Origin of the sequence: Pseudoalteromonas sp. 10-33, assembly GCF_001469195.1 — a bacterium.
Taxonomy (GTDB): Bacteria; Pseudomonadota; Gammaproteobacteria; order Enterobacterales; family Alteromonadaceae; genus Pseudoalteromonas.
Genome location: NZ_LOFI01000003.1, coordinates 1 through 57,671, shown reverse-complemented (window position 1 = coordinate 57,671; position 57,671 = coordinate 1). Strand labels below are relative to the sequence as shown.

Here is a 57,671-nt window from a genome sequence, read left to right as displayed (position 1 = left end):
GTGTTTCGAGTACTTCTTACGCCACCGATATCGATACGCTTCAAAGTCAATTAAAACAACTACAGCAGCAAATGAAGCTGCTTGAACAAAAACTAGTTGAAGAAAAATCTAATCAGCAAAAAATCAACGAACAACACCAAGAGCAAGTTGCACTTATCGAGAAAAAAGCTGACCAAAACGTTGTGGTGGCAGAAGCGCCGAAAGAAAAAAGCAGCGGTATAAAGGTAGGCGGTGCTATTCGTACTAACTTTAGTTATGCATCGTATGATGACGATAACGAAGATCGTGGCGGCGACTTTGATTTTGACGTTTTCAGACTTAATTTTTCTGGTGATGTAGGTGACGTTATTCTTAACGCAGAAATTCGCTTTTTTGATTACATGACCGCAGTAAAATATGCTTATGCAGCGTACGACTTTGCAGACGATTGGCAAGTACAAGCAGGTATTACCAAAGTACCTTTTGGTAACTGGCCTTATAATTCACACAACTGGTTTTTTAACACCACCTACTACATCGGTTTAGAAGATGATCACGATTTAGGCATTATGTTTAAACGTAAAATTGCAGATAACTGGCAATTAGATCTTGGCTTTTTCAAAAACGATGAGCTTGGTGGCGTAGATGGCTACGTTGACAACCGCAGCGATCGCTATTCATACGATGTAGTTGGCGTAAGAGCCGCCGAAGATGGTATTTACGCAGAGCCTGCAACGCAAATAGGCGAATACAACACGTTCTCGGGTCGTTACGGTTACCATTTTGAACACGACGGCGGCACAACCGAGTTAGGTTTTTCTGCGTTATCTGGCGGGTTGCATGATGGCAATGACCGCGCAGGCGACTATTATGCATGGGCTATGCACCTAAATAGCAATATTGATGCATGGAACTTTCAGCTACAACATGGTGAATACAACTACGACATAGATAATATTGATCGTATGGCCGTAGGTGCTTACTCGTTTTACGACAGCATTGCCGCAGAAGCAACCATGACCAATGCAAACATCGCTTACAGCATGCCAGTAGAATGGGGCCCGGTAACAGACCTACAATTTTATAACGATTACGGTGTTATTTACGATAAATCTGACAACAGCGCAGATACGTGGATGAACGTGACGGGTGTTTCGGTAGCGGCTGGGGGCTTGTTTACTTACTTTGATTTAGTGCACGCCAAAAACCAACCTTTCGTTGGTGGATCGATTGCCGGTGACAGTAGCGAAACAGAAAGACGCTTTAATATAAACATTGGTTATTATTTTTAATAACCAAGTCTACAAAAAAGGACATACTGGGTATGTCCTTTTTTATTGAAATAGCGTTTTAGTTTTATAATACATGTAAAATTTGCCTACACTTTAAATTAGTCGCCACTCACTATAGAGTCGTCAATGAATATAAAATCGTCACTTATCTGTTATAAAAACGTAGGGTTAAAAATGCTAGGCTTAACCTTAGTGGCGCTAGGCATTGTGGGAATTATGCTACCAGTCATGCCTACCACTATATTTTTTATTTTGGCGCTAACCTGCTTTACTCGATCGTCCCCCGCGCTTGCACACTGGTTACTTAACCACCCTCGTTATGGCATAACCCTGCAACAATGGCAGGCTCACAAAGTGGTACCAACCAAAGCGAAGTGCTATGCCGCTATCGGTATGCTTATTGGATTTATATTTTTACTGCACTCTACAGCGCCTATTTGGGTTGTATACCTTGTAGCAGCAATAGAAATTACAGTCATGATTTACCTTATTTTAAGACCCTCACACCCTCCTAAGCATTAAACCTCGTTTAAACGCATGAACTAGGTCAAAAAACTTCTTTGACCTGAACTCGGGATAATAAACCTGTCTCTAGCCGCTATTTTCAGGGCTAACTACGTTGAATATACTTGCAATAGGCCAGCTATAGACGCGTAAATTTTCCTTGTTTTCATTGAAAATCTCTGGCTAGAAAAAACAAATTTAAGTACCACTATTATTCAATATTTTAGTAAGTCTCTTAACCAGGGTTCAGGTTATTTAAAATAATAATGTAAAGTTACGTAAGTAAATTTGTAATAAGTAATGCAAATCATTATCATGTAATAAATTTCATCACATTAAATTATTTATGCCGTTTATTAATAAGCGAGCTTTGTATAGTACAAGCCGTGCCCTACATATTTATATTTCTACCGCTTTGTTTTTTTTACTTATTCTATTTTGCGTTAGTGGCATTGTACTTAACCATGTTGACTGGCTTAAAAACGATAAAAGCAATGGGCAAGTAACTGCAACTATTCCAGCTGAGCTTGTAACAAAGGCAAACTCGCAGCTAAATACATTACCTACGCTTTACCCAGAAATAGAAGCCTATTTAGCAACGCAGTACGCACTTACTAAAGTGAAAAGTATTGAGTGGGAAAAAGAAGATGCACTGGTCATGCTCGACTACCCCCTTCCGGCGGGTTTTGCTTACGCTGAGCTTGACTTTACAACTGGCGAGCTAAACCTCGAGTACCAAACAGGTGGGTTTTTAAGCCTAATAAGCGATTTGCATAAAGGCCGACATAGCGGTGCAGTGTGGAGCTGGGTAATTGATATTTCAGCGGTGTTGATGATTATTTTTGCCATCACCGGCATGATTATTTTATTTCAAAACAGAAAAAAACGCTTAGCAGGTATATGGATAACCGTTTTAGGCATCGCCACGCCTATGGTTATTTACTTGTGCTGGGTACCTCAAATTAAAGGAGTGTCTTAATGTTAAAAGTAAGTACTGTAGTTAGCGCAGCATTATTAATAGTTGCCGCGTTATTTCAAACAACGGCTCAGGCACAAGCGCCACAGCTAGAAATTGAACTCACCCTACCCGATCTTGACGTACAACCTTACCACCGACCGTACGTTGCCGTATGGCTAGAAACACCAGAGCGCAAACACGTAACAACGCTTGCACTATGGGTTCAAAAAGCAGAATGGTTTAAAGACTTACGCCAATGGTGGCGTAAAGCAGGCAAAACCGACATTAACTTTGACGGCATAAGTGGCGCAACTAAGCGACCTGGTACTTATACAATTGACTGGCAAGGTAAAGATTTAGACGGCAATGCCGTAGCGCCGGGTAAATACCTGTTAAATATTGAAGTAGTTCGTGAAGAAGGCGGCCGTGATTACCAACGCCTTGAACTCGATTTAACAAACCCAGGTAAAATTACCATCGATGGGAAAAAAGAGTTTTCAACCAGTTTTGTTACCGTAAACGCTAAGTAGTAGCTATTTATAATTCGAATTTAAAGGAAAGAAAAATGAAAATTAATTTATTAAAAACAGCATTAATTGGCGCACTTAGTTTATCAGCGCTGGTATCTACTTCAGCCAGCGCACATGGCCGTTGGTTATTGCCATCACACACCTCACTTTCTGGCGATAAAGCGCATTATGTAATGATTGATGCCAGCATTTCTAACGAAATGTTTGCACCCGACAAAGCCTTTAAACCAAAAGTAAAAGACGCCCAATGGGACGACACATTACTAATGGCACTTATGCCAAACGGTGAACCTGTTAGCGACACTATTCGTGCTTATTACTTAAAACGTAAAAGTTCAGCAGCAATAAGCTTAACTGAGCAAGGCACCTACCACATTGCAATGACACAAAAGCCAATGTACATGACCTTCTATAAAGACGAAGAAGGTAAACGCAAACGTGTATTTGGTAAAAAAACAGATGCTAAATTACCTAGCAACGCTCAAGGCGTGCGCACCACTAAAGTTATTTCAACAGTAGATACCTTTGTAAGCCGCAACGGTACATCTAAGCCAGCACTGTTAGGTTTAGGCTTAGAGCTAAGCGGCCCGACACACCCAAATGACTTATTTGTTGGTGAGCAAGCACGTTTTCAGTTACTACAAGACGGAAAACCAGCAGGCGAAGGCATTGAAGTTAATATTTTAAGAGGCGATACTCGCTACCGTAACGAACGTGGCGAAGTAAAAGTAACCACCGATAAAAACGGCTTTTTTACAACAACATGGAACGCACCTGGTGTTTATTTAATAGAAACCGCAACCGAAGTTGATGTGAAGGAAAAAGGCGTAGATTCGGGTCGTTATGCTTTATTTACAACGCTTGAAGTAGCCCCTGAGTAATTATTTAGGCACTTATTTAAACGTATTTTTAAGCCAAGTTTTTAACTTGGCTTTTTTCTGCCTATCACTTTTTTTGCAATCTCTCTTTTACTTTTATTGATTTCGTCACCATTCGCTACAAGATTATAACAGTAACGATCTAATCGTCTATAACGTACGTAAACAGTGGCCTTACTTATTAAAAACGTGAATAACATAGATGGTTTTTATCTTTGCACGTAGTTGAGCGCTTCTATATGATTCGCTCCTTTTTCAAACTCACCAAAACAACGACGTTCTTAGGGAACATTCATGACTTTTAAGCGTTTATCAGCTAATAAATTAGCACTTAGCTTGGCCGTAACCTCTGCACTTAGCAGCTCTTTCGTTACAGCTAATGCGGCAGAACAAGATACCCAAGCACAAGAGAATATAGAAGTAATCTCAGTAACAGGGACTCGCCGTAGTTTGCGAAGTATTGCTGAAAGCTCAGTGCCAGTAGATATTATCACTAGCAGCGACATGGCAAGCACAGGTCAACTTGAAATCAGCCAGGTTCTTGCTAACCAAGTACCCAGCTTTAACTTTCCAAGCGCCACTTTAGGTGATGGAACAGATCACGCAAAACCTGCTGTACTGCGCGGCTTAGCGCCCGATCACACTTTAGTGCTTATCAATGGTAAACGTCGTCACTCTGGTGCGCTTTTAAACTTAGCAGGTGTTGTAGGCAGGGGCTCTACCGCGGTAGATTTAAACATGATCCCTACATCAGCCATCAAGCGCGTAGAAGTACTACGCGATGGTGCCGCAGCGCAATACGGCTCAGATGCCATTGCCGGGGTGATTAATATTGTGTTAAAAGACGCCTCTGAAGGCGGCAGTGTAAGCGTAACCTATGGTGAATACGACACACAAATGGCAGGCGCACCTAACTTAGAAAGCAGCTACGCAGATGCAAACGGCGATCTTGCATTTAACCTAGGTGATGACCGCGAAATTAGCGATGGTGCTACGCGCACTATTAGCGCTAACTCTGGGTTTGCATTATCAGATAACGGTTTTGTAAATATATCGATTGAATACCGCGATAACAGCCCAACACAACGTTCTGGTTTTGACCCTCGTGAACAATACAGCCGCCTTGACGATGGCAGCCTAGACCCGCGCGAATTTACTATTGACCGTTACAACCATCGTTTTGGTAAAGCAGACCTTGAAGATTACGCTTTATTTTACAATATGGGTTACGAGCTAGATAACAGCCTAAACCTGTATTCTTTTGGTAGCTACTCAAAACGAGAAGGTAATTCAGGTGGTTTTTACCGCCGTTCACAAGACAGCCGTAACGTATTAGCACTTTACCCAGATGGCTTTTTACCGCAAATTGAAACCGATGTTGAAGACTACTCATTAGCCCTAGGCTTAGAAGGTGAAACGGGTGACTGGACATGGGATGTAAGTACCAACTACGGCCGAAACGACTTTGCAATAGGTGTTGTAAATAGCTTAAATACGTCTCTGGGCGCCACCAGCCCCACCGAATTTGATAACGGCGCATTAGTTTATGACCAATTTATAGTCAATGGTGATGCCAGCACAACCCTTGATTTAGGGTTACCTGACGACGTATTTTTTACTCTAGGTGCTGAATACCGCCACGAAAGCTATAAAATAGAACAAGGTGAAGAAGCCTCATACATTACTGCCCTTGATAGCAATGGCAACCCAATTGCAGCCGGTGGTGCACAAGTGCTTTCGGGTTTTGGCCCAGAAAGCGTTACTGATGAAAGCCGCCATAACGTTGCGCTATTTGTTGAGTTTGACACCTACCTAACCGAAAACTGGAACATGGTTTTAGCAAGCCGCTACGAAGATTACAGTGACTTTGGCAACACGTTTACCTCAAAGCTTGCAACACGTTACAGCGTTAACGAAAACCTATCGCTACGTGGGGCAATTAGCACAGGTTTCCGTGCGCCATCGCTTGCACAGAGTTCGTACCGTCAAATTTCTACAGTACTTGAGAACAACCAAGCGTTTGAAGTGGGCCTATTTCCAACAGATGCACCAGCAGCACAAGCCCTTGGCGCAAAACAGTTAGACGCTGAAGACTCAGTTAATTTAACAGCTGGTTTTGTATACACCCAAGGTAACTTTAGCTTAACGGTTGATGCCTACCGTATTGATATTGATGACCGTATTGTGCTCTCGGAAAACTTAAGTGGTGCCGCAGTACAACAAATTTTAGCGGATGCTGGTGAGTTAAATACCGAAAGCGTACGTTACTTTACCAACGCCATCGACTCGCGCACACAAGGCGTAGACATTGTTGCAACTTACCTACTACAGTTAGATAACTTTGGCGACGTGCGCTTAAACGCAGCAGCTAACTTTAACGACACCGAAGTAACACACGTTGACGATAATCCTGAGCAATTAAACTCATTAGGTGACGACTATGTTGTATTTGCACGCCGTGAAGTGGGTCGTTTTGAGCAAGGCACACCCGATAACAAGTTAAACCTGTCGGCAGTGTGGAACTTTAACGAATGGCAAACAACGTTGCGTGCAACACGTTATGGTGAAGTTGCCGATATTTCTACTACCGCCGATCGCGATGAATACCTAGATGCTAAATGGATAACCGATTTAGAAGTTGCGTATCGCCCTAATGATGAATGGAAATTTGCACTCGGTGCCAACAACTTATTTGACCAATACCCGCAAGCCACCGTGGATAACATTGGTTACTCTACCTTTAGCCAAATATTCCCATACACACCGTACGCACCATACAGTTTAGATGGCCGCTTTTTATACGGTAACATTACTTACAGCTTTTAATTTAAATCTAATGGGTTAAATAAAAATCCGATATGGCATGCCATATCGGATTTTTTATATTTAAAAAATAGCAATAAAAAATCTATCCTAGCTATAATCAAACAAACTCAGAGTTAACACCCTCAACACAAATTGCTAACTTTCTAATATCATTAAATTTATTTTTTCGTATGATAAATTGATTATCAGGTAAAGTTAGTTACTAGTAAGTCATCAAACAAAAAAACTTACAATGCCTATAATTAAACTAAGTACGCATAAATACCGCCTTTCTTTGGAGTGAAGTATGAGCTATAAAAACTGGTCAATATCAAAACAAATTGGTGCCCTAGCATTCGCTTTAACGTTATGTATTTTTAGTTTAGCGGGGCTATCTACCTATTTAATCTCTGCTAATACACTTTCTGAAAAAAGTGAAACTGCGATTAAGTCTAAAATAACGGCTATTTCAGATCTTTTAGAACTCCAATATGACAGCCTACTTGCAATAGCAAAACGCAATGCAACTGTATTTAAAGGTATGTATCCTGGCGAATTTAAAAAAAGCGATCAAAAAGTAATGGTCGTAGATACTATGGTTCCTATTCTTTTACATGATGGTGAGCAGGTTAATAACAATATCGATATTGTTGAAAATTACGCTAAATTAACCGGAGGTAACGCCACAGTATTTATGCGAGATGGGGATGATTTTTTTCGTATTACTACCTCTTTAAAAAAGAGCGATGGACAACGCGCTATTGGCACATACCTTGGAAAAAACCACCCAGGCTATCAACCTTTAATAAACGGTCAAAGCTATGAAGGTTATGCTAAATTATTCGGCAACGAGTATATGACTGTTTACCAACCAATTAAAAATAAACAAAACCAAGTAATTGGTATTTTATACATAGGTTTTAATATAAACGAAGCACTGGCATCGCTCAGAGAGTCTGTTAATAAAATAGTCATTGAAGAAAGCGGTAACTTATTTGTTTTTAGAAATACAAATGATGTAGTTATAGCAGGTAAAGAGGCCGAAGTTGACTCAAAAGTGGACTCCAAAACACTTGATGGACTTAATCTAGAAGCAATTAAAAAAGGTCAGTCGTTAAAATACAATAGTGAAAATGGCACCCAGATGTTTGCTTACAGTAGATCGGTACCAGGGTGGGATTGGACCTTACTTGGTCGGGTAAAAGAAAGCGAACTCACAGAAGAAAGCATTAAACTAATGGTAGTTAACAGCATAACGTCTATTGGGGGGATCCTTGCTATCTCAATTTTACTTTTTTGGGTGCTAGTAAAAACACTTAAACCATTAAGACAGTTAACACGTAGTGTGAATGCATTAGGTAAAGGTGATTTGTCGCAACATTTTGTGAATACCAACACAAATAGCGAAAATGAAATAGACCAAATCACCGTGAGCGTAAGTGGCATGTCGGTTGAACTTAAAAAACTAATACTCGCCTTACAAGACTCTGTAGTTGAGCTTGAAAACCAAGCGAGCATCTCCAAGAAAAATGCACTCACTAACGGCAAAGAAGCACATGCAATGATGGGGCAAACAGATCAAATAGCCACCGCCATCGAAGAAATGTCGGTATCCATTAAAGATGTAGCTAGTAACGCAAACGAAGGCGCTCAACGAACTCAACAAGTCGATACCGAAGCTCAACTAGGTCGTACACAATTAACTCAAGTTGTGAATGACTTACTGCAACTAAGCCAACAACTAAACGATAGCCATAACTCTGTTGAAAAAGTAAACACCGCAAGTAACGAAATAAGCAAAGTAACCGAAGTAATTAATGGAATTGCTGAGCAAACTAACTTACTAGCACTTAATGCAGCAATAGAAGCGGCAAGAGCTGGCGAACAAGGCAGAGGGTTTGCAGTTGTAGCCGATGAAGTTAGAACATTAGCGCAGCGCACACAAAAATCAATTTTAGAAATTAGCCAAACAATTGAACAACTACAAATACAAGTTACCGCCACAACTAAACAAATGGAACAAAGTCGTCAGTTGGGTATTAAATCAGCTGAAGAGGGCGAAAAAACAGGAGAGCAACTTAACTTAATCACTCAAAGTATTGGTGATTTAACTCGCTCGTCAAATAATATTGCCGAGGCAACAGATCAACAAAGCACCGTTGCTGAAGAAATCACTCAAAACTTGCACGCCATTAGCCAACTTGCTAAAGAGGGTGAGTCTCGCACGCAAAGCACTGTAACTTCGGCAAGTGAACTAATGGCATTAGCTGAAAAAATTAAGCAGCAAATAAGCTACTTCAGAGCACATTAATACAACAGCTAAAAACTCAAATGTAAAAAGGATGCATTTAGCATCCTTTTTATTAATAGTTAGTAATTTTAACCACTAATTAGTATTTTAATTTTTAGCAAAAAACAAAATTTATTATAAAACAAACACTTAAATTTAGGCCCCATTTTTGCTCTAGTCTTGTTATATTAACTAATAATGTCACATTAAAAGGACTAACCATGAGCTCATCAACTGTATCTACCATTGCTAAACCACTTTCGCTAATTAGCGGTATTTTATTATTAAGTGGCTGCGTGTTTCATATTTCGCCAAGCGTTGCATCGGTAAAACAAACACAACAACTTACATTACCTAGCAATAACCTTGAATACCTAGACGTACTAAGCGGCGCAGGTTCACTTAAAATAACAGGCTCATCAACAGCAACCAGTATTAGTGTTGACGCCACTATTTATACAGCCGACATAGACGATGAATACGAACTGACCCTTGATCAAAGTGGCACTAAAGCAAAGCTTGTTGCACAAAACAAAAGCAATAATGGAGTTAGCTTTTACAGCGGTCAATCGCCAAGTATTGATTTAGTGGTCACCGTACCTAACAACCTTATGCTAGATATTGATGACGGCTCGGGCGACATCACTATTAACGCCATGAAAAATAATATTGATGTAAAAGATGGCTCTGGCAGCTTATCTATCAATGGTGCTAAAAACCTAAACATAGACGACGGCTCGGGCGATATTTCTCTTCAAAGCATCACTGGTAACCTAGATCTTAACGATGGTTCGGGCAGCATTACTATTAATAACGTGAATGGCAATGCAAATATTGATGATGGCTCAGGCGATATGAGTGTAAGCAATGTACGTGGTACATTAACCGTTGAAGACGGCTCGGGCAGCATAACAATACAACATATTAATGGCGCTGTAGACGTTGAAGATAACTCGGGCGACTTAACCATTGAACATGTTGATGCAAGCGTTACCATTGAAGATGGTTCGGGTAGTATTCGCGTTAATCATGCTAAAGGGTTAACAATTACAGAAGCGGGCTCGGGCGATGTAAGTATTGATAATATTAACGGCCCTGTAAAATTCGACCAATAAACGCGAGTATATCAACCTCAGGTTTAAATAACCTGAACTGTGAATAATAAAATGCACTTAGCCTTGGCTTAAGTGCATTTCTTTTTGAAAGCCATTTTATTGCCCGCTAATAACCAACTAACTCTGCATAACCTTTACCTTTAAAACCGCCTTGGGTTTTAATTCGCCCCTCCCAGTAGGGAATGCTCAATTGATTTCGTGAATCGGGGTTACGCGCTTCAATTATAATTGGCTCAAACCCTTTAACCTTGAGCTGCCACTTAACTGGATAGGTTTTACTACTGGGCGTTGTTTGGGCTGTAAGCTCAGATGTTTTTAATACCTGTAAAGTCACGTCGTCATTTGCAATAGCGCGCACAATTCCACTTTGTGTAATGTGCGATGCACTGCAGTAATCATAACTTTGTTGACCATTACGAATACAAAATGCCATTAAGCCCCCCTGTTTTTTATCATCAGCCTGAATGCTAAACCAGTCCCAACCATTTTGGGTAGGATCGATTAGCGCCGAAGACCACTCTCTGTCTAACCAAGCATCTCCAGTTACTTTAAAAGTTTTACCCGCAAATGTGATGTCGCCTTTAGCGTGTAAAAACGGATAGCTATAATAGTAAGATGCATGCCCTTGGTGAGTTTTTTGGCTATAACCTTGCTCGCCATGTTTTACAAGCGGGCTATTAGCCAGAACTAGGTTTGCACTGTAATTTTCCTGCTGCGCCTTTAAGCTAAGCGGTAAAAATGTTGCCTTTTTACTTGCTAGCTGCCAATCATCTAGGCGAGCTTCAAATGGCTGTGCTGTTATATTTACTTGCCCCGAGCGGCCATATTTCTCGAACGCCTGATGCTGGGTATCGGTTTGTATTGCAAAGTGAGCAAAGTAAAGCTGCCCATTCCACCAAGGTGATGGTTCTGTTTGTGTGCTTTGCTCATCAACCGAGAGCCTAAATAAAGTCCATTGCACACCAAATGTGTCGCCATTATCTGCTTTTAAATTAGCAGTTACGTACCACCACTCAATTCCCTGTTGATGATGCGCCCCATGATCGCGTGGAAAACTCAGCCCTTGGTTTTTATTTACAGGTTCACCAAATTGTTGTGCAAACCCGCTATGCATTTGTTTATTTTGGTTTACTTGCTCTGCATCGGGCTGGCACGCGCTTAGTACGATAACAAAAATAAAGGAAACGGCTGCTTTTAGTCTATTCATGTAAGTCCTATAGCTTGGCAACATTATCGGCAACAGCGCTTCGCGTTAATTTTATTAGCGGTAACGCGCTCACAAATAAAGCTAACATAAACATAAGCACCGTAAAGCCACCTAACTGTAGCCAATTAACGGTCATGGCCATGGTCCAACCAAAGGCAATTGGCATGACGTAAGTTAATAATACCCACCCAAGGCAAAGTCCCAAAGGTATAGCCAGTAGCAAGGTGGTTAAAATAATAAGTGCGGCTTGCAATACTTTTGCACCCAATAATTGCAGTTGAGTCACACCCAGCGTTTGTAATACCGCCATAGGCTGTAATTGCCCGCGCCCTAAAGTTAAAAAGCTGACCCACATGCCAAATAATGCAATTAGCATAATAAATATATTAAGCGCCTGAGTAACATAAAAAGTTTTACCAAATAACTGTTTTGCAAAGCGTTTAAACTGCTGATTAGCAATGACTTGTTGGCTATCTAATTGGTGCTGCTTTTGAATATATTCGGCCATAGCGTCAACGTCAGTATTGGGCTTTAACCAAAGCGATAAACCATACTCGGTGTAACTTAAGCTACTATCCAATAATGCTGTTGTAGTGACTACTACATTTAACCCTTGCTCGCCGTAATCAAAATAGGCAGCGCGTACTTGGCACGTTAGTGTATTAATATGCTGTTTTAGGGTTATTACATCACCTACTTTAAGCGAATACTGCAGCAAGGCGGGTTCGTTCACTAAGCAACCCACAACCCCGTTTTTGTTCTTTTCAAATACTGTAGATGTAGGTGCTTTATTGTTTAACAAAGTAAGGTGTTGGTTGTAGCTGGCCGTTGCACCAAATGCCATAACATCAACAGCTATCGTATTTTTAGGTGTTTTAAGCTCACTGTTAGCTGACCAATATACGCCTACTTTTTCGACCTCTGGGAGTTCACGCAACTTAGCCCCTATCGCTTGAATGTTTTGATCTGGCCTTACGTACAAATCGGCGCTTAGGCGTTTTTCAAGGTGTGTATCTAAGGTGTCGCTAAAACTGCCAACCATAATTTGCATGCCTACAGCGGCACCCATCGCCATTAAAATAGCGAGTACTGAGCTTAATAATGCAGGTAATTGCACTATGCTGTCGGCTTTTAACCACTGAATAATCGGGTTTTGTGTTGGCCATGGCAGTTTAAAAACGGCTTTAACTACCGGTGGCGTAATAACAAAAAAGAGGAGTAGCACACAAACACACAGCAATAAGGCGCTTATTTTGGTATTTGCCGTTAACGCTAAGTAGCTGGCTGCAAAAATAGCTAACGCAAACATTGGCCATTTAATACGCGCAAAAAAAGCACTTAATCGAGCCGACTGGCTGGCTAAAAACCCTAATAAAACAACAACATTAAGTATAAAGCCGCTAGCAACCATGCTGCTATCAAGGTTTACTACAAAGCTTCTATCTAGTTGGTAAAGCCCTCTAAGAGTCGCCGATACATCCATAACTAAGGCGTTTGCTAGTACCGCGCCTAATATCGCACCTAATAACGCAGCAAAAAAACTAAGCACCGTTAATTCAATAACCAACGCCTTAATTAACGCCGACCTTTGACAACCCAGCACCCACATTTGTTGCTGTAAGTGAGCGCGCGCATTGTACGCCAGCTTAATTGCGTTAAAGCTTAAAAACGCACCTACCACATAACCCAAGAATGCCAGCGCTTGTAAATTAAAGAAAAACGCCTCCGATAGCGCATCAAAAGCTTGTTCTTGCGCAGCTTCAAGGCGTGCTTGCTCGCCTAGCAACGCGTTTAACTTAGCTGCTTGTTTACTATTTAAACCACTTACTTCAAAGTAACTGATCACCCCATTTGCGCGCAGTAATTTATCAGCAAGGCTAATGTCCACCAGCATGGTCATGCCTAAACCTTGCAGTTCACTTACCGTTAAAGTGCGGTTGGCATCGCCCATTTTTATATTAATACGGCTGTTTTTTAAATTTAGCCGCTGCATTAATTTAGGATCGATATAAACAGTATTTAGTAGCTGTTCAAACCCAGAATAACGATTGTTGGTTGTTGATGCTGAGCTGTCGGTATTTTGTGTAAGCCACTGCAATAAATTGACACCTCTAAGTGCGAGCTTTTGCTGCTTATCGGTTTCAATTACACCTTCTAAAACGGGTTGAACCTGCGTAAAACCAGCGGCCCTAATGCGCGACCACATACTGTTGGGCAACCTGTTTTCACCTAATACAGGGCGTATAAAATGCGTCACAGGGTTTGCAATTAGTGCTGTGGTTTGTTGATAGCGCTTACCGGCCTCAAGGTTTAAACCTTGTATTGCAGTAAGTAACGCCGCACCTAAACTAAAACCAATAAAAAACAGTAATAACAGCCCTACATGGCGGCGATAAAACTGTATGTACGTTATTAAAATAAGTTTTAGTTCAGCCATTAATTTGGCCATCTTTTAAAAATAGTTGCGTAGTAAATTGATTAGCCAATTGCTGACTATGAGTGACCATAATTAGTATTATTTGCTCTTCTTCACACAAGCTTTTTAATAGCGTAACGATATCGAGTGAGCGAGCGGCATCAAGGTTGCCCGTAGGTTCATCAGCCAATAGTAGCTTGGGCTTATTTAATAGCGCACGGCCTATTCCTACTCGTTGCTGCTCACCACCCGATAGCTGTTCAGGCATCGCTGTTAGCTTATTTTCTAAACCTAGCTTTTTAGCCATTGTATTTACTTCATCGTCGCTCGGCGATAACCCATTAAGCCTTGCTTGAAAGCACATGTTGTCTTTTACATTTAACGGGCTGAGTAATTGGTAATGCTGAAAAATAATCCCTATTTTACGCCTATAAAGTGCAAGCTCACTGGCACTCAATTCACTAATTTTTTGCTCATTAACCGTAATAGTTCCAGCATCTGGAGACAGTAAACCGGCTAATAAATTTAATAATGTTGTTTTACCCGAGCCACTATCACCGAGTAAGGCAATGTGCGCCGCAGGCGATATAGTTAACGATAAATCATTAATTATTTGTCGTTTCAAGCCACCATCTTGGCGTGTAAAAAACACATTATTTAGTGAAATCATAAAGAAAAGGTTATTCCTGTAATAAAAGTACGGCCCGTTATATAAACGATACCATAACAGTAATACGGTCACTTAAGCGGATTTTTGATTAATTTTTTGACACATAGTAAATGCGTTTATTTAACTAAATCAGCAACTAAAACCAAAATAACTACATAGCGGCTAACAGTAACTACAAAAGTTTGTTTTTCTTTTTTGCTTTATATCCATTTTGGGTACATATTAATATCAACTTTATAAGGATATTAATATGAAACGGACACTTTTAATTATATTACCCACTTTGTTTACATTGGCTGCTTGTGGCTCAGGCAGTTCTGACACTAAGCAAGTCACTCCTCCTGTCAGCACAAATGCGCAACCTGTGGCTGTTATAAGTACTGAACAATCAGAATATAAAATCAATACACCCATTATTTTTAGTGCAGAAAATAGTAGTGATCCTGACGGCGATACACTCACATACCAGTGGCAACTCAGTAGCACAGATAATCAACAAAACATATCGCTTAATACCAACAACCAACGCACTGTTGAGTTTTCGGTATCGCAACCGCAAGACTACACGTTAGAACTTGTAGTAAGCGACGGCAAAATTTCAAGCTCTGTAGTAAGCAAAAAAATTACCGTTACCTCAAACGCACAGCTCATTGCAAACGCAGGCAGCACACAAACCGTAAAACAAGGTGATGTAGTTAAATTAACAGCAGCACAAAGCACCGCTACTAATGCGGTAATTAATAGCTACCAATGGCAATTTACCAACACACCGACAGCAAGCACCGCACAGCTTGAAAACAGCACCCGTGTTAACAGCCAATTTATTGCTGATAAAGTAGGCGAATACAGCGTTAAATTAACTATTACTAACTCAGTTGGCGATACTGCGAGCAGTAACGTGCTTATAAAAAGTGAGCAGCTTACTGTAAATTCTGCGCCAAGTGCCGTGATTTCGGTTCAAAACAGTACACTTTCACCCAATCAACTCGTAACATTAAATGGTGGGCAAAGTACTGATCCAGATGCAAACGACACGCTAAGTTATCAGTGGGCAATAACATCTAAGCCTGAGAACAGCGACCCAAGTTTATCTGATGCAATTGCCAAAAATGCAGGCTTTGCATCGAATGAATTGGGTGAGTACACAATCTCCCTAAGCGTAACCGATGAAGGTAACCTTAGTGATACCGCACAAGTAACTCTAACCGTTGCCACCGAAAACAAAGCGCCTATTGCCGTTCTTGCTGAGCAGACAGACATAACCTTAAATACATTAACCACCTTGCAATGCCAACAATGTAGCGACCCCGATAACGATCCGCTAACTTATAATTGGCAACTGCAAGCAAAGCCTGAAAACAGCACTGCGCAATTACAGCAAAATACATCGCCTACTCCTTCGCTTACTGCTGATGTTGAAGGCGATTACGTTGTTACTCTAGTTGTATCTGACGGAGACCTCAGCTCATCACAAGCAACCTCGGTGCTACATGCAAAGGATAATAAAAAACCAGTTACCTTAGTAAGTTATAAACCTTCAATTAGTGTTGACGAGCAAGCTATCTTAGATGCCTCGGCCAGTTACGACCCTGAAGGCGCCGTTTTAAGTTACCATTGGGAAATAATTTCGTCGTCAAATCAAGCTGTATTAAGCAGTACAAGTAGCTCAGCCCCTACGCTTAGCGCGCCAGCAGAAGGGCAAGTTGTTGTTTCACTTAAAACCAATGATGGTGAGCAGTTTTCAGACACGCAAACGCTTACTATTAATGTTACGCAAAATGCCCAACCCGTTATTATATATACCGGCGATCAAGCTCGCTACAGCACCGTTGGTAGCTCCGTTAGCTTTGATGCAAGCCAAAGCTATGATCCAGAGGGCAGCGCGCTTAGCTATGAATGGGAGCTGTCTACACCAACAGGGTCATCTGCTAATTTAAGTAGTACAAATCAAAGCATAACCGAATTAACACCCGATCTAACGGGTAACTATATCTTAACTCTCACGGTAACTGATGCCGACAACTACCAAACTAGCATTCAATTTACAGTTACAGCCACTGACTCATCGCAAATAACGGGCAACATAAAAGGGCAAATTACCAACGTGCAACAAACCGCCATTAGTAATGCCAAACTCACAATTAACGATGTGTTGTACACTACAAATAGCGCAGGTCAGTTTAACGAAACACTTAACTTAGCTGAAGGTGAAAACATTACTATAACCAGCACCGATCCGCGCCTTGCTAATGCTACCTATAACTCTGTCGCAATTACCCAAAATAACTTTACGATAGACCTAGAACAAAACAGTTTACCCGTATTTCAAAGCGTGGAAGTGAGCGTATTTGTATGTCCTGAGTTTACCGGGCCAGATACTATTAACTTAAACTTTAACATGACCGAAACACTGCTAGCCTCTGCGCGTTTTGAATATCAATTTAACCAAACCCAGGCTCTCGTTTTGCAAAAATCAGGAAGCACCTACCTAGATAGCGAGCTGCTTATAGACCTACCCGCAACGGCTAAATTTGAGGTAACGGTAACCGAAAGCAACGTTGAGAACACACTTAATTCGCCTATTACTATTTTTTATTCAGCGTCTGACGATCCAAGTTCGGCCATCATAAGCATATGTAGTATTTAGCCTTGTGTGCGCGTTTTTAAAACGCACAAAATAAATATAACATTGCGCCACATAAGCCGTTGTATTTTATACGTACCTAAGCCATGCTAATTATCTAAACTTTAATAAGGTAAGCATGTGTTAGAAATAGCGTTAATATACTTAGCTGCGGCTATTGTGGCGGTGCCTATTGCCAAGCGAGTAGGTCTTGGTTCGGTACTGGGTTACTTAATTGCCGGCATACTCATTGGCCCCTTTGCATTAGGGGTAGTGGGCGATCAAACCGATGTAATGCATTTCGCTGAGTTTGGCGTAGTAATGATGCTATTTTTAGTTGGCCTTGAACTACAACCCTCTCGCTTATGGAAGCTTCGCCATTCAATATTAGGACTTGGCGGCTTACAAGTAGTGCTAACTGCCGCCGTTATTTTTGCTTTTTGCTATTGGTTTTTTGCCATGCAGTGGCAAACAGCCCTCGCAATAGGTTTAATGCTTGCGTTGTCGTCAACCGCTATTGTGCTACAAAGCCTTGAAGAAAAAGGCTGGCTAAAGCGCGAAGCCGGCCAAAATGCATTCTCGGTGTTATTATTTCAAGACATTGCCATTATTCCAATTTTGGCGCTGCTGCCATTGCTCGCCTTTGCGCCACCAAGTAGCTCTAAAGAAATAAGCCATTCTATCATTGCCAACTGGCCTGTGTGGCAACAAGTTGCTGTATCGATAGGTGTGATTGCTGCCATTATTGCCGGTGGTAAATACGTATCGGCCCCGTTATTTAGGTACATAGCTAAAACTCACATGCGTGAAATATTCACTATTTTTGCGCTATTTTTAGTGGTGGCTATTGCCCTTGTTATGCAAAGTATTGGGCTTTCACCTGCATTAGGTACATTTTTAGCGGGGGTAGTCCTTGCCGAAAGTGAATTTAGACACGAGCTCGAAGCCGATATAGAACCTTTTAAAGGGCTACTTTTGGGGTTGTTTTTTATAACCGTAGGCGCCTCTATTAACTTTGAGCTATTAGCCAATGAGTTTTCAACTGTTATCGCACTTGTTGCGTTACTTATTGTGGTAAAAGCCTGTATTTTATATGCCCTTGCCATTACCTTTAATATTAGTAAAAAACAGCGATTACTGTTTGCATTAGCCCTTGCACAAGGCGGAGAATTTGCTTTTGTATTGTTAAGCGTAACCACAACACTGGCTATTTTAACGCCAGCACAAACAGGCTTAGTGACCCTTGTTGTTGCTGTATCAATGTTAGTGGCTCCGCTATTGTTAATGGTGTACGAACAACTCGAAAAACGCAGCCATACCAATGCGCCAGAGTTCGACAAGCCAGAGCAAATTAGCACAGCCAAGCACGTTATTATTGCAGGCTACGGACGTTTTGGACAAATTATGGGGCGTTTATTACACACCCAGGGCTACGAAATAACAGTACTCGATCACAGCCCTAGCCAAATAGAATTACTACGCCGCTTTGGTAATACCATATTTTATGGTGACGCCGCCCGCCAAGAACTCCTTGAAGCCGCAGGCGCGCACACAGCACAAATGCTGGTTGTTGCCATTGATGATCCAGACAAAACCATTGAAATAATTGAGCTTGCCCACAAAAACTACCCACAATTAAAAATTGTTGCCCGCGCAATAGACCGTCGCCACGCATACAAATTACTTAATTTAAAAGTAGATGCGTTTAACCGCGAAACCGTCGACTCAGCTATTAACTTAGCCGTAGAAGCACTCGAGCTACTTGGTAACAAAAAACAAGACGCCGAGCGTGCTGGTAAGCTGTTTAGAGAACACGATCGCGCTGCGGTTGTGCAACTTGCTGAACTGTGGGGCGACGATGCAAGCTACGGCGTAGCTGTGCGCCAACGTATGGAAGATTTAAAACAAGTACTGCAACAAGACAGGCAAGCACAAAGCGATTTAAATACCTGTGAACACGGCGACTGTGAAGACGGCCTAACAGAACTCGCCGGTAGGCCTAAAAAGCCTGATGATACTCATATTGAGTAGCATTAGTTAATTATATTTATGCTGCTAACCTAAGTTATAAGCATAAATAAGAAAAAAATTGCTGACTAAAAAGTAAAAGATAAATGTTTCTTTATTTTTAAAGTGCTTGTGAGCGATAGTTTTCTTCACAGTTTACCAAAAACAGTAAATTAGTAGCGGTTAAATGTAACGTATAACTTGCTAAATATTCTGGCACATTAGTAATATTTGAACCTTGGCCATGACCACCTTCTTTATTTCTTACAGTAGGTATACCGCTCTCTAATAAAATCCTTACTGATGAGAATTGATTTTGTAAATACTCAGGTACAAGATTGTTAGTAAGGCAACTATTTATAAGTTTTTTCGCAGTGTCATTTTGTTTGTATTCCCACGAATGCTTATCATGAATCGCTTTCATTAGGCTCTCAAATGACTTTAAACAATCATTTAAACACTCTTTATATCTCTTGTGTCTATAATGTTCGTGTGCAGATAAAAATTCATCATTTGAGCCAATGTAGCACTTATTAGATCCTAAAAGCTTTAATACTGGTTTAACCGCTTCTGAATGAAGGTATTGTGAATCAATACGAACTAGTTCACCAGATAGAAATTGATAGCCTATTCCCGACTCTTTAAACCTTGAGTTTAACTCGTCGATTGCATCATCAGGGGTTTGGCATACACCGACAAAACGAAACTTATTTTTCCTCACATAAGTATCGATTTCACTAAAGCTAAGCTCAATTATGTCTAAGCATTTTTCGAAATCTTTTTCTTCAAGAAAAAACTCAAAAATAGATTCAAAATGTGACGTTTTATTACCTTTAAGCGAAAAAACTCCATATTCTTTACACAGTACCTTATGAATTTCTTTATAAACCCAATCTGTATATTGACTACAGGTATACTCAATACCAATAGTATCTTTAATAATATGAATTACTTGTACGCGAAAATTATCAGGTAACTCTTCATATTGATATACATCAGGAACCTCACCTCTAATCTTTTTCTGCCTTTTTGAGAATAATTCAAATACAGACATTTCAACTCCATTCTTGATTTGCTGCTAACCGCTTTATTAAAGGGCATTTTCATACCTTCACAAAACGTCCCTATTGAGTGGACTTCTATTAGTATCAAATAGCGTAAGTTATTGCCAACTAAAAATATTTGGCTGTAAGTGACTGCTTATTTATATGAAGAGGTGATTATTCGAGGCCTTATTTGGGCAGGAGTATTTTAAATGCACTTTATTTTACAGGGCGGTTAGTCGCCCACTATAGCTTGCTGATTTAAAGTAAATTAAATTTAATCTAAATACAGCAAGCTCGTTTTACGCCATATGACGGAGCCTTTGTCGCTAAAGTCCAGCTAAAACCTAGTGGTGGTGCCCGCCTTGAATCGCTTCACCTTGCTGGTTATAAAAACCGGTGGCGCCGTGCTCTATAAAACCAAGATTAATCATTTTAGCTAAAAATGGATCGCTTTCATTATCGCCAATATCGGCGTAGTCAGTGGTTTGAAATCGATCCCACTTGGCAAACTGTGCGGTTATTTCTGCTTTATTGCTGCTTACATCATTTAGGTTAAGCTCAGTGTGAGTGTGGCTTTTATTATTGGTTACGCTAAAGCTTTTAACTAAATTCGACTTGGTAAATAAAGCGAGCTTAAATTGGTTGTCGCCTTGTGTAAGTGCGTAGTTTTTTACTTCATCGCAGCCTGTGCCTTGGGTATTTAAAAGGGTCATTTTTTCGATTAAATGCTCATCCACCAGCTGATTTTTAGCACTCCAATTTTGTATACCACGCACTTCAGATGGCTGATACTCAATACCGCGTTGTTGGGCATTAAAATACCGAATTGGGCGAATTTGTTTATTGGCTAAATGCTGCCAAAGTTCAGTTGTTACGTCGCTCTGGTGTGCTACTTGCTTGTTATTGCGCCAAAGTGTAAGTAACTGGCTGCTTTGCTTATTTTTATGGGTATTGGTAATTGTGTAGTCTGCTTTTAAATGTGCGCTATCAATATTACATTGCTGCGCTAACGTGCTGGTACTGGCAAGTGTTGCCATTAAAAATAATGCGAGTTTCATTAAATTATCTCTTTTTAAACGTCACTGTAATAGCCGTACAATAACGACACACAATGGCATTTTTATGACATAAAAAAACAACTAGCACACCGTACGAGTTGTTTTTAAACATAAAAGTTAGCGGCTTACGGCGTCACTTTTTCGTCTGCTGTTTTAACTAAATCAGCCGCAAAGTCCATTACATGGAATAAAAAGCTTTGCTCATTTGTGCCTGTTACTAAGTGAGCGCCTGGGCCCATTGCGTATACACCTACATCTTCACCTGCGTGAGTTTCTGAGCCAAGTGGTACTAATGTTTCTTGGTGGAAACCCGGAGTGGTTGTATCAACATTTGTTAAATCAACACGTCCTGTAACCGGTGCAGCTAAGTAAGAAGCGTCGGCATTGGTTTCATCGCCTAAGTCTCTGTAGCCTAAACCATTGGTGTAACCTACTGTAGTATATGGCATGTCGTCGGCTGCAAGGCTTGGCTCGGTTTGACCTACTGCAACTACTTTACCTAGTATTGGGTTACCACGTTTTGGGTAGCCTGCAATGGTAAATACATGGCTGTGATCAGCAGTCACCACAATTAAGGTTTCTTCTGGGTTAGTGTTGTCCATCGCGACTTTAACGGCTTTAGCAAATTCAATAGTATCGTTAAGCGCGTTATATGCATTGCCTGCGTGGTGCGCGTGGTCTATTCGCCCAGCTTCTACCGATAAGAAAAAGCCCTTATCGTTGTTATTAAGCACGTTAATTGCTTTTTCGGTCATTTGCGAAAGCGACGGTTCGCCCGCTACATCGTTTGCACGGTCGGCTTCGTATTGCATGTGGGATTCGTTAAATAAACCAAATACCTTGGTAGCATCGTCGCTAATAGCATCAAACCCTGCTTGGTCCATTACGTAGTTGCCGCTTGGGTAAGTAGCTTGCCACTCGGTGACTAGGTTACGACCATCGGTACGATCCCCTTCAACCGCGCTAATTGCATCGCTTGAATTAGCCGCGGCATCTTTTGGTAAAAAGTGACGACGACCGCCGCCCATTACTACGTCTATGCCATCTACATCAATGCCTGTAAAGCGTGCTTCTAGGTTGGCTTCAAAGTTAACAAGTTGCGATGCAATATCTTCACAAGCATCTGAACCTGCTGGCATATCTGAGTTATCTTCCCAGTTACGATCAGCCGATTTAGCATACGTTGCCGCAGGGGTTGCGTGAGTAATACGTGCCGTTGAAATAAGGCCGGTTGCTTTACCTGCTATTTCAGCAAGCTCAAGCGAGGTCACCAGTTCGTTACCTGCAACGGTTGAACAAATACCGCGCTCAATGTCTTCGTCTACACCGATTACGCCTACATCGGTTTTAACACCTGACACCATAGCCGTCATTGTGCCTGCTGAATCGGGTGTTTGTGCATCTACGTTATACGTTTTAACAAAACCTGAGTAAGGCATGGTTTCAAAGCTAAGTTGGTAGTCTTCACCCATGCCGCCCTCAAGCTGGCCTGCTAAAATTCGTGCAGCCGTAACGGTAGAAATACCCATGCCGTCGCCGACAAATAAAATTACGTTTTTAGCTTTGCCCGACTCAGTAACCGCCTCGGTATTAGCTTGCTGTGTTGCTGATAACTTAGTTTGCGCGTCGCTATACCATGCGTTACCTGTAAGATTAGCTAATTGCTCTGTAGTTAGCGACGTTGCCGGCGCATTACACACTAGGTTAGATGAATTAACTTCGTCGCTATCAAGCACACCATTTTCGTTTGTATCTACGCCCACTTGGGTTTCTACACCGCCATTAATACATTGCGTTGAGCCCACGGCTATGGCGTTGTCTACTGCGATAATGTTGTTATCACTTTTATCATCATCACTTGAACAACCCGCTAGCGCGACCATTATTGCTAAAGAAAGTACTGTTAATTTTTTCATGTTCGCCGCCATTATTGCTGAGTTAATTCAAGAGCTTGGTTAATTATATGAAATACAACGTTTTGCTCAATTACACCTTGAGCAAGTTGCGCACCCGGGCCTTTAGCGTGCAGTGAAATATCTTCACCAGCATGTGTTTCAGAGCCAAGAGGTACAGTGGTTTCTTGGTGAAAACCAGGGGTTGTTGTGTCAACACCGTTTAGCTCAACACGCCCTGCGACTGGGCCGCTTAAGTAGGTTGCATCGGCATTTGTTTCATCACCTAGGTCTCTAAAACCTAAACCATTTGCATAACCTACTGTAGTGTATGGCATATCGTCGGCGGCAAGGCTTGGCGCTGTTTGGCCTACAGCAACTACTTGGCCTAAAATTGGGTTACCGCGTTTAGGGTAGCCAGCAATCGTAAACACGTGGCTGTGATCGGCAGTGACTAAAATAAGGGTGTCTTCTGGGTTGGTGTTATCGATTGCCGCTTGCACAGCATTGGCAAATTCAATGGTGTCGTTAAGTGCGTTGTAGGCGTTACCCGCGTGGTGTGCGTGGTCAATACGGCCCGACTCAACCGTTAAGAAAAAACCGTTTTCGTTTTTGCCCAGTACATCAATCGCTTTTGTAGTCATTTCACTAAGTGACGGCTCGCCTGCCACGTCGTTTGCGCGGTCAGCTTCGTATTGCATGTGCGATTCGTTAAATAAGCCAAATACTTTCGTAGCGTCATCGGCAATAGCATCAAACCCTGCTTGGTCCATGACGTACGTTGCATTTGGATATTGTGTTTGCCACTCAGTGACAAGGTTACGCTCATCGGTACGATCGCCTTCAACAGCACTTACTGCGTCACTTGAATTAGCCGCGGCATCTTTTGGTAAAAAGTGACGACGACCGCCCCCCATTACAAAATCAAGACCATCTACGTCGGTGCCTAAAAAGCGCGCTTCTAGGTTTTTTTCAAAATTAACAAGCTGTGAGGCAATATCTTCACAGCCTTCTGAGCCCTCTGGCATATCTGAAATATCTTCCCAGTTACGGTCTGCCGATTTAGCATACGTGGCCGCTGGCGTTGCATGGGTAATACGCGCTGTTGAAATAACACCGGTTGCTAGGCCTTTAATTTCAGCTAGTTCTGTTGCGGTTAAAAGCTCGTTACCTGCAACCGTTGAACACACACCACGTTCAATGTCTTCGTCTACACCGATTACACCTACATCGGTTTTAACACCTGAGATCATTGCGGTCATTGTGCCTGCAGAATCCGGCGTTTGCGCATCTACGTTATACGTTTTAACTTGCGCAGAGTATGGAAATTCTTCAAAGCTTAAATAGCCTTCTTCACCTGGGTTACCTGCTCGTTGGCCTTTTAAAATACGTGCTGCCGTTAGGGTAGAAATACCCATGCCGTCACCCACAAATAAAATCACGTTTTTTGCTTTTGTAACTTGTGCACTTTGTGCCTGAGTATTTTTAGTAGCTAACGTAGTTTGTGCGTTTGTATACCAGTTATTATCTGTTTGGCTTTGTGGTAACACATTGGCATGGCTAGCGGCGCTTAACATAAATGTTAGCCCAACCGCCGCAGCGACTTTTTTAATTTTCATCCTTTATTATTCCCATTATGTAGTGGTTATTTTTGCTTGAAGCTAAAACCTCAAATAAGTAACTGCTGCACTATAGAAAATACATATGACTAATAAAGGACGTTTTAATGAAGAAAAAGTGACCAAAGATTGACAAAAATAAGACACAAAAAAGCGCAGCGGTTTAACGCTACGCTTGTTGTTATACAAGGGAAAATATTTTTAACTATTAAAAGCGCGCCTTAAACGACACCCCAAAGTAACGCTCTGCATCACGCGGGATTTGGTAACGGAAGTTATCGCCACTGTAGGTTGTTGCATAGCTTTCGTCGGTTAAGTTTTTAGCAATAAGCGATACTCTGAAGGCATCGTCTTTAAACGATAAACCTACGCTTGCATTTAAAATACCGTAATCAGGTAATAAGGCTGCAGGGTTAAACTCACCTACATTATTAGGTAGGTCAGAGTATTGCTCGTCAGTGTATATGTACGAGCCATTTACGTGCACGTTAAAGCCATGTTCGGTTTCAATAAAGTAATCGGCGCTTAATGAGTACTTTAAGTCTGGCGAAAATGGAACATCTAGCCCTGAGCGGTCAGTACACGAGCCTGCGGCCACTTCTGGCGGACAGTTAAATTCGTCAATTTCGGCTTTAATATAAGCAATACCACCTGTTAGCGTTAGCGCATCGGTTGCTGCCCACATAAAGTCAACTTCTGCACCTTGTGTGCTTACGTCGCCTGCGTTTGTTAAACGTGTAATACAGGTGCCGTCTGAACAATCAAAGTTGTTTGCTTGGAAACCTTCAATCTCGGTTTTAAATACTGCAAAGTTAAACACAAAGTCGCTGCTTGCATACTTATAGCCAAGTTCAAACGCGTCAGACTCTTCAGGCGCTATTTCGCGGCCGTCGTTGTCAGGATTAAAGTTGTAGTAAATATTAAAGCCAGGCCCTTTGTAACCTTGCGAGTAAGTACCGTATACCATTTGGCCATCGCCTAAATCGTATTGCATACCTAAACGGCCCGATACGTTAGTTTCTTCAGCTTTACCCTGTTCGTCAGTATTTAATGTTGCAGGGCGTACACCCACACCACGACGGCCATATACATCATTGCTGACACGGCGGTGCGTGTACGATACTTCGTCGTCGGTATAACGCAGACCAAATAGCATGGTTAAATCGTCAGATAACTCGTAAGTACCGTCGGCAAAGGCTGCCCAGTTGTTAAACTCGGTACTCATGTATGCCGTAGCCGACACAATATCGTTCGCATTACAGCTAACGCCTAAGCCTTGTGCGTAGCCATCTAAGTCGGCAAGTGCTGCGTCTAGCTCTGCACCCGATAAGTTATTTTGCGCGTAAAACGCCATGGCGCTATCTAACTGGCCTGCGTTATTTTGGCAACTGGCATCGCGGGTAAAGTTACGTTGTGAGTCCATGTTCCAATAAAATAAACCGGCCACGTAGTTAAATGGCCCGCTTAAATTAGAGGTTACACGAAACTCTTGAGAAAACTGATCCCATTGCTGCTCGCCAATATCGTGCAATTGAAAGGGTGCACCAAATACGGGTTGATTGCTGTCGCCAGCAATAGAAGTAAAGTCGCCTTCACGAAACTCGGTATTATCCCACGAGCGCTGTGCAGTAATTGATGTATACGTGTGGTCGCCAATGGTTTTATCAACTTGTACTGAAAACGCGCTGTGTTTATCTATTGTGCGCGACTCATAGTCGTGGTCAACTTTACGCTGATCTAGGTCTATGTCAGCAATGCCATCAACAATGCCGTTACTGTTTGGTACGGCTTGTGAATCTGGGTTACGACCACTAGGTAGGCCTTCTAAATCGGCACAACAGTCGTCATCGGCGTTGTAGTATTCTGCAATAAATTTAACGGTTAGATCGTCGGTTGGCTCGTACTTAAATACAGCTCGTGCACCTTCGCGGTCGTAGCCGTTTACTTTTTCGTTGTTGTATACGTTATCTATGTAGCCATCAAACTTACCTTTAAATACGGTTAAGCTTGCTGCTAAGTCGTCGCTTAAGCCGCCACTTACAACGCCTTTAAAACGGTATTCGTTATCTTGATAAAACGAGGTTTCTATACTGCCGGTAGTGTCGTAAGACGGATCTTTTGTTGTAATATTTACCACACCCGCAGAGGCATTTTTACCAAATAATGTGCCTTGTGGGCCACGTAATACTTCAATACGGTCTACATCGTATAAATCGGCAAAGGCTTGACCAGAGCGGCCAAGTACTACGCCATCAACAACCGTTGCCACACTTGGCTCGGCAGCAATACTAAATGAAATTGTACCAATACCACGCACGGTGAGCGCCGAGTTACGGGTTGTGGTGCCTTTTCTAAAGCTCACAGACGGCACAAGCGATTGTAAACCTTCCATATTATTAGCAAACGCTGAATTAATTTGATCGCTATTTAGCACCGATACGGCAACCGGCACTTCGTTTAAGCTTTGCGTGCGCTTTTGCGATGTCACCACTATTTTTTCAAATGAATCGTTTTTATTATTTTGCTGTTCTTGTTCCGCTTGCGTTTGATTTGCTTGTTCTTGCGCAGCATTAACTTGCGCGCTAACAGCTAAACCAGTTGTCATTGCTAACGAGACAGCCAAGCTTAAGATAGACTTTTTAGCTCTCATGTCATTCTCCATATTGTGCGTGTGTGCTGTGTGGTACCGCGCTAGCAATTGTGTGGCTTGCTAAATTACGGTGACAGTGTGTATTAAGTATTTTCTTTACTAGCTCTTATATCTTATATAAGAGCTACAAATTTAAACAATCAAACTTCGTAATGCAAACATTATGTGAATAAAATGTGATTTAAAATCACGTATAGTGGTTATAACCTGTGTTTATACGGCCTTTGTGACACCTATATGGGCAAGGCTGTTTTCGTATCGCATATGCCAACGACGCACGCTCCACCAGCTAAACAATGCAGCTAATGTCCAAACAGTAATTAGGCTAGGCACAAAATAAACACTGGTACCGCCAACTAGGCCTAAAGGAGAAAACACAATATATAAGCTCACTATTAAGCTAACCAATACAATGGCGCACGGCAGTGCGTATTTCCATGGATTTAAGTTAACTTCAGCTTTGCGGGTAAATTGCCACGGTTTTGCAAGTGGCTTGTAGTAACCAATTCCTAGCATTATTGCCAATTCAATAAAGAATAAAATGGCGTAAATATGGATAAAGTTAATATCAACATCCCACACAAATTTAAGTAGCGTGTAGGCAATAACATGAAAAATAATCGCCACTTTAGCGCCCAATGCAGGCACTTTACGAGTAAATAAACCCACTAACACAATTGTGATGACCGGAATGTTATAAAAACCGGTAAATATTCGAATAATGTGCCATAAGCCTTCGGGTGCAAACATGAGTAATGGCGCGGTTATAAACGACAAAACAGCAATAACAATACTGGTTATTTTGGCCACTTTAATGAGCTTTTCGTCGCTTACTTTGTCTTTTTTCATAGGTTTGTAAACATCTAAACAAAACAGCGTTGCGGCGCTATTTAGTAATGAATTAAACGAGCTAAATACAGCCCCTAATAATACGGCTAAAAAGAACCCAGATAAGTACTGAGGCAGTACATCTTTCACTAAGTGTGGGTAGGCTAAATCAATGGTTTGTAGGCTTTCGTGCTTATAAAGGTGGTACGCAATAACCCCTGGGATCATCATCATAAACGGTACTAGCACTTTAAAGTACCCTGAAAACAACACGCCTTTTTGGCCTTCAACTAAATTTTTAGCGCCCAATGTTCGCTGGATCACGTACTGATTGGTGCCCCAATAAAATAAATTAGCGAGGATCATACCGGTAAAAATGGTGCCAAATGGCACGGGATCTTCACTGCTACCAATGGCGTTGAGCTTTTCGGTATCGGTATTTACAAGTGTGCTTAGGCCATCGGCAAAACTGCCGTCACCTAGGGCAATAAGCCCAAGTGTTGGCACTAAAATACCAATAATAAGTAACCCAACACCGTTAATGGTGTCAGATACGGCAACTGCCTTTAAACCGCCAAATACCGCGTAAATAGCGCCAACGGAGCCAACAATAATAATGGTAACAATAAGGCTTGCTTGGTAGCTCATGTCTAACAAGGCGGGGACATCAAACAGCCTAAGTACGGCAATTGATCCTGAGTACAAAACCGAAGGAATAGTAATAAAGCAGTACCCTACCATAAATAAGATCACCGTCATGCGGCGTACGGTATCGTCAAAACGATCCCGTAAAAACTCGGGTAAGGTAGAAAATGCCCCAGCTAAATAGCGTGGTAAAAAGATCAGCGCCATAATAATGGTAGAAATACCTGCGGTTACTTCCCATGCCATTGAACTGAGATTGTAACCATACGCTGAGCCATTAAGGCCAATAAGTTGCTCGGCCGATAAGTTAGTGAGGATCATTGACCCCGCTATAAACGTACCTGTTAAACCACGCCCCGCTAAAAAATAGCCGTCTTGGGTGTTAACTTCCCCTTTGGTTTTTTGGTACGAGATATATCCTACTAGCGCCATAAACGCCAAGCACGATAGCAGTGTCATGGTAATGTTCATACCTTCCATCTTGCGCCCCTTTCAGCTTACTTTACTCGGTAAAAAGTAAGCTAATATCTTTATTATTGTGTGTTACGTGTGTTGTGTGTGTTTGCTATTTACCGAGTTTTATTTTGGCCATGCTGTTAGCTGGCTCATATTTTGTTCTGTGTGTTGAACATCTGGGCCGAGCATGAGCGTATCGCCTTTACGAATAAATACGGCCATTTGTGTAAGCTCAAGTGTGTCTTCGTAATACTTACCGCCTTGGTACGTTTGCCCATCAGGAAAGCTCAGCCACTCGCCTTGTGGTAAATAAAATTTAACTTTACCGTTAGGTACAACACATGGCACCACAAGGAGTTTTTCGCCGCACATAAATTGCTGATCAAAACTATGTGCCAGTACGTCATCAGGAAATGCCAGTGCCATAGCACGCTGAATAGGCAGCCCTGTTTGCTGCGCTTGTTCTGCGCACGCTTGTAAATACGGAATTAACTGATAGCGTAATTTAAGTGCTGCAAATACCGCGTCACTTGCTTGCTCGGTGTATGACCAGGGTTCGCGTGGGCCAATACCATGTAAACGCATATGCGCACTAAATACCGATGCTTGTGCCCAGCGTACATAAAGCTCGGCATCGCGGGTGTCTTTATAAAATCCGCCAATGTCGGTTGCAAAAAATGGCCCGCCCGACATTCCCCACGCTAAGCCGCCGCGAATACTCGCTGCTAACCCTTGCCAATCGGCTTGTGGGTCGCCGCCCCATTGTGAAGGGAAACGTTGACTGCCCGTCCATGCAGATCGGCTAAACAAAAATGGCCCTGTTTTACAGTATTTTTCGGCGGCTTCATAAACGCAGCGGTTGTACAACATGCTGTAAACGTTGTGCAGCCTAATACCGCTGTCGCCACTGTGCGATACCATATTTTCGTCTTCTAGCTGTTCGCCAAAGTCTGCTTTTATCATATCTACGCCAAGCTCAAACAGCGGCTTGTGCGATTCGAGCCAGTATTGGTAAGCATCGGGGTGTGTAAAATCTAAAATTCCCGACTCAGGTAATGGCGTAAGTACTTCGCCAAATGGGCTTAAATCCCACTCGTATTGATACGCTTTACCTGTGCGTTTGTCTTTTATTAGCCAACCGTTTTCGGCCGCTTTTGTAAATAATGGGTTGTTAACCGAGATCATCGGGTATTCCCACACACAAATTTTAAAATCCATGGCTTTTAGTTCATCAAGCACAGGTTTTGGGTCGGCGTAACGTGTTGGATCCCATTCAAAGGCAAAGCGGGTGTCGGTGTCTTGCCATGCACGGCCATCGAGGGTTATTACATCGCACGGCATATTTTTAGCGCGGACTTCGCGGGCGACACTTAATAGCTCGTCGGCGTCTTTGTAATATGCTTTTGATAAAATAACCCCAAAGCTCCACTGCGGTGGTACCGGTGCAAAACCGGTTAGCTCGCAGTAGCGATTAATACTTTGTGCAGGCGTTTGCTCTTGGTATAAAAAGGCATCTAGCGCGTCGTCTTCTACTAAACACACGTAAGCACGTTGCGACCAAAGCGCGTAACCTACCCCATGTGTAACTGGCGCCGGCGTGTGTACAAATAAGTTCCAGCCCTCTGGACTCCAAGCGTATGGCGTATTTTTATATGATTTTTCGGCATTTACGCCCAGTGCATCGTGATTGTATGAGCGAATCAGTTGGCCGCGTTTATCAAGCTTGCCCCACTTTTCGCCAAGGCCGTATACGGCTTCGTCGTAATTAAGCTCTAGGCTTAAAATCCAGCCGTTATCGGTTTTAGCCAATGGTGGTAAACGATGCTGGCGCACAAAGTGGCCATCGGTTGCTGATTGCTGTACTAATTTATCGTTTTTATAAAGCTTAAAATGAAATGGGTCGCTGTAAAAATCTAAGCGGTAGTCGCCGGCAGTGACTTCAAAGCCTTGGTCTAATTTATTAAGTAATAGCGGTAACTCATTAGGAGTGGCATTGAGTATATTAAACGCGTGATCTTGCGTTATGCCTGCATTTAAACGTAAACCAAACTGGCTTATTGTTACGCTTACCTCACCAAATTGAGTCGGTAAAATCAGCACATGACCTTGTAATACAGGCTCTGCAATTAAGCGTGCTGGTTCTATTGCGTTCCAGTCTGGCTCACGTAATTCAAATGCATTCATGGGAGTTCCTTACCAACTATAGTCTTGTATAAGACACAAGTTAAATAATTGTGATCCCTATGTCAATGTAAATAAACTTAACTTTAATTAATTAACAGCCCTCACTTTAGACTAGGGTAGCCACCGAGGTAGCCACCAGCGATATACCACTTACACCCAGTAGCGTTATAGCAATAATACGTATCCATTTTGCATCTACGTATGGGGTTAATCGTCTTGAAAAATGAGTCACGAGTAATACTAAAGGAATCGCAGCCGCAATTAAAAACATAATATCAAGATTGGGTAAGGTGCCAAATAAAGCAATACCCACTCGTACTATGCCACCAATGGTAAACACCGCAAGTAACGTACTACGAATTGCTTCAATAGACCAAGCTTGTTTATAGCACTGAAATACAAGCGGTGGTCCCGACGTTGAAAACAATCCGCCCAGTAAACCACTTACCCCGCCTGCAATTAAAAAAGAACGGGGACGACTTTGCCTATCGGCTCGCTTTCGTTTTATAAGCATTAAAGCGCAGCACAATAAAATACTAATGCCCAATATAAAATTTAAAAACTGGGTTAAATGCGCCGACATATATTCAAGTAAAACAAATCCTAACAACATTAGTGGCATGCCCGTATACAACATGAGTTTTAGTTCGGGTACTTTTACTGCGCTGCGGTTTTTAACCACCACGGTGGTTGAATTAACAAGTCCTAATAAACTCACTAAAAACGTGGTTGCCGTTAGTGGTAATACATCTAGTAGCGTAAAACTTGCCACCACTAAAAGCCCAAAACCAAACCCACTGAGTGTTTGCAATAGTGTGGCTGCACTTAAGCAAAGCGCCATAACTAGTATAAGTTCGAATGAAATACTGAACACTTTAAATTTCCTTGGGATGCGCTATTGTAGTGTAACGATTTGTTTTTAGGCATAATGTAAAAACAAGCTGTAATACAATAGCTCACAATTAACTGATAGCACGCAAAGATGCGTAAAAAGTACCACCTATGTTATAACTACAGGTGGACTAAATTTAACGGTAAATAACAATGAGTAACTCTATGTTTGATCACAAATTAAGTGGCCCAAGCTTGGCTTTTCAACCGCTTTACTTACAAGTGGCTGATTATATTAAACAGCTCATTGTTGAAAGACGCTGGGTACCCGGCGAAGCATTACCTAGCGAGTTTCGCCTTGCTGAAGAATTTAATGTAAGCCAAGGCACAGTTCGTAAAGCGCTCAACTTACTAACCGACGATAAAATAGTCACCCGCCGACAAGGTGTAGGTACGTTTGTATCAGAGCATACCGCGCAAGACGCACTTTTTAGGTTTTTCCCACTGCAAGCCGACGGTAAAGGTGCCGATTTACCCAAGGCAGAGCTGTTATCGGTTGAGCTTTGCCCTGCACCACTCGATGTGATTGAAGCCCTGCAACTTAATAAAAAAGACAAAGTCACTAAGCTTGTGCGCAGACGTATTCTTGATAACGAATTTTGTATGAGCGAAACTATATACCTTCCACAAAGCTACTTTCCTGATATACATCAAAGTAGTGATATTCCGCATACATTGTACCACTACTACCAAACCAAATTTAATCAAACCGTGCACAAAACCCAAGACAGTATTAAAGCGGTATTAGCCGACGAAACTGATGCAAAAATGCTCGCAATTAAAACTGGCGATCCACTGTTATTAGTGTCGCGCATTACAGAATCGATTGAAGGTAAACGTATTGAATATCGCCAAAGTAAGTGCAGAAGCGATCATTACCACTACCAAATTGAACTTGATTAACTCACCGCGTTTAACCGCTAATTATTCATATTAGCGCACACTTATTAAATATTTTTTAAAGGCAGCAATCGCTGCCTTTTTGCTATCTGCAGCTTTTTTAATTCGCTGTTTTAACACCTAGCGGTGCGCACAGTGTTGACACTGTTAGATTCGTATAATAACTTATGTCTTATACAAGACCAAAGTCATTATGCAATTTTAACAGGAATTCCCAATGAGTTCATTAAATAACATCCCGCCAGTCGGGTTCGGTTTATGGAAAGTAGCACAAGAAGATTGCGCGCAAACGGTGTATCAAGCCATTAAAGCGGGTTACCGCCATCTTGATTGTGCCGCAGACTACGGTAATGAAGAACAGGTTGGCGATGGCATAGCCCAAGCAATTAACGACGGCCTGTGCACCCGAGAAGAGCTATGGATAACGTCAAAACTTTGGAATACCTTTCATGCGCCCGAGCATGTAAAGCTTGCTATTGATAAAACACTCAGCGATTTAAAGCTCGACTACCTCGACCTATATTTAATTCACTTTCCGATTGCGCAAACCTTTGTACCAATCGAAACACGCTATCCGCCAGAGTGGTTTGTAGACCCAGATGCCCAAAACCCACACATGGAGTTGGCAAAAGTACCCCTACATTTAACGTGGCAAGCAATGGAAGAGCAAGTACATAACAACAAAGCAAAACGCATTGGTGTATGTAATTACTCAAGCGCATTACTCCACGATTTAATGACCTACGCCACCATTAAACCCGCTATGCTGCAAATTGAATCACACCCTTACTTAACGCAAGAGCGCTTAGTAAGGCTTGCAAAACAGTACGACATTCCAGTAACCGCCTTTTCTCCACTGGGCGCGCTTTCGTACCTAGAGCTTGAAATGGCAGATCAAACAGAGTCTGTGCTTGAGCAAAGCGTAGTGAAAGCTGCGGCGCAAAGCCATGGTAAAACACCAGCACAAGTTGTGCTGCGCTGGGGCGTGCAACGCGGCACTGCCATCATCCCTAAAACATCAAAACTTGAACGCATGACAGAAAACCTATCGCTATTTGATTTTGAGCTCAATAAACAAGAAATGGCCGATATTTCTGCACTTAATATTAACCGCCGCTTTAATGACCCAGGTCATTTTTGTGAAGCTGCGTTTAACCGTTTTCACCCTATTTACGATTAGGAAAATACCATGTCAGCTACCGAACTTAACTACGCCGCAGTGCCTACTCAATTAACCTTTGATGACTCGGTTTTTCCGTGCATTGTGGTTAATAATAATAACGCCAGCACCGTTGAAGAGGCGGTGGCTTTCATTCGAGCAAATAAACCTGAGCTAGAAACCAAACTGCGTAGCTCAGGTGCTGTGCTGTTTCGTGGCTTTCCGATTAATAGCGCTGAAACCTTTGATACATTTTCAGCAGGGTTTGACTACGATAACTTCACTTATCAAGAGTCGTTATCTAACGCGGTACGTATTAATTTTACCGAGCGTGTATTTACTGCTAACGAAGCACCCAAAGATGTCGAGATTTACCTTCATCACGAAATGGCGCAAACACCTATTTCACCAAGTAAGCTGTTCTTTTTTTGTAAATCGGCAGCAGAAAAAGGCGGCGCGACACCGCTTTGCCGCTCAGATAAATTATTTAGCGCTTTAAAGCAATTTGATAGCCAATTAGCCGATGACTTTGAACAAAAAGGCTTAAAGTACACGACTTACATGCCTGCAGCCGATGATGCAACATCGGGCCAAGGCCGCAGTTGGAAAAGTACACTCAGCGTACAAAATAAAGACGAAGCGCACAGCAAACTTACCGAGTTAGGCTACGAGTGGGAGTGGCTAGAAGATGGTTCTTTAAAAGCAATTACCCCGGTATTACCTGCGGTAGTCACGCTTGAAAATGGCGTACAGGTTTTTTATAACCAACTTATTGCTGCTTACATGGGTTGGAAGGGCGTGCGCGAAAACCCATCGGTTGCCATTACTTTTGGCGATGGCAGTGCGATTCCTAAAGCAGGGCTTGATAAAATTGTTGAGCTATCAAAAGAGTTTACCTTTGACTTAGCCTGGCAAGATGGCGATGTAGCACTGGTTGATAACGAAATGGCTATGCATGGCCGCCGCCCATTTACTGGCGAGCGAAAGCGCCAAGTGCTTGTTGCATTAACTGCAGCTAACGCCTAATGCTGCGAGTAAGCAATGCGTTAAAAGCGTATGTATCGCCACTTTGGCAAGGCGCAAGTATTGCAGCGATGACGGGGCTTGCAGCCTTATTTTTAAGTGAACATTACGGCGCACCCGCTATGTTGTTTGCTTTATTGCTAGGTATGGCGGTATCGTTTTTGTATCAAAGTGACAGCCCTTGCGCAAAAGGGATCGACTTTACCGGCTCTACCATTTTGCGAGTCGGTATTGTGTTACTGGGCACGCGTATTGCCTTAGGTGATTTAATTACACTGGGTTGGCAAACCGCGCTTATGCTAGCAGGTGCTATATTCACCACTATTATTTTAGGGGTAATACTTGCCCGCGTATTTGGCCTGCAAAAACGCTTTGGTGCTTTAACTGGCGGATCTGTGGCTATTTGCGGGGCATCGGCAGCACTGGCTATTTCGTCAATTATGCCCAACAGCGAACACAAAGAGCGCGACACCTTGCTCACCGTTATTGGTGTAACGGCTATGTCGACCATTGCTATGATTCTCTACCCAATTATTGTTAATTACCTAGAATTTGATGCTCACAACGCAGGGGTATTTTTAGGCGGCACCATACACGATGTAGCCCAAGTTGTGGGCGCGGGCTATTCGGTATCGCCAGAAACCGGCGACATTGCCACGCTAACTAAACTTGTGCGCGTTGCTATGTTACTGCCTGTCGTACTTATTATGATGGTTATAATTAATCGCTCTAGTCAAAGCAATAAAGGCGACCTACCTAAAGTGCCTGGCTTTTTAATTGGCTTTGTTATTTTAATGGTAATTAATAGCTGTTTTTCGCTGCCGAACGTATTACTCGAAAGCGCTAATGAACTGTCAAAATTCTTTTTAATTACCGCTATTGCCGCCATTGGCATGAAAACGAACTTAGGAAAACTCACCGAGGTGGGCATAAAACCCATTATTTTAATTGTGGCTGAAACTGTGTGGATAGCGTTATTAATACTGGGCTTTATATTCTTTAACTAACTGAATAAAAAAGGTTTAAGCCGTAAATTTTAAGATCAATATACACCATGTTAAACACGGCTTTTTAATTTAATTCTTTCTAAGGCTAAAAAATAAAATGACAATAAAGCTTGGTGTATTATCAAACATGCTGTTATCCTGCTCGGCATCGGGTTGATGAAAACCCAGTTTATTTGTAAGTACCTCGTTGATATTAGTAATAATCCTTCGCGTTATCCTCAGTTAAATGCACGTTTTCTTCCTGTTAAATTGCCTATTTAGGGCACACTTTTATTTATTTTTAGGATCTATTATGTCTAATACAACAACTGGTACAGTTAAATTTTTTAATGAAGCAAAAGGTTTTGGTTTTATCGAGCAAGAGTCTGGCCCTGATGTGTTTGCACATTTCAGCGCAATCTCTGGCGACGGTTTTAAAACCCTTGCTGAAGGCCAACGTGTACAGTTTACTGTTACTCAAGGTCAAAAAGGCCCACAGGCTGAGAACATTGTTAGCATCTAATTGCTAAACAATTAAATGGGTTAGCAATAACCCATTTTGAATACTAGTTTGAAAGAAGTTTTGTTTTATTTGTTAGTACCCCGTTGTTTTAGTAATAATCCTGCGCGTTATCCTCAAGTTAACTATTTTTTCCGGCTCAATCGCCTCTTTTCAGGCACACTTATATTAATTTTTTAGGATACATATTATGTCTACTACAACTACTGGTTCAGTAAAATGGTTTAACGAAGCAAAAGGTTTTGGTTTTATCGAGCAAGAGTCTGGCCCTGATGTGTTTGCACATTTTAGCGCAATCTCTGGCGACGGTTTTAAAACCCTTGCTGAAGGCCAACGTGTACAGTTTACTGTTACTCAAGGTCAAAAAGGCCCACAAGCTGAGAACATTGTTAGCATTTAACATGTTTTAAATAAATGCGTTTTTTAACGCATTTATTACTCCCTTAATTACCTTCTATCAGTATTACTAAAGCCCCTTCAAACATTTATTTCAGTCTTGCTTGAGCATAACTCCTGTATTGCCTACAATAGCGCACAATATATTCTATGCAGATCCCTATTATGACTGATACAAATAAACCTGAATTACCTGACCAACTTTCTATTAATCCACACAGCAAATTTTATGTAGAAGAAGTTTTTGAACATGAAATTGGTATTACACTTAACGGCAAAGAACGTTTTGACGTTGAAGAGTACAGCATTAGCGAAGGTTGGATTAAAGTAGCAGCACCTAAAGCGTTAGATCGCCGCGGCCAGCCATTACTTATGAAAGTAAAAGGCAAGGTAGAAGCGTTTTACAAATAAGTTAAACCTTATTTAAAAGTAAGCGACTCCTTTGGGCAGTCGCTTTTTTTGTATCTATTAAAAAGTATTGAGCTTTTTTCATGTTAAACCTGATGAAGTTTCACTATATTTTTAAGCAAAACATGTTTGAATGACGCCATATTATATAGAACAGCGGAAGCTTATTATGAATAAAGTAATTATTTTAGATGGTGGCATGGGGCGCGAACTTAAGCGCATTGGTGCTCCGTTTACGCAACCCCTTTGGAGTGCACAAGCACTTATAGAAGCGCCAAACTTTGTCACACAAGCACACACTGGGTTTATAGACGCTGGTGCTGAAGTAATTACTGTAAATAGTTACGCATGTGTACCGTTTCATTTGGGCGAAGCGCTATATAATTCACAAGGTGCCGCGCTTGCCAATCAAGCTGCAATCATTGCAAAAAAAGCAGCTCAAAGTGCACAGCAAAATGTAATGGTAGCAGGTTCGCTTCCGCCGGTATTTGGCTCTTACCGCCCGGAGCTATTTGAACCTAAACGTGGTTTTACTATTTTAAATACACTTTATGACGCACAAAACGAGCATGTAGACTTATGGATTTGCGAAACTATTTCAAGCATTGAAGAAGCACATGTAATGGCAAGTGTACTTAAAAATTCAAACAAACCATGCTATTACGCATTTACGTTAAATGATGAAGTTAGCGAACAAGCAACCCTGCGCTCGGGTGAATTAGTAACTGACGCCATAACAGAACTACTTGAATACAATATTGCTGGTATTTTATTTAATTGCTCGATCCCCGAAGTAATAGAACAAGCCTTGCTAGATACTAATAAGGTATTATCGAAGCTTAATAAAACCGTGGCGTTGGGCGCCTTTGCAAACGGCTTTACACCTATTGCCCATGACTATCAAGCCAATCAAGGCTCACAAGCGTATCGCGATATTTCACCTTCAGAATACCTAGACTTTGCAAAAAAATGGCACAACCTGGGCGCAAGTATTATTGGCGGCTGCTGTGGTATAGGCCCAGAATTTATTGAAGTACTGGTAAGCTGGAAAAATGAACTCAAAAACACTTAGCGTTATTGGTTGTGATTTTATTGCAACCAATCAAGCCCTTGTATTGCTGTAGTAGGAAATGCTGTTGCATGGCTAGCGCCCTCAATAACCACACTTTTTAATTGTATATTGTTACTGTTAAGTGCATTAATTTTTTGTACCAATTGCTTGGCACCCTCAACCATATTTTGTCCTTCAAAGGCTGGGGTTTCCTTTGCTCCCACCGATATATAAACTTTTATAGGCACTTTAGGCTTATTTACTTGTAGTGCTAAGACTGCGTTGCTATCAAACCAAACAGACGGGCTACCAATAATATAATGGCTAAATAAATCGGGCTCTGTAAATAAAATAGTGGCACCTAATAAGCCGCCTAGCGAGTTACCTATGTAGGTTTTGTGAGTGTGACTAGCTCGGTAGTTTTGCTCAATATAAGGAAACACAGTGTTTTTAATAAACTGAATATGGCCTTGCGCATTACCTGTTTGTTTTTTCCAATCTTTTGCAAAGGTAGGTGTGTAGTCTCTTATTCGACTAGCTGATCCAATAGAGCCTTTTTCGTAACCTATGGCGACAATAATCGCCTGCTGCATTTTTCCGGTATTCATAGGAAATCGTGTTGCCCCTGCCACTATAGGAAACGTGTACGGCGCATCGGTTAAGTAAATAACGGGATATGTTTTATTTAGCTTATTTTTATATGACTTAGGCAATTGAATGTAAACAGGATAAGCGCGCTTACTGGACAGTTCGGTTAGTTGAATAACGCTACTTCTAGGAATTTCGTAAGGCGTATTTGCACTTAATTTAAAACACATGAAAGCGAAAAGTAATACTAAAGATTTTAAAGCAGTATTCACTATATTAATTAACCTAAGCCAATATTAAATGACTACTTTAACTCACTTTTAGCCTTAGGCTATTAAAAAATAAACACTAAGACTTAAAAAGGCAGTGCTACATGTTAGTTGTTTGTAGCACTGATAACGCTAAGCGGCTTGAGTGCTTGAGCATGGGCAATTATCGTCACTTTTTTTAAGGCACTGTTGGTAATTAAACCAGTGAGCAACAGCTACAAATGCCGAACCAAGGAGAGTAAAGCCTTTTTCACCTACCTCGCCAAAAAGCGACTCCCCTAAAGTCACAGCAACCAGCATTAATGTAATACCCACTACGCCAAAGGAGATATAACGCAAACGTTTATGCTTTTTACAACCCAAGCTCAACGCAAGTAAACTTGTAGGTATAACAGCAACTAAAATCCAAAAGTGAAATTGCTCACTATTAAGCTCAAGCGCACCAATACTAGGTAGTAGCGATAATAAAATAGGCGTTGCAAAACAGTGCACTGTGCACAATACAGAAAGCCCTATAGCAAGCCTATCCATTACACTTTGATTTGATCTCATTTCTAATCTCACTTTTCTATTAACTTTGATGTACTGTGCTGGCACTCGTCGCACGTCCCCGATATCTCGAGTTGTGAAGTGGTTGGTGAAAAACCAGTTGCTTGTACTTTCTTGAATAACGACCTTACTAATTCATCTGTTTCATTTATTTCACTTACGGTGTGACACGAATTACAAATTAAAAATATTGATAACTGGTGATGACAACCGCCATCAGCATGACTGCATGGCATATATTTATTTTCAGACTTCAATCGGTGTACTAAATTAACCGACTCCAATACATTTAAAATTCGATAAACAGACATCGCAACAATTGAAGAGTCCATTATTTTATTAAACTGATTTTTTACTTCGTAAGCTGATAAAGGTTTATTTGCATTTAGTAAAATTTCTAATACTTGCTGACGCTTTTTTGTTAGCTTTTTATCAACGTTTTCACACTGTGTATTTGCAAATTGAATTGTTTTTTGAATTTGCTGCTTATTCATCATTCCCTCTAATCTAACCCCAATATGCTTAAGCTCTTTTTATTTCCCTGGTAATAACCCTAATTACATACTGTGCGTAATTTTAACCAAACCAACTATTGATATAATATAACATTATACATCACAATTGATATAATATAACATTATACAAGGTAGTCAAATGAAAAGTAGACCACAACTAGCTGTTCTCATTGCAGCTTTATTACCTGCAAGTGTGCTGGCATCCACAATTGAAGGCGTTGTTTTAAACAACAAAGGGAAAGTAGTTACCAATGCAACGGTAGAAGTTGAAGGCTCAGACCTTAAAGTAACCACCAACGAAAACGGTAAATTTGTAATAGCAGAGCTAAGCAATGGCTTAAAAGAGCTTCATATTGTGGCGCCAGGTTATGCCCACCTTCATCGCGATATAACAATAACTAATGATGAAAACCAATCGGTTACGTTTAATTTAAAGCGCTCGCCTATTGAAGTTATTGATATTGAAGCAACCCCTATTCATATGTCGGCAATGGAATCTGCCTCACCTGTTAGTGTTTTATCTGGCGAACAACTAAGACGACAACAAGCTGCAACCCTTGGCGATAGCCTTGAAAAACTCCCAGGTGTTAATACAAATTTTCACGGTAAAGTAGCCAGCACACCTATTATTCGTGGCTTAAGCGGGCCGCGTGTACTTATTACTCAAAATGGCCTTGATGTAAGTGATGTGTCGCGCGTTGGCCCCGATCATTCTGTTGCATCAGAAGCGTCTACCGCACAACAAATTGAAGTATTACGCGGCCCTGCAACACTGTTTTATGGCAGTGGCGCCATTGGTGGCGTAGTAAATGTGGTAGATAACCGCGTACCAACCGACAGTACAACACGCGGCGAATGGAACGTAGAGCATAACTCTGCTGATAACCAAAAAGTGGCCTCGTTTAATGCCACCACAGGCACAGACTCGGTAGCTTTTTATGCCGATGCGTTTTGGCGTGAAGCCGATGACTACGAGGTACCTGTAGCCGCAGATATAGATAGCGACGGTGAAGAGCATCGTGGCGATTACAAAGTTGAAAACAGTAATGAAGAGTCTGACGGTTTTACTGTTGGCGCTAGCTACTTAATGGATAACGGCTTTATTGGCTTAGCACTAGAGCAATTTAATCGTCAATACGGTATTCCGGGCCATACCCACGGCGATGAAGAGGAAGAGCACAGCGACGAAGAAGAAAGCGTATTTGCTGATTTAGAGCAAACTAAAGTGCAATTATTAGGTGAGTACAACCTAGATAATAAATGGCTAAACAAAGTAAACCTGCGCGTTGGCCACACCGACTACGAACACGCTGAAATTGAAGGTGGCGCTGTAGGCACCACATTTAAAAACGAAACAAACGAATTTCGTATAGACCTACTACATAACCAATTTAACGAGTGGAATGGCGGCATTAGCTTTCATTACAAACAAAGCGATGTTGAAGCACAAGGTGAAGAGGCCTTTACTCCTCCATCAGAAACCGAAAGCTTTGCTGTAGCGCTAATGGAAGAAAGGCACTTTGGTGATTTTTTAGTGCAAGTAGGTGGGCGTATTGAGCGTGTAACAATTGAAGCAGGCGACGTATTACTGCCAAATATTGACGCTCATGCACACGATGAAGCGCAAGAAGCTGACGAGCATGATCACGACCACGAAGAAAGCGCAGAAACCACTCGTGTATTTGACGTAGAGCACGAATTTACGCCAATCAGTTTATCTGCAGGCGTAGTGTGGGATTTTACACCTAACTATAATTTAGGGCTTTCTGTATCGCGTTCTGAACGCGCGCCTTCTGCTTCTGAGTTGTTATCGTTTGGGCCGCACATTGGTACTGGCACTTACGAAGTAGGCGCACTATTTGATTTAGATGAAGACGGCCATTTAGGTTTATCTGATCAAACTATTGACCTAGAAACTGCCAATAATATCGATTTAACCCTGCGTAAAACCCAAGGTGATGTTGGCTTTATTTTAAATGCCTTTTATAACCAAGTAGATAATTACTATTACCAAATAGACACCGGTTTATTCGCTGAAAGTGGCCACGACCATGGCGATGAAGAAGAAGGCGCTGACGAACACGACCATTCATCAGAACTACCGGTTTATTTATTTAAAACAGACGACGTAATTTTACATGGTTTTGAAGCGCAAATTGCGTGGCAATTAACCGATGAATTTAAAGTAGATTTATTCTCTGATTACGTTCGTGCACGCCTTAAAAACGGCGGCGATTTACCCCGTACTCCACCACTTCGTTTTGGTAGCGAGTTAAGCTATCAAACAGATAAATTAAGTGCGCATATTCACGTTACTCGCTATCAAAAGCAAGACCGCACAGCCCCACAAGAAACAGCAACAGACGGCTACACATTGGTTGATGCAAGCATCTCTTACGACCTTTCAGTATTAAACCAAGATATGTCTGTTTACCTGCGAGGCACCAACTTAACAGATACAGAAGCACGCGTGCACAGCTCGTTTGTAAAAAATATAGCACCACGTCCAGGTCGTAGTTTTGCGCTAGGTATTCGCGGTTATTTTTAAGCATTAAAAAATTATAATTAAAGGAAATAAACATGAAAAAACTATACAAATTAAAGCTTATTGCACTGGCGATTAGCACTACATTTATTACAGCCTGTGGCGATGCCCAGACCAATATTGTAGAAAAAGATCCTATTGTTGTAGAAGACGAGCACGATCATGACGATGATGATGGCTATACAATTGACTCATTAGGCAGATTAGCGGTGCTTGCAGGCGATAGCAACGAAGCCAGCTTTTATGACCTAGATGACAACGCTTTACTTGAAACATTTACCCTGACGAATGATTCAAACACGCTATCATCATCACCTGATTTTCGTTATGCCGTTATTGCAAGCCGCGCACAAGATTACTTAGGCTTTATTGATGGTGGTTTATGGCGTGAAGACCATGGCGAGCATTTACACGACTATGAGCAAAGCCCAGCAGCTAGCAGTTATGAGCTAACAAGTGGCAGCCGCCCTACTCACCTTGTAAAACATGACGGCCAATTAGCTGTTTTTTATGATGGTGATGCAGACTCAGGCACGGTTGCCTCTGTTGAAGTATTAACAGATAACGACATAACCAGCGCAACAGCAACACTACCGGGTATTAGCTACGACATTAATATGCACGGTGTAGCAGAGCCTCGCGGTGAGCATTTATTATCAACTCTTCGCCGTGATGACAGCGAAAGCACATCGGTTGCTAAAGTACTGCCAGATCAAGTAGGTGTTTATCATTTTCACGATGGTGAATATGAGCTTGAACAAACCTTAGAAGTTACGTGTCCTGATTTACACGGGGCGGCACAAAACTACGACTACGTAGTATTTGGCTGTAGCGATGGTGTGTTATTAGCCCACCAGCACGATGATGAATACGAAGCTGAAAAAATAGTGAACATTGCAGCCGTTGGCGATTTACGTATTGGTAGTATTTATGGCCACGAAGATAGCGAGACCTTTATTGGCGTAGCGTCTGGCCATGGTGGCGGCGAAGCCGTAATTGTAACTATTAACCCTGTAACAGCACAAATGGAAGAACTAGAGTGGCAACTAGCCGATGGCGCAAGTGCTGTGTCGTACTCTTTTTCTGCCCATGGCGAGCACTTTTTAATATTAGACAGCTTAGGCTTTTTAAATGTATTTAGTGCACACGACCATGATGGCGAAATGCATTGGGAGCTTGAAGGCCAAGTTGATATTACCGAGCAAGATGTATCAACCATGCCAGAGGGCATGAGCTTTAGCATGACAGTGGCGCAAAATGGTCAGTTTGCTTATGTAGCCGACCCTATTGCTCAGCACGTTGTGCAAGTACACCTTGAAGACTTAAAAATTGAAAGTGAGGTTGAGCTTACTTTTGCTCCTAGTTCAATTACTTGGCTTGGTATTGCGCAAGAGGAAGAAGACGATCACGAACATTAAGCTTGTAACTGTTGTTCTCGCGTTTTAGGCTAAAGCCGTAAAATGTAAAACCCGTAATTAGTTAAGCTAATTACGGGTTTTTTAATAGTGCTCAGATGGATTAGTTCAGGCAGCTAAATTACTTACGGCGCCAGCCGCTCCATACATCATCTTCTTGGTTGGATTTTTTCTTCTTTTTCTTACCTGTGCCTTCAGGCTTTGCCATTGGCTTTTCGTTTTTAAGTGCAAGGGCCGCATCAAGGTTCGCTTGGTTTACCGCAAAACCGGTTACCTCTTCACGCTCTAAACGAAGTTTGTTTTTCTTCTCGATTACTTTAAAGTGATGAAAGTCTTCATAATCAATTAACGATAACGCTAAACCAACTTCGCCGGCACGGCCGCTTCGGCCAATACGGTGCATATAATCAGCGGGGCTGCGCGGTAAGTTAAAGTTAATAACAACAGGCAGTTTGGCAATATCTAAACCACGGGCTGCTATATCAGTGGCAATAAGTACTTCTATTTCACCGGCTTTAAATTTTTCTATTACGCGAGTACGCTCACTTTGGCCTTTATCACCATGGAAAACTTGTGCGTTAATACCACGCTTTTCAAGCTTACCTGCTAGGTGCTCACAGTCTTTTTTAGCGTTTACAAAAATAAGTGCTTGGCGCCATTTGTGTTGCTTAATTAAATGCGCTAAAACCGTGGTTTTTTCGCCTTTATTAACCGTAAATACGCGCTGTACTAAGGTGCTTTCGTCTTTGCTTTGAACTTGTATTTCAACAGGGTTATTGAGCAGCTCTTGCGTTAATTGTGTGACTTGCTCTGGGAAGGTTGCTGAAAACAACATTGTTTGTTTTTTAGCAGGCATTAACGCTAATAACTCAGCAAGTTCTTCGGTAAAGCCAAGGCTTAGCATGCGGTCGGCTTCATCAAGCACAAGCGTATTTACTTTATCGAGCTTAATCGCATTACTTGAGATTAAATCGAGCAAACGCCCAGGCGTTGCTACAATAATATCGGCGCCGCCACGTAAAGCCTGCATTTGTGTATTAACCGACACACCACCAAACACCGCTACCGTTTTAATTGCACCATTAAAGTTAGCAGAATACGATTTAACGCTATCGGCCACCTGCGTTGCAAGCTCACGGGTAGGTACCAAAATAAGCCCAGTAACAAAGTTACCTTTACTCGCTGCTTTTTTAGCGCCTTGCTCTAAAAATAGGGTTTGTAGCATAGGTAAAGCAAACGTTGCTGTTTTACCTGAGCCAGTATTTGCCCCCGCAATTAAATCGCTACCAGCAAGTACACTTGGAATCGCCTTAGCTTGAATTGGCGTAGGTTGGCTGTATTCCAAATCGGTTAAACGAGCTTGTAGCTCTGGAATAAGGCCAAGATCGTTAAAGGTACTAGGGCTTGTGGCTGAGGTCATAAAAGTTGTGGGCTTATTGCTAAAAAAGTAGCCTGTAATTTTAGCGTATTTAGCGCTTATTAAGTAGGGATTAGTGATTTAAATGTTTTTATAGTTAACAGCTGCGCGATTCGCGTCAAGTTACGAGCAGCTTTGTGATATTTGTAGGCTCGGGTTTATCCCGCGCTTTTATAATTGTGTTTAGAATAATCCTTTTATTCAAAGTACTTAAATGAATGAATTAAATGTTACCCAATAAGCTGCTCTGAAATTACTTTAAATGAGGCAATGCAAGTATCAAAGTCATGAGGATTTTGGCTGTATACCATTGGCGCAACAAACGCATTAAAACGCTCACGAAACTTCTCATTATTTTGAAGCTCCTCCAATCCCAGCTTTAGCTCAATAAGGGGATCGTCAACAAACTCCTGATGTTGATTGCCAAATCGAAGTCTATCTTCCTTCAAAACAGAATCAAACATAGGGCATAACACATCCATATCAACCTTATGATTAATAAAAATACAATGAACATCATAGATGTGACGGACCAGTGTATCATCATCCTTTCGATTTGGATTACGCTTAACAGACATAGTACGGCGTAACATAGAAAGTACTTTTTCAACCAGCGTAGAATCAATCGATACACACAACATAGCCTTCACTTCGGCAGGTTGCTTGTAGCTCTGAGCCACCAGCGATGAAATAGCGCGAAGTTCAGTCCCATGCAGTTCAATAGTCTCAATAAACTCTAATTTTATATACGGGCGTAGACAAGGTGCTTGGAGATATTGCTGTGGGTATTTTATTTCTATTTCGACGTAGCGATACTCATCATTAACCGTTTTATCAGCGTAATAAAGATAAGGATGATCAACCAACTTCATTATGATATGTTCAATTAGCGCTTTGCGAGCTTTTTTCTTTGCTCCCTTACCCTTTTTGATAAACTCATTAGTAGGAATCAATTTTATGTCGACGTCTTCAGACATTCGCAGGATTTTAATATTGGATTTAGCCAATGCAGTTCCGCCAGAAAAAACCAGTTGATGGCTTTCACTTTTTACACCTTCCAACATTGCAAGAAGAGACACGACCCAATAGTCTTTTTCTGGAATTGATGGATTACCTAAATCCAACGCATCAGATACCTCAAGAAACTGTTTTTTCAGTTTGGGTATACTCATCTGCGATAACTCAACACTCTATTACCAACTTTAAGATTCCGATTGAATTGCTTAGAATCCCAGTTGTACTTAATAGACGCTGGTATTTGGGTAGATTTACCGTTAATACTCCTAAGTGACATCGCGTCCATCTCAAAGTCTACACCGCGCAGTTTTAAAATTTCACGCATTATTGCGTCAGTGCCGCCAGGGTTTGTTGGCATCGGCTTATTAGTAAGGCTGTTAATCGCTGCTTTAGTATATAAGCCATAGCCAATTTTCATCAGTATGCCTTTATCGACTAATTGCTTTAACACACGACCAACCTGATCGTAGCTTGCATAATTATCGAAATCTTTACGTTCAAACACATAGCGGCGAGAACGCTTTATTTTTTGATAAATACGGTCAGTGGCAGTCATGGCTAATTCTCCTACGTAATGATTTGTTTTAGTATAACCCAAACCACCTCTGCCTAAAAATAATACGGCACTGAAAAAATAAAAAACACGACAAAAATCATCACGTGAAAACCATAAGCAGTTGTTTATATAAAGATATAAATGATTCAAACAAAACTGATATAAACTTTAAATTGCAACTGACCTAATTATTTATAAAACCTTAGCAAGTAACGTAATAATGTTGATTGAATAAAAAGCCAACAACTAAGTTGGCAATATTATTAGTTATTGCTCAGCTCTGCTTGTAACCTAGCTTTTGTTTCTTTTAAGTAATTTATATAAGGATATGAGTCGTCTGCAATTGCTAAAGCAGACTCCATCTGCTCAAGCGCTTGGCGAGTATCCCCTTGCATTTCATAACCGTAGGACAATGCCGAAAGCGCATCGACTGATTTTGGGTGGTTTTTTATATTGTATTTAAACACTTCAATAGCACGGGTAAACTGCTTGCTACCCGTTAAGTTATAACCGAGTGATCTAACAGCGCGATCCGGTGGCGCAATCTGCTCGCCCCATTGTTGAGATAATGTTTGATAATAAGCATCAATAGAGGCTACATCGTCAGTTAAAGCACTTATAGGCATTTGTTTAGGTAAAAATAAGTTGTAATAAGCATTAAATATACCTGCAGCAGAGGTTAAACCGTGCGAGATGCCATCAAACGAATCACTATAGAAGCGCAACCCTCGCACTTTATGTGATTGCAGTGATTGCTGTAATTCATCGTACCTTTCACGCATCATGCCAGCTTCTTCGCCTATATTGATATAAACGTAGTTATTCAGGTCTTTTGATTTATTGATGAACGACTTAGTCGCCTTTACAGATGCGCCATAGTTCCACCAAACGGCAGGGCTGTAAGCAATATGCGCTTGAAATAGTTCGGGCTTTGCCTGCAACGCATATAGCGCAAATACACCTCCAGCAGATGCGCCAGCAATCACTTTATAATTGTGCGTACGATAACTTTTATTAATCAAGGGTATAAGCTCTTGCTCTATAAATGCTAAAAACGTTGCTGCGCCACCGCCTTCACCTACCGGGCCTTGTGGCTCTTTATTAATTGTGGGGTATAAATCTCTTAAGCGATTGGTGTTTTCAATAGCGACAATAATAACCTCTGGCGCACGATTATCATTTTGTAAACGCTCAATAACAGCGCTGGCAAGCGGTATATTACCCGCGCCATCTAAGCGATAAATAACAGGATATACCTTGTTTGGCTCAGATTGATAGCTCTTAGGTAACTTAACGACAACTGTGCGTTCTTCGTTTAAAACAGCCGATTTAAAAGTATGTGTGTGCTGAGAATAATCAGCTACTTGTTGTTTAGCGTTAGATTGTGCAAAGGCACTTTGTGAACTAAAAGCAAAACAGCTAACAAAACAAATGACTGCAAATAAACGCATGACTAATCCCTTAGAGAATAATAAGTTACTTAAGCTAACAGACTTTTAGGCACAAAAAAAGCGCCTTAAGCGCTTTTTAACATTAATAAAAACCTATAACCTTATGATTTTACTCAACAGTAACCGATTTAGCTAAGTTACGAGGTTGGTCAACGTCGGTACCTTTAATTACCGCTACGTAGTACGACAGTAACTGTAATGGCAGCGTGTAAACAATTGGCGCAATAATGTCGTCAGTGTGGTTTACGTTGATTACACGCATTGTGTCGTCTGACTCAAAGTGTGAATCTTTATCTGCGAATACGTAAATAATGCCGCCACGTGCGCGTACTTCTTCTACGTTTGATTTAAGCTTTTCTAATAGCTCATTGTTTGGCGCTACAACAATAATTGGCATGTCGGCATCAATAAGTGCAAGTGGCCCATGTTTTAGCTCGCCCGCTGCATAAGCTTCTGCGTGAATGTACGAAATTTCTTTAAGCTTAAGCGCACCTTCCATCGCGATTGGGTATTGTGAACCGCGACCTAAAAACAGTGAGTGGTGCTTGTCGGCAAACTCTTCTGCAAGGTCTGCAATGCCATCAGCTAGTAGTAAAGTTTCTTCAAGCTTAGCGGGTAGTACTTTTATAGCATTTACAATGGCACTTTGATCAAGCTGTTTTTCTTGCGCTATAGACGCAGTAAGCATTAACAAACCAACTAATTGCGTAGTAAACGCTTTAGTAGAAGCAACGCCAATTTCAGCGCCGGCTTTAGTCATAAAGGCAAGGTCTGATTCGCGCACAAGCGATGAACCCGGTACGTTACAAATGGTCATTGAGGCCATGTAACCTTGCTCTTTAGCTAAGCGTAATGCAGCTAGCGTATCCGCTGTTTCACCCGATTGTGAAATAGTCACAAGTAGGCTATTTTCGTGTACATACGATTGGCGGTAACGGAACTCAGAGGCAATCTCAACATTACAGCTAACGCCTGCAAATTGCTCAAGCCAGTAACGGGCAACCATACCTGAATGGTATGACGTACCACAGGCAATAATCTGTACATGTTTTACATCTTTAAATATTTGCTGAGCGCTGTCGCCAAAGGCATCAATTGCTACGCGGTCGTCGTTTAAACGCCCTTCAAGCGTATTACGTACTGCAAGTGGCTGCTCGTAAATTTCTTTTAGCATGTAGTGACGGTAATCGCCTTTGCCTGAAGCGTCTTGCGTGATATTTGATTCAATCACTTCACGCTCTACAGCGTCGCCATTTTCATCAAAAATTTCAACAGTGTCACGTGTAATCCGGGCTACGTCACCTTCTTCTAAAAATATAAAGCTACGTGTAACAGGTAATAGTGCTAGCTGATCAGAGGCAATAAAGTTTTCGCCAAGGCCTAAACCTATAACCAGTGGGCTACCTGAGCGCGCTACGATGATTTCGTTGTCGTTTGCTTTATCAAATACAACTGTACCAAACGCACCTTCAAATTGCTTAACCGCTGCTTGAACAGATGCAAGTAACGTAGTGTGTTGCTTACGAAGCTTATGAATTAAGTGCACCATTACTTCGGTATCGGTTTCAGATAAGAACTCGTAGCCTTCTTCTTTAAGCGATGCGCGTAGGCTTGCGTGGTTTTCAATAATACCGTTATGCACAAGTGCTAGCTGGTTGTTTGATACGTGCGGGTGAGCGTTTTCTTCAGTAACGCTACCGTGTGTTGCCCAGCGTGTGTGTGCAATACCTGTATGGCCGCTAACGCCTGCTTTCTCAAGTGCGGCTTCTACATTTACTACTTTACCGACTGCTTTTACAGTATTTAGTGTAGAGCCTTCTAAAAGTGCTACACCGGCAGAGTCGTAACCACGGTATTCAAGACGTTTAAGGCCTTCAACTAAAATTTTGTTTACTGGACGTTCTGCAACTGCCCCAACTATTCCACACATAGTGTCTCCATTAATTTTTTAATTCTAGTAACTCACTTTGTAGTTACTAATCAATAATCTCTGCACAAATTAGTTTTACACCACACGCCTCAATCGCTTTGCGTTTATCATCTGCTAAGCCAGTATCGGTTATTAAAGTGGTTACTATTTTCCACGGTAATTCTAAATTTGGTATTTTTCGGCCAATCTTATCTGATTCAACCATTACTATTACTTCACGGGCGGCCTTTGCCATTAATTGGCTTAAGCCAACTAACTCATTAAAGGTAGTAGTACCGCGTTTTACATCTATGCCGTCAGCACCAATAAATAGCTGATCAAAGTCATAAGAGCATAATACGTTTTCGGCAACTTGCCCCTGAAACGACTCAGAATGCGGATCCCACGTACCGCCGGTCATTAAAAGTGTTGGCTCGTTTTCAAGTGAAAGTAAACGGCTCGCGACTTTAATCGCATTAGTCATTACAACTAACCCGCGCTTATTTGCAAGCTCTGGGATCATAGCGGCCGTAGTGCGCCCGCTATCAATAATAATGCGGTTATGATCTTTTATAAGTGCAGCAGCAGCCTTAGCTATTGCTACTTTTCGCTTAGAGTCTATTTCGTTGGTGACGATTTCTTTAGGCAGTGCAATAGCACCGCCGTAACGGCGCAGTAATAAGCCACTTTTTTCAAGCGCCGTTAAATCTTTACGAATGGTTACTTCAGATGTTTGAAACTGCTCAGCGAGCTTTTCAACAGCCACTTCACCTAGCTCATTTACCTGAGTAAGTATTAAATGGCGGCGTTGCTGTGTGTTTCGTTTAGTCATAAAGCTCGTAGATTAAGTTTCGTTTCGAAAGATATGTAATTCTAAACGAAACTAGTTAAATGGCAAGTGAACGAGCAAAAATAAAGCAGCTTTCAACAAGGAATAATAAAGGTAAAATAGCGCTAGGATCAGTTAATCAATCAAAGAAGCCTTAATGCAGTCATTTAACAGCTTAGATAAAACGCTATTAGCGCTACGAAAGCAAACTGGCGAAATATGCCGACTCTTTAATAAAAGCCCGAGTAAAGGCAATTTAAAACGCATTAAAGAGCTCTTCGCTCAATGCGGTGAAGGGGTAATTATAGAATCAGGTTTTCATTGCGATTATGGTAATCAAATAACTATTGGTGATCGTAGCTTCATAAATATTAACTGTACTGTATTAGATGCCCCAATTAGTGAAGCTTCAATAACAATTGGTGATGACTGTTTAATTGGTCCTAACGTGCAGTTGTTAGCAGTATCCCATGCTGTTAACCCTACACAGCGACTTAATAAAGAAAACTTTGCAGCACCGATTATAATAGGCAACAACGTATGGATTGGTGCAGGTGCAATTATTTTAGCAGGCGTATCTATTGGCGATAATAGTGTTATTGGTGCGGGATCGGTAGTAACAAAAAGCATTGCATCAAACACTGTGGTTGCTGGCAATCCGGCGATAAAGCTCAAGGATATTTAACACGCTAAAACAATGGAATAACCTGTCGCGAGATCGTTTGCAAATAGGTGAGAAGTTAACGGTGTTTTTATCTAATAGCTAAGTGAAAGGGGGCTGGCAAAGCTGTCAGCCCCTTTCAATTAGGTGGTTTTAGTTTGTTTCATCGTCTTGCGCGTGCCTGCCGTACCAGTTTACTCTGCGCGTCAACATCATTATTAAACTGAGTACCACGAACACCAGTACACTGCCCATTAATAATGCGTAATCCTCTGCACTGAGTAATCCGTATAAAAGACTATAGAGAAATAACACTCCACATAAGAATAGCCCTCCATGTTTGCTATTTTTAAGCATACCCGCAACATAAACACTCAATAGAATTGCTGATGCAAGCGCCGATAATAAATACGCAATATTAAAGCCTAAGTGCTCACTAAGTGAAATCAGTAGTAAATAAAATACCGCTAAAGCAAGCCCGACAAAACCATACTGTACAGGGTGTATTGGCTCATCACGCAGTACCTCGAGCAAAAAGAAACTCGCAAAAATAAGTACAATAACCAAGATGGCATAATTACTTGCTCGATAATTTTTAAGGTAGTGATTAACACTATCGACTAAATTAACTCCCATGTTACGTTGCTTGAACAAGGTGCACTCATTACGAAATAAACACTGGTTAAATAGCTCTTTTAAATTGGTCGCAAAGTAATTGGTTTGCCAACTCGCAGAAAAGTCCCGTGCCGAAATTGATGACTCGATAGGCAGGTAATCCCCTACAAAACTTGGGTGTGGCCAATCGGCTTGCATTGTCAATGAGCTGTTTTTACCAACCGGTGCAAATGAAAGTTGACGCATACCCTGCAGATTTAAGTCTATTTGATACGGCAGTACCTCACTTTTGCGAATGGTTTCATAATCAAGCTCTACACGAATCCCTTGTGGTAACTGATCTAGCTGGGTACCGGGGAGTAATTCATAACTTCGCTCGTTAACATTAATGTGTGATCCTTGCCCTATTCCTCGGATATCAGAAATGGCTAAAATAAGGTTGAGGCGCTTTATCTTTTTGTCCGCTAAGACAGCTAATGCACTCGTTTTAAACCGCCCTTCAAATTGGTTCTGTGAACGATATAACAACGCTTTATAAATACCACGGTACTTTTCAAATGTTGCTAGATTACTACTGACATTGAGCGATTCAGGTAAAAGCGTCATATTCATCAATTGCTCGCTCGTTTTACCATCAACCGTAACAGTTTCTAGGTACTGAGCATGAATAAATGGGCCAATAACCTGCTGTTCATCACTGCTACTCTTAGCTATATCAACCTGAACTTGCTGCTGTAATTCTGATCGCTCATCAATTAGGTTTTGGATCATAAAGATAGGGATCAATAACAACACGATAAGCCCTATTATTATGATCAGTTTGGTTTCTATTTTTTGTTTCACTGTTATGTACTCCATCTATTACATAATCATAGAGTACCGAAGCTATATGGATTTACTGAGGTGCTTAGATGGAGCTTTTATGGAGTAGGCATATTTATATGAACACGGACGCCATTTTTAGTATTTTTTATGTTGAGCTGCCCTTTATGTAATTTAACGACCTGCTCAACGAAGTTTAGTCCTAATCCAGTGCTTTTTTTACCATTGGCTCTAGGTAGTGAATAAAACCGTTCTGTGATGCGTTCAAGGGCATAATCAGGGATACAAGGCCCCGTGTTATCAATATAGATTTGAACATAGGATGGCTCTTGTATTACCTGAATGTGAATCTCTCCCCCCTCGTTGATAAAGTCCAATGCGTTATCAAAAATATTGTATAGCGCTTGTTGAATTAGAAATACATCTCCTAAACACGCACTGCTAGGGTCGCAGCTAATTACTACTTGTACATTTTGCGTTGTGGTTCTGGCAATAAAAGAATCTTTAATTGCTTCAAATAAAGGTTTTACAAACACCTTCTTTCGCTGTTCAAGTTCAGGAAGCTGCTCTAATTTGGTAAGCGTAAGCAGCTTATCTATTAGCTGCTGCATTCTCACTGTTTCAGACTCAATATTATTTGCAAATAACTGTTTTTTATCTGTACTTAGGGGAGACTGTAAAATCTCGCTTGCACCTTTAATTGCAGATAGAGGGCTTTTTAATTCATGAGTTAGTGTTTGAACATAATGCTCAACGTAACGTTTGCCATCTAACTGATTGCGCATTTTTTCTAGCGCATCACTTAACAAGCTATATTCATAGAAAACCCTAAACCTTGGTTTAGATGCTTTTTCACCTCGCCCCATTTTATCCGCATAGTTTGCCAGCTTATACAAGGCACCATTGATTCGCCAGGCAATCAATGCTCCAACCATTAATGCCAAAATACTCATCACGACTAACCAACTTAATACACGGTACTTAGACATATTTATAAAAGGTTGTACAGAGCGATTAGGCTTAGCCACAGTGACTGACCCAATAATATTACCATTATCGATTATGGGCGCAGCAACATGCATGACGGTTGAAAGTGGGTCATCTTGAGCAGTTGCGGTTGAGCGAGCACCGTACTCTCCCCGTAATGTGAGATAAACATCATTCCATTGTGAAAAATCTTTTCCTATATCTTGCTGCCAAGAATCAACAACAACGATTCCCGCAGCATCCGTAATATATATACGGTGATTTGTCCCTTGTTTATTTACCCCCCAGATTTTCGCATTTGGTTGCCTGCTGCCATATGAGTTAACCACATTAGTAAAGTGGCTCTGTGACAGCGTACCACGAGCTAAATCATCTCGCGCCATCACTGCAAGCAAATTAGCCATATCAACCAAGGTTTCCTCGGTAACCTGACGAACTGTGGGCTTAATCTCGCGCATAACCGTTGAACTAACTAAGTAAGTCGTTAGTATCACGAGGATAAAATAAAGCAAAAACAATCTCAGCCCGAGCGGGATTTTAGGCCAACGCTTCAAGCGAGCTAATGAATGCGTGGAGCGTTTAAATAGGTTCATAAAAATAACCAAAACCTCGCTTAGTATGAATCATGGGCTCATGACATACAGCGCGTAATTTATTTCTAATGGCTTTGATATGACTATCAACATTGCGGCTATATACACTGTCTTGGCATAGTTGTGCTGATGATAGCAGTTGCTCTCGAGAGAATACCTGCTTAGGGGATAACACTAGCTTATCAAGCAATTTAAACTCTAAAGCCGTTAAATTTAACGGGGTGTTATTGAAGTAGTAATCAAAATTATTACTGTACAGACCTGATTGCTCAGTAGAAGTATTTATTTGTGTTTCTCTGACAGCATATGGCTTTAAACGAAGTTTAACGCGAGCAAGCATTTCTCGAGGGCTAAAGGGTTTAGTGACATAGTCGTCTGCGCCAATCTCTAATCCAACAACGCGATCGATTTCATCGTTGCGTGCCGTTAAGAAAATGATGGGTAAAGAAGAAAATTCGCGAACTTGCTTACATAGCTCAAAACCATTTGCATCAGGTAAACCAACGTCTAAAATCAGTAAATCTATCTGTGTAGCTTTAATATAACTAAGACCAGCCCCTGCGGTATCGAACCAAACGACGCTAAAGCCATCCATCTCGAGCGTATGAATCAAGGTGTCTGCAATTGCTTTTTCGTCTTCAATGATCACTATCTGCGCCGTTGCCATACAACTTATTCCTTTACTACAACCTAATAAACACGCTTATAGTTACAGTAAGTAACAAGTCAGTCAATATCCTTTATAAGGATGCTCTTTGAGCACAATGAAGTGGTTAGACGCTTTATTTAAATTAGAGGTGAAATTTTCACAGCCTAAGACCCTCTAGCTATTTCACTTCCCTGCAGATACAAAAAAGCCCGACTCGAAAGAGTCAGGCTTTTTTGTATTTGGAGCCATTGTGCGCTACGCAGTAGGATGACCTACTTTCATACACTTGATGTACTTTAATGGAGATGCACTTAGCTCTAGACTGGTCGTGGCGTTCTTTTATCCGTGGGGTTCTAGATACTCAACCCACGACGCTGTGCAGCTGATAGCTGACGGCTAATATTTTCACTTTCCTGCAGACGTAAAAAAGCCGCTTCATTTCTGAAGCGGCTTTCTACAATTTGAAGCCTGGTAATGTCCTACTTTCACATAGCAAATGCTACACTATCATCGGCGCTGTTTCGTTTCACTACTGAGTTCGGCATGGAGTCAGGTGGGTCCAAAACGCTATTGTCACCAAGCAAATTTGGTCGTTAATTCGTATTCCTACGACTAACTGAATTTGGAAAATATCTGATAATATTTTTTAAGTCTTTCTAAGTAATATCTACTTTAGTTATTAACTTCTGTCTTAAACTATCACACAAAACGCGTTTGGCGTTGTATGGTTAAGCCTCACGGGTAATTAGTACAAGTTAGCTTAATGGCTCACACCACTTCCACATCTTGCCTATCAACGTTGTAGTCTTCAACGGCCCTTCAGAGACTTTAAAAGTCTAGTGAGAACTCATCTCGAGGCCTGCTTCGCGCTTAGATGCTTTCAGCGCTTATCAGTTCCGAACGTAGCTACCGGGCAATGCCATTGGCATGACAACCCGAACACCAGCGGTTCGTTCACTCCGGTCCTCTCGTACTAGGAGCAACCCCTCTCAATTCTCAAACGCCCACGGCAGATAGGGACCGAACTGTCTCACGACGTTCTAAACCCAGCTCGCGTACCACTTTAAATGGCGAACAGCCATACCCTTGGGACCGACTTCAGCCCCAGGATGTGATGAGCCGACATCGAGGTGCCAAACACCGCCGTCGATATGAACTCTTGGGCGGTATCAGCCTGTTATCCCCGGAGTACCTTTTATCCGTTGAGCGATGGCCCTTCCATTCAGAACCACCGGATCACTATGACCTACTTTCGTACCTGCTCGACGTGTCTGTCTCGCAGTTAAGCTGGCTTCTAC

At 41.5% G+C, this 57,671-nt stretch carries 44 protein-coding genes and 2 rRNA genes (1 of these 46 running past the window's edge); 21 read left to right on the top strand and 25 right to left on the bottom strand.

Annotated features, from left to right (window positions below):
* The 8 genes from ATS76_RS04350 to ATS76_RS04315 all read left to right on the top strand — a co-directional run.
* Window positions 1-1,271, top strand: partial view of a porin gene (locus tag ATS76_RS04350; protein WP_058551201.1) — the 3' portion only. 43 nt of this gene lie to the left of the window's left edge; only the last 1,271 of its 1,314 coding nucleotides appear in the window; its start codon lies beyond the left edge, outside the window; the stop codon is at window positions 1,269-1,271.
* Window positions 1,272-1,397: 126 nt separating this feature from the next.
* Window positions 1,398-1,793 carry a YbaN family protein gene (locus ATS76_RS04345; RefSeq protein ID WP_058551200.1) on the top strand — a complete coding sequence of 132 codons (396 nt, stop codon included), beginning with the start codon at window positions 1,398-1,400 and terminating at the stop codon, window positions 1,791-1,793.
* 328 nt (window positions 1,794-2,121) lie between these two features.
* Window positions 2,122-2,754, top strand: coding sequence for a PepSY-associated TM helix domain-containing protein (locus ATS76_RS04340; protein WP_058551199.1), 633 nt, complete (start codon window positions 2,122-2,124; stop codon window positions 2,752-2,754).
* Window positions 2,754-3,263, top strand: coding sequence for a DUF2271 domain-containing protein (locus ATS76_RS04335; RefSeq protein ID WP_058551198.1), 510 nt, complete (start codon window positions 2,754-2,756; stop codon window positions 3,261-3,263). Before ATS76_RS04340 ends, ATS76_RS04335 begins: the two co-directional genes overlap by 1 nt.
* 35 nt (window positions 3,264-3,298) lie before the next feature.
* Window positions 3,299-4,144: a DUF4198 domain-containing protein gene (locus ATS76_RS04330; RefSeq protein WP_058551197.1), complete on the top strand. Its 846-nt coding sequence runs from the start codon at window positions 3,299-3,301 to the stop codon at window positions 4,142-4,144.
* Between the two features lie 291 nt (window positions 4,145-4,435).
* Entirely contained in the window at window positions 4,436-6,967 is a 2,532-nt protein-coding gene (locus tag ATS76_RS04325; protein WP_058551196.1) for a TonB-dependent receptor plug domain-containing protein, read from the top strand.
* A 286-nt stretch (window positions 6,968-7,253) separates the two neighbouring features.
* Window positions 7,254-9,257: a methyl-accepting chemotaxis protein gene (locus ATS76_RS04320; RefSeq protein WP_058551195.1), complete on the top strand. Its 2,004-nt coding sequence runs from the start codon at window positions 7,254-7,256 to the stop codon at window positions 9,255-9,257.
* A gap of 200 nt (window positions 9,258-9,457) precedes the next feature.
* A complete protein-coding gene (locus ATS76_RS04315) occupies window positions 9,458-10,351 on the top strand; it encodes a DUF4097 family beta strand repeat protein (RefSeq protein WP_058551194.1) in 894 nt (297 codons plus the stop codon).
* A gap of 106 nt (window positions 10,352-10,457) precedes the next feature.
* Here ATS76_RS04315 and ATS76_RS04310 read toward each other — a convergent pair whose 3' ends face one another.
* Genes ATS76_RS04310 through ATS76_RS04300 form a run of 3 tightly spaced genes read right to left on the bottom strand, consistent with a single transcriptional unit; the run spans window position 10,458 to window position 14,644 of the window.
* Window positions 10,458-11,558 (bottom strand): lipocalin-like domain-containing protein, encoded by a 1,101-nt coding sequence (locus ATS76_RS04310; protein WP_058551193.1) that lies wholly within the window; start codon window positions 11,556-11,558, stop codon window positions 10,458-10,460.
* Between the two features lie 7 nt (window positions 11,559-11,565).
* On the bottom strand, window positions 11,566-13,995 hold the full coding sequence (locus tag ATS76_RS04305; protein ID WP_058551258.1) for an FtsX-like permease family protein: 2,430 nt from the start codon (window positions 13,993-13,995) through the stop codon (window positions 11,566-11,568).
* Window positions 13,988-14,644 carry an ABC transporter ATP-binding protein gene (locus tag ATS76_RS04300; protein ID WP_058551192.1) on the bottom strand — a complete coding sequence of 219 codons (657 nt, stop codon included), beginning with the start codon at window positions 14,642-14,644 and terminating at the stop codon, window positions 13,988-13,990. The genes ATS76_RS04305 and ATS76_RS04300 overlap by 8 nt, the downstream gene beginning before the upstream one ends.
* 250 nt (window positions 14,645-14,894) lie before the next feature.
* On the opposite strand from ATS76_RS04300, the gene ATS76_RS04295 reads away from it, so the two are divergent.
* Both ATS76_RS04295 and ATS76_RS04290 read left to right on the top strand, forming a co-directional pair.
* Window positions 14,895-17,291, top strand: coding sequence for a PKD domain-containing protein (locus ATS76_RS04295; protein ID WP_058551191.1), 2,397 nt, complete (start codon window positions 14,895-14,897; stop codon window positions 17,289-17,291).
* 117 nt (window positions 17,292-17,408) lie between these two features.
* Window positions 17,409-19,298: a monovalent cation:proton antiporter-2 (CPA2) family protein gene (locus tag ATS76_RS04290; RefSeq protein WP_058551190.1), complete on the top strand. Its 1,890-nt coding sequence runs from the start codon at window positions 17,409-17,411 to the stop codon at window positions 19,296-19,298.
* 97 nt (window positions 19,299-19,395) lie between these two features.
* On the opposite strand, the gene ATS76_RS04285 is transcribed toward ATS76_RS04290, so the two are convergent.
* From ATS76_RS04285 to ATS76_RS04250, 8 genes are all read right to left on the bottom strand, one after another.
* On the bottom strand, window positions 19,396-20,328 hold the full coding sequence (locus ATS76_RS04285; protein WP_058551189.1) for an STM4504/CBY_0614 family protein: 933 nt from the start codon (window positions 20,326-20,328) through the stop codon (window positions 19,396-19,398).
* Window positions 20,329-20,664: 336 nt separating this feature from the next.
* A complete protein-coding gene (locus ATS76_RS04280; protein ID WP_058551188.1) occupies window positions 20,665-21,378 on the bottom strand; it encodes a hypothetical protein in 714 nt (237 codons plus the stop codon).
* Window positions 21,379-21,503: 125 nt separating this feature from the next.
* Window positions 21,504-23,294 carry an alkaline phosphatase gene (locus ATS76_RS04275; protein WP_058551187.1) on the bottom strand — a complete coding sequence of 597 codons (1,791 nt, stop codon included), beginning with the start codon at window positions 23,292-23,294 and terminating at the stop codon, window positions 21,504-21,506.
* Window positions 23,295-23,305: 11 nt separating this feature from the next.
* Window positions 23,306-24,889, bottom strand: a complete 1,584-nt coding sequence (locus ATS76_RS04270; protein ID WP_058551186.1) for an alkaline phosphatase — start codon at window positions 24,887-24,889, stop codon at window positions 23,306-23,308.
* 208 nt (window positions 24,890-25,097) lie between these two features.
* Window positions 25,098-27,539 (bottom strand): TonB-dependent receptor, encoded by a 2,442-nt coding sequence (locus ATS76_RS04265; RefSeq protein WP_058551185.1) that lies wholly within the window; start codon window positions 27,537-27,539, stop codon window positions 25,098-25,100.
* Window positions 27,540-27,752: 213 nt separating this feature from the next.
* The gene (locus ATS76_RS04260) at window positions 27,753-29,492 is read right to left on the bottom strand and encodes a solute:sodium symporter family transporter (protein ID WP_152995623.1); all 1,740 of its coding nucleotides are present in this window, start codon (window positions 29,490-29,492) and stop codon (window positions 27,753-27,755) included.
* 99 nt (window positions 29,493-29,591) lie between these two features.
* Window positions 29,592-31,652 carry a glycoside hydrolase family 31 protein gene (locus tag ATS76_RS04255; RefSeq protein ID WP_058551184.1) on the bottom strand — a complete coding sequence of 687 codons (2,061 nt, stop codon included), beginning with the start codon at window positions 31,650-31,652 and terminating at the stop codon, window positions 29,592-29,594.
* 106 nt (window positions 31,653-31,758) lie between these two features.
* On the bottom strand, window positions 31,759-32,526 hold the full coding sequence (locus ATS76_RS04250; RefSeq protein ID WP_235590910.1) for a sulfite exporter TauE/SafE family protein: 768 nt from the start codon (window positions 32,524-32,526) through the stop codon (window positions 31,759-31,761).
* Window positions 32,527-32,696: 170 nt separating this feature from the next.
* Between ATS76_RS04250 and ATS76_RS04245 the strand changes: the two genes are divergently transcribed.
* From ATS76_RS04245 to ATS76_RS04210, 8 genes are all read left to right on the top strand, one after another.
* A complete protein-coding gene (locus ATS76_RS04245) occupies window positions 32,697-33,446 on the top strand; it encodes a GntR family transcriptional regulator (RefSeq protein ID WP_058551183.1) in 750 nt (249 codons plus the stop codon).
* A 214-nt stretch (window positions 33,447-33,660) separates the two neighbouring features.
* Window positions 33,661-34,623 (top strand): aldo/keto reductase, encoded by a 963-nt coding sequence (locus ATS76_RS04240; protein WP_058551182.1) that lies wholly within the window; start codon window positions 33,661-33,663, stop codon window positions 34,621-34,623.
* A gap of 9 nt (window positions 34,624-34,632) precedes the next feature.
* Window positions 34,633-35,628 carry a TauD/TfdA family dioxygenase gene (locus ATS76_RS04235; RefSeq protein ID WP_058551181.1) on the top strand — a complete coding sequence of 332 codons (996 nt, stop codon included), beginning with the start codon at window positions 34,633-34,635 and terminating at the stop codon, window positions 35,626-35,628.
* A complete protein-coding gene (locus ATS76_RS04230) occupies window positions 35,628-36,632 on the top strand; it encodes a YeiH family protein (RefSeq protein WP_058551180.1) in 1,005 nt (334 codons plus the stop codon). Before ATS76_RS04235 ends, ATS76_RS04230 begins: the two co-directional genes overlap by 1 nt.
* Window positions 36,633-36,924: 292 nt before the next feature.
* Window positions 36,925-37,134 carry a cold-shock protein gene (locus tag ATS76_RS04225; protein ID WP_006792548.1) on the top strand — a complete coding sequence of 70 codons (210 nt, stop codon included), beginning with the start codon at window positions 36,925-36,927 and terminating at the stop codon, window positions 37,132-37,134.
* Window positions 37,135-37,321: 187 nt separating this feature from the next.
* On the top strand, window positions 37,322-37,531 hold the full coding sequence (locus ATS76_RS04220) for a cold-shock protein (RefSeq protein WP_006792549.1): 210 nt from the start codon (window positions 37,322-37,324) through the stop codon (window positions 37,529-37,531).
* A gap of 161 nt (window positions 37,532-37,692) precedes the next feature.
* The gene (locus ATS76_RS04215; RefSeq protein WP_201023489.1) at window positions 37,693-37,938 is read left to right on the top strand and encodes a DUF3297 family protein; all 246 of its coding nucleotides are present in this window, start codon (window positions 37,693-37,695) and stop codon (window positions 37,936-37,938) included.
* A gap of 166 nt (window positions 37,939-38,104) precedes the next feature.
* The gene (locus tag ATS76_RS04210; RefSeq protein WP_058551178.1) at window positions 38,105-39,007 is read left to right on the top strand and encodes a homocysteine S-methyltransferase family protein; all 903 of its coding nucleotides are present in this window, start codon (window positions 38,105-38,107) and stop codon (window positions 39,005-39,007) included.
* 17 nt (window positions 39,008-39,024) lie between these two features.
* On the opposite strand, the gene ATS76_RS04205 is transcribed toward ATS76_RS04210, so the two are convergent.
* From ATS76_RS04205 to ATS76_RS04195, 3 genes are all read right to left on the bottom strand, one after another.
* Window positions 39,025-39,804, bottom strand: a complete 780-nt coding sequence (locus tag ATS76_RS04205; protein WP_235590909.1) for an alpha/beta hydrolase — start codon at window positions 39,802-39,804, stop codon at window positions 39,025-39,027.
* 171 nt (window positions 39,805-39,975) lie between these two features.
* Window positions 39,976-40,395 carry a MerC domain-containing protein gene (locus ATS76_RS04200; protein ID WP_058551176.1) on the bottom strand — a complete coding sequence of 140 codons (420 nt, stop codon included), beginning with the start codon at window positions 40,393-40,395 and terminating at the stop codon, window positions 39,976-39,978.
* A gap of 8 nt (window positions 40,396-40,403) precedes the next feature.
* The gene (locus ATS76_RS04195; RefSeq protein WP_058551175.1) at window positions 40,404-40,886 is read right to left on the bottom strand and encodes a Fur family transcriptional regulator; all 483 of its coding nucleotides are present in this window, start codon (window positions 40,884-40,886) and stop codon (window positions 40,404-40,406) included.
* Between the two features lie 160 nt (window positions 40,887-41,046).
* Between ATS76_RS04195 and ATS76_RS04190 the strand changes: the two genes are divergently transcribed.
* Together ATS76_RS04190 and ATS76_RS04185 are read left to right on the top strand one after the other, a co-directional pair.
* Complete coding sequence (locus ATS76_RS04190; protein WP_058551174.1) at window positions 41,047-43,455, top strand: TonB-dependent receptor; 2,409 nt, start codon at window positions 41,047-41,049, stop codon at window positions 43,453-43,455.
* 32 nt (window positions 43,456-43,487) lie between these two features.
* The gene (locus tag ATS76_RS04185; protein ID WP_058551173.1) at window positions 43,488-44,870 is read left to right on the top strand and encodes a hypothetical protein; all 1,383 of its coding nucleotides are present in this window, start codon (window positions 43,488-43,490) and stop codon (window positions 44,868-44,870) included.
* 118 nt (window positions 44,871-44,988) lie between these two features.
* On the opposite strand, the gene ATS76_RS04180 is transcribed toward ATS76_RS04185, so the two are convergent.
* From ATS76_RS04180 to ATS76_RS04155, 6 genes are all read right to left on the bottom strand, one after another.
* Entirely contained in the window at window positions 44,989-46,287 is a 1,299-nt protein-coding gene (locus tag ATS76_RS04180; RefSeq protein ID WP_058551172.1) for a DEAD/DEAH box helicase, read from the bottom strand.
* A gap of 227 nt (window positions 46,288-46,514) precedes the next feature.
* Window positions 46,515-47,456 (bottom strand): nucleotidyl transferase AbiEii/AbiGii toxin family protein, encoded by a 942-nt coding sequence (locus ATS76_RS04175; RefSeq protein WP_082664319.1) that lies wholly within the window; start codon window positions 47,454-47,456, stop codon window positions 46,515-46,517.
* Complete coding sequence (locus ATS76_RS04170; RefSeq protein WP_058551254.1) at window positions 47,453-47,857, bottom strand: DUF6088 family protein; 405 nt, start codon at window positions 47,855-47,857, stop codon at window positions 47,453-47,455. The genes ATS76_RS04175 and ATS76_RS04170 overlap by 4 nt, the downstream gene beginning before the upstream one ends.
* Window positions 47,858-48,120: 263 nt before the next feature.
* Window positions 48,121-49,308 carry an alpha/beta hydrolase-fold protein gene (locus ATS76_RS04165; protein WP_058551171.1) on the bottom strand — a complete coding sequence of 396 codons (1,188 nt, stop codon included), beginning with the start codon at window positions 49,306-49,308 and terminating at the stop codon, window positions 48,121-48,123.
* A 109-nt stretch (window positions 49,309-49,417) separates the two neighbouring features.
* On the bottom strand, window positions 49,418-51,238 hold the full coding sequence (gene glmS / locus ATS76_RS04160) for a glutamine--fructose-6-phosphate transaminase (isomerizing) (RefSeq protein WP_010557868.1): 1,821 nt from the start codon (window positions 51,236-51,238) through the stop codon (window positions 49,418-49,420).
* A gap of 46 nt (window positions 51,239-51,284) precedes the next feature.
* Complete coding sequence (locus ATS76_RS04155) at window positions 51,285-52,049, bottom strand: DeoR/GlpR family DNA-binding transcription regulator (RefSeq protein WP_058551170.1); 765 nt, start codon at window positions 52,047-52,049, stop codon at window positions 51,285-51,287.
* Between the two features lie 154 nt (window positions 52,050-52,203).
* On the opposite strand from ATS76_RS04155, the gene ATS76_RS04150 reads away from it, so the two are divergent.
* On the top strand, window positions 52,204-52,731 hold the full coding sequence (locus ATS76_RS04150) for a sugar O-acetyltransferase (RefSeq protein ID WP_058551169.1): 528 nt from the start codon (window positions 52,204-52,206) through the stop codon (window positions 52,729-52,731).
* A gap of 129 nt (window positions 52,732-52,860) precedes the next feature.
* Here the strand turns inward: ATS76_RS04150 and creD are convergent, their stop codons facing one another.
* The 5 genes from creD to ATS76_RS04125 form a co-directional block, all read right to left on the bottom strand.
* On the bottom strand, window positions 52,861-54,165 hold the full coding sequence (gene creD / locus ATS76_RS04145) for a cell envelope integrity protein CreD (protein ID WP_082664321.1): 1,305 nt from the start codon (window positions 54,163-54,165) through the stop codon (window positions 52,861-52,863).
* A gap of 77 nt (window positions 54,166-54,242) precedes the next feature.
* Complete coding sequence (creC, locus tag ATS76_RS04140; RefSeq protein WP_201023488.1) at window positions 54,243-55,724, bottom strand: two-component system sensor histidine kinase CreC; 1,482 nt, start codon at window positions 55,722-55,724, stop codon at window positions 54,243-54,245.
* Window positions 55,711-56,391: a response regulator gene (locus tag ATS76_RS04135; protein WP_010392155.1), complete on the bottom strand. Its 681-nt coding sequence runs from the start codon at window positions 56,389-56,391 to the stop codon at window positions 55,711-55,713. Before ATS76_RS04135 ends, creC begins: the two co-directional genes overlap by 14 nt.
* 448 nt (window positions 56,392-56,839) lie before the next feature.
* Window positions 56,840-56,954 (bottom strand): 5S ribosomal RNA (gene rrf / locus ATS76_RS04130).
* 143 nt (window positions 56,955-57,097) lie between these two features.
* Window positions 57,098-57,671: ribosomal RNA gene (locus ATS76_RS04125) — 23S ribosomal RNA — on the bottom strand; the annotation flags it as partial.

Coding starts and splice junctions, on each gene's coding strand:
- ATS76_RS04245 (WP_058551183.1), top strand. CDS start 32,697: ATGAGTAACTCTATGTTTGATCACAAATTAAGTGGCCCAAGCTTGGCT.
- ATS76_RS04320 (WP_058551195.1), top strand. CDS start 7,254: ATGAGCTATAAAAACTGGTCAATATCAAAACAAATTGGTGCCCTAGCA.
- ATS76_RS04175 (WP_082664319.1), bottom strand. CDS start 47,456: ATGAGTATACCCAAACTGAAAAAACAGTTTCTTGAGGTATCTGATGCG.
- ATS76_RS04135 (WP_010392155.1), bottom strand. CDS start 56,391: ATGGCAACGGCGCAGATAGTGATCATTGAAGACGAAAAAGCAATTGCA.
- glmS (WP_010557868.1), bottom strand. CDS start 51,238: ATGTGTGGAATAGTTGGGGCAGTTGCAGAACGTCCAGTAAACAAAATT.
- ATS76_RS04325 (WP_058551196.1), top strand. CDS start 4,436: ATGACTTTTAAGCGTTTATCAGCTAATAAATTAGCACTTAGCTTGGCC.
- ATS76_RS04170 (WP_058551254.1), bottom strand. CDS start 47,857: ATGACTGCCACTGACCGTATTTATCAAAAAATAAAGCGTTCTCGCCGC.
- ATS76_RS04215 (WP_201023489.1), top strand. CDS start 37,693: ATGACTGATACAAATAAACCTGAATTACCTGACCAACTTTCTATTAAT.
- ATS76_RS04310 (WP_058551193.1), bottom strand. CDS start 11,558: ATGAATAGACTAAAAGCAGCCGTTTCCTTTATTTTTGTTATCGTACTA.
- ATS76_RS04150 (WP_058551169.1), top strand. CDS start 52,204: ATGCAGTCATTTAACAGCTTAGATAAAACGCTATTAGCGCTACGAAAG.
- ATS76_RS04255 (WP_058551184.1), bottom strand. CDS start 31,652: ATGAATGCATTTGAATTACGTGAGCCAGACTGGAACGCAATAGAACCA.
- ATS76_RS04205 (WP_235590909.1), bottom strand. CDS start 39,804: ATGTGTTTTAAATTAAGTGCAAATACGCCTTACGAAATTCCTAGAAGT.
- ATS76_RS04280 (WP_058551188.1), bottom strand. CDS start 21,378: ATGAAACTCGCATTATTTTTAATGGCAACACTTGCCAGTACCAGCACG.
- ATS76_RS04295 (WP_058551191.1), top strand. CDS start 14,895: ATGAAACGGACACTTTTAATTATATTACCCACTTTGTTTACATTGGCT.
- ATS76_RS04240 (WP_058551182.1), top strand. CDS start 33,661: ATGAGTTCATTAAATAACATCCCGCCAGTCGGGTTCGGTTTATGGAAA.
- ATS76_RS04285 (WP_058551189.1), bottom strand. CDS start 20,328: ATGTCTGTATTTGAATTATTCTCAAAAAGGCAGAAAAAGATTAGAGGT.
- ATS76_RS04230 (WP_058551180.1), top strand. CDS start 35,628: ATGCTGCGAGTAAGCAATGCGTTAAAAGCGTATGTATCGCCACTTTGG.
- ATS76_RS04335 (WP_058551198.1), top strand. CDS start 2,754: ATGTTAAAAGTAAGTACTGTAGTTAGCGCAGCATTATTAATAGTTGCC.
- ATS76_RS04260 (WP_152995623.1), bottom strand. CDS start 29,492: ATGGAAGGTATGAACATTACCATGACACTGCTATCGTGCTTGGCGTTT.
- ATS76_RS04265 (WP_058551185.1), bottom strand. CDS start 27,539: ATGAGAGCTAAAAAGTCTATCTTAAGCTTGGCTGTCTCGTTAGCAATG.
- ATS76_RS04225 (WP_006792548.1), top strand. CDS start 36,925: ATGTCTAATACAACAACTGGTACAGTTAAATTTTTTAATGAAGCAAAA.
- ATS76_RS04200 (WP_058551176.1), bottom strand. CDS start 40,395: ATGAGATCAAATCAAAGTGTAATGGATAGGCTTGCTATAGGGCTTTCT.
- ATS76_RS04300 (WP_058551192.1), bottom strand. CDS start 14,644: ATGATTTCACTAAATAATGTGTTTTTTACACGCCAAGATGGTGGCTTG.
- ATS76_RS04195 (WP_058551175.1), bottom strand. CDS start 40,886: ATGAATAAGCAGCAAATTCAAAAAACAATTCAATTTGCAAATACACAG.
- ATS76_RS04235 (WP_058551181.1), top strand. CDS start 34,633: ATGTCAGCTACCGAACTTAACTACGCCGCAGTGCCTACTCAATTAACC.
- ATS76_RS04305 (WP_058551258.1), bottom strand. CDS start 13,995: ATGGCTGAACTAAAACTTATTTTAATAACGTACATACAGTTTTATCGC.
- ATS76_RS04340 (WP_058551199.1), top strand. CDS start 2,122: ATGCCGTTTATTAATAAGCGAGCTTTGTATAGTACAAGCCGTGCCCTA.
- ATS76_RS04330 (WP_058551197.1), top strand. CDS start 3,299: ATGAAAATTAATTTATTAAAAACAGCATTAATTGGCGCACTTAGTTTA.
- ATS76_RS04190 (WP_058551174.1), top strand. CDS start 41,047: ATGAAAAGTAGACCACAACTAGCTGTTCTCATTGCAGCTTTATTACCT.
- ATS76_RS04315 (WP_058551194.1), top strand. CDS start 9,458: ATGAGCTCATCAACTGTATCTACCATTGCTAAACCACTTTCGCTAATT.
- creC (WP_201023488.1), bottom strand. CDS start 55,724: ATGAACCTATTTAAACGCTCCACGCATTCATTAGCTCGCTTGAAGCGT.
- ATS76_RS04180 (WP_058551172.1), bottom strand. CDS start 46,287: ATGACCTCAGCCACAAGCCCTAGTACCTTTAACGATCTTGGCCTTATT.
- ATS76_RS04275 (WP_058551187.1), bottom strand. CDS start 23,294: ATGAAAAAATTAACAGTACTTTCTTTAGCAATAATGGTCGCGCTAGCG.
- ATS76_RS04165 (WP_058551171.1), bottom strand. CDS start 49,308: ATGCGTTTATTTGCAGTCATTTGTTTTGTTAGCTGTTTTGCTTTTAGT.
- ATS76_RS04155 (WP_058551170.1), bottom strand. CDS start 52,049: ATGACTAAACGAAACACACAGCAACGCCGCCATTTAATACTTACTCAG.
- ATS76_RS04220 (WP_006792549.1), top strand. CDS start 37,322: ATGTCTACTACAACTACTGGTTCAGTAAAATGGTTTAACGAAGCAAAA.
- ATS76_RS04345 (WP_058551200.1), top strand. CDS start 1,398: ATGAATATAAAATCGTCACTTATCTGTTATAAAAACGTAGGGTTAAAA.
- ATS76_RS04185 (WP_058551173.1), top strand. CDS start 43,488: ATGAAAAAACTATACAAATTAAAGCTTATTGCACTGGCGATTAGCACT.
- ATS76_RS04210 (WP_058551178.1), top strand. CDS start 38,105: ATGAATAAAGTAATTATTTTAGATGGTGGCATGGGGCGCGAACTTAAG.
- ATS76_RS04270 (WP_058551186.1), bottom strand. CDS start 24,889: ATGAAAATTAAAAAAGTCGCTGCGGCGGTTGGGCTAACATTTATGTTA.